This is a genomic window from Photorhabdus laumondii subsp. laumondii (assembly GCF_003343245.1).
In the GTDB taxonomy this organism is placed as follows: Bacteria; Pseudomonadota; Gammaproteobacteria; order Enterobacterales; family Enterobacteriaceae; genus Photorhabdus; species Photorhabdus laumondii.
On record NZ_CP024901.1, the window covers coordinates 5,478,093 to 5,535,428 of the forward strand.

General features: G+C 44.1%; 59 protein-coding genes, 6 tRNA genes, 4 rRNA genes and 1 pseudogene (1 of these 70 cut by a window edge). 10 read left to right on the forward strand and 60 right to left on the reverse strand.

The features are described from left to right. The first annotated feature begins 17 nt into the window (after nt 1-17). The 4 genes from def to trkA all read left to right on the forward strand — a co-directional run bounded on the left by def (nt 18) and on the right by trkA (nt 4,295). Complete coding sequence (def, locus tag PluTT01m_RS24130) at nt 18-530, forward strand: peptide deformylase (RefSeq protein ID WP_011148765.1); 513 nt, start codon at nt 18-20, stop codon at nt 528-530. Between the two features lie 24 nt (nt 531-554). Next, the gene (fmt, locus tag PluTT01m_RS24135) at nt 555-1,502 is read left to right on the forward strand and encodes a methionyl-tRNA formyltransferase (protein ID WP_011148766.1); all 948 of its coding nucleotides are present in this window, start codon (nt 555-557) and stop codon (nt 1,500-1,502) included. A 70-nt stretch (nt 1,503-1,572) separates the two neighbouring features. After that, a complete protein-coding gene (gene rsmB / locus PluTT01m_RS24140) occupies nt 1,573-2,862 on the forward strand; it encodes a 16S rRNA (cytosine(967)-C(5))-methyltransferase RsmB (RefSeq protein ID WP_011148767.1) in 1,290 nt (429 codons plus the stop codon). Nucleotides 2,863-2,918: 56 nt separating this feature from the next. Next, complete coding sequence (gene trkA / locus PluTT01m_RS24145; RefSeq protein WP_011148768.1) at nt 2,919-4,295, forward strand: Trk system potassium transporter TrkA; 1,377 nt, start codon at nt 2,919-2,921, stop codon at nt 4,293-4,295. Between the two features lie 336 nt (nt 4,296-4,631). On the opposite strand, the gene PluTT01m_RS24150 is transcribed toward trkA, so the two are convergent. The 37 genes from PluTT01m_RS24150 to PluTT01m_RS24330 form a co-directional block, all read right to left on the reverse strand. Next, nucleotides 4,632-4,832 carry an alternative ribosome-rescue factor A gene (locus PluTT01m_RS24150; protein WP_011148769.1) on the reverse strand — a complete coding sequence of 67 codons (201 nt, stop codon included), beginning with the start codon at nt 4,830-4,832 and terminating at the stop codon, nt 4,632-4,634. 79 nt (nt 4,833-4,911) lie between these two features. Beyond that, the gene (gene zntR / locus PluTT01m_RS24155) at nt 4,912-5,328 is read right to left on the reverse strand and encodes a Zn(2+)-responsive transcriptional regulator (protein ID WP_011148770.1); all 417 of its coding nucleotides are present in this window, start codon (nt 5,326-5,328) and stop codon (nt 4,912-4,914) included. A gap of 134 nt (nt 5,329-5,462) precedes the next feature. Continuing rightward, the gene (gene rplQ, locus PluTT01m_RS24160; RefSeq protein ID WP_011148771.1) at nt 5,463-5,855 is read right to left on the reverse strand and encodes a 50S ribosomal protein L17; all 393 of its coding nucleotides are present in this window, start codon (nt 5,853-5,855) and stop codon (nt 5,463-5,465) included. A 40-nt stretch (nt 5,856-5,895) separates the two neighbouring features. After that, nucleotides 5,896-6,885 carry a DNA-directed RNA polymerase subunit alpha gene (locus PluTT01m_RS24165; protein WP_011148772.1) on the reverse strand — a complete coding sequence of 330 codons (990 nt, stop codon included), beginning with the start codon at nt 6,883-6,885 and terminating at the stop codon, nt 5,896-5,898. 25 nt (nt 6,886-6,910) lie between these two features. After that, complete coding sequence (gene rpsD, locus PluTT01m_RS24170; protein WP_011148773.1) at nt 6,911-7,531, reverse strand: 30S ribosomal protein S4; 621 nt, start codon at nt 7,529-7,531, stop codon at nt 6,911-6,913. 37 nt (nt 7,532-7,568) lie between these two features. Beyond that, nucleotides 7,569-7,958 carry a 30S ribosomal protein S11 gene (rpsK, locus tag PluTT01m_RS24175; RefSeq protein ID WP_002919257.1) on the reverse strand — a complete coding sequence of 130 codons (390 nt, stop codon included), beginning with the start codon at nt 7,956-7,958 and terminating at the stop codon, nt 7,569-7,571. Between the two features lie 15 nt (nt 7,959-7,973). Beyond that, nucleotides 7,974-8,330: a 30S ribosomal protein S13 gene (rpsM, locus tag PluTT01m_RS24180; protein ID WP_011148774.1), complete on the reverse strand. Its 357-nt coding sequence runs from the start codon at nt 8,328-8,330 to the stop codon at nt 7,974-7,976. A gap of 149 nt (nt 8,331-8,479) precedes the next feature. Continuing rightward, nucleotides 8,480-8,596 carry a 50S ribosomal protein L36 gene (rpmJ, locus tag PluTT01m_RS24185; protein ID WP_012768118.1) on the reverse strand — a complete coding sequence of 39 codons (117 nt, stop codon included), beginning with the start codon at nt 8,594-8,596 and terminating at the stop codon, nt 8,480-8,482. Between the two features lie 32 nt (nt 8,597-8,628). After that, on the reverse strand, nt 8,629-9,960 hold the full coding sequence (gene secY, locus PluTT01m_RS24190) for a preprotein translocase subunit SecY (RefSeq protein WP_011148775.1): 1,332 nt from the start codon (nt 9,958-9,960) through the stop codon (nt 8,629-8,631). 7 nt (nt 9,961-9,967) lie between these two features. Then, complete coding sequence (gene rplO / locus PluTT01m_RS24195; protein WP_011148776.1) at nt 9,968-10,402, reverse strand: 50S ribosomal protein L15; 435 nt, start codon at nt 10,400-10,402, stop codon at nt 9,968-9,970. 3 nt (nt 10,403-10,405) lie between these two features. Further along, entirely contained in the window at nt 10,406-10,585 is a 180-nt protein-coding gene (gene rpmD, locus PluTT01m_RS24200; protein ID WP_011148777.1) for a 50S ribosomal protein L30, read from the reverse strand. 5 nt (nt 10,586-10,590) lie between these two features. Then, complete coding sequence (gene rpsE, locus PluTT01m_RS24205) at nt 10,591-11,091, reverse strand: 30S ribosomal protein S5 (RefSeq protein ID WP_011148778.1); 501 nt, start codon at nt 11,089-11,091, stop codon at nt 10,591-10,593. Between the two features lie 14 nt (nt 11,092-11,105). Next, on the reverse strand, nt 11,106-11,459 hold the full coding sequence (rplR, locus tag PluTT01m_RS24210; RefSeq protein WP_011148779.1) for a 50S ribosomal protein L18: 354 nt from the start codon (nt 11,457-11,459) through the stop codon (nt 11,106-11,108). Between the two features lie 9 nt (nt 11,460-11,468). Beyond that, entirely contained in the window at nt 11,469-12,002 is a 534-nt protein-coding gene (rplF, locus tag PluTT01m_RS24215) for a 50S ribosomal protein L6 (protein WP_011148780.1), read from the reverse strand. Nucleotides 12,003-12,016: 14 nt separating this feature from the next. Continuing rightward, on the reverse strand, nt 12,017-12,409 hold the full coding sequence (rpsH, locus tag PluTT01m_RS24220; RefSeq protein ID WP_011148781.1) for a 30S ribosomal protein S8: 393 nt from the start codon (nt 12,407-12,409) through the stop codon (nt 12,017-12,019). A 33-nt stretch (nt 12,410-12,442) separates the two neighbouring features. Next, on the reverse strand, nt 12,443-12,748 hold the full coding sequence (gene rpsN / locus PluTT01m_RS24225) for a 30S ribosomal protein S14 (RefSeq protein ID WP_011148782.1): 306 nt from the start codon (nt 12,746-12,748) through the stop codon (nt 12,443-12,445). A gap of 12 nt (nt 12,749-12,760) precedes the next feature. Then, the gene (gene rplE / locus PluTT01m_RS24230) at nt 12,761-13,300 is read right to left on the reverse strand and encodes a 50S ribosomal protein L5 (protein WP_011148783.1); all 540 of its coding nucleotides are present in this window, start codon (nt 13,298-13,300) and stop codon (nt 12,761-12,763) included. Between the two features lie 14 nt (nt 13,301-13,314). Beyond that, the gene (gene rplX, locus PluTT01m_RS24235) at nt 13,315-13,629 is read right to left on the reverse strand and encodes a 50S ribosomal protein L24 (protein WP_011148784.1); all 315 of its coding nucleotides are present in this window, start codon (nt 13,627-13,629) and stop codon (nt 13,315-13,317) included. Between the two features lie 10 nt (nt 13,630-13,639). After that, a complete protein-coding gene (gene rplN / locus PluTT01m_RS24240; protein WP_011148785.1) occupies nt 13,640-14,011 on the reverse strand; it encodes a 50S ribosomal protein L14 in 372 nt (123 codons plus the stop codon). Between the two features lie 179 nt (nt 14,012-14,190). Beyond that, complete coding sequence (gene rpsQ, locus PluTT01m_RS24245; protein WP_011148786.1) at nt 14,191-14,445, reverse strand: 30S ribosomal protein S17; 255 nt, start codon at nt 14,443-14,445, stop codon at nt 14,191-14,193. Further along, on the reverse strand, nt 14,445-14,636 hold the full coding sequence (gene rpmC, locus PluTT01m_RS24250) for a 50S ribosomal protein L29 (protein ID WP_011148787.1): 192 nt from the start codon (nt 14,634-14,636) through the stop codon (nt 14,445-14,447). The genes rpsQ and rpmC overlap by 1 nt, the downstream gene beginning before the upstream one ends. Then, complete coding sequence (gene rplP / locus PluTT01m_RS24255) at nt 14,636-15,046, reverse strand: 50S ribosomal protein L16 (RefSeq protein ID WP_011148788.1); 411 nt, start codon at nt 15,044-15,046, stop codon at nt 14,636-14,638. Before rplP ends, rpmC begins: the two co-directional genes overlap by 1 nt. A 12-nt stretch (nt 15,047-15,058) precedes the next feature. Beyond that, the gene (gene rpsC, locus PluTT01m_RS24260) at nt 15,059-15,760 is read right to left on the reverse strand and encodes a 30S ribosomal protein S3 (protein WP_011148789.1); all 702 of its coding nucleotides are present in this window, start codon (nt 15,758-15,760) and stop codon (nt 15,059-15,061) included. Between the two features lie 17 nt (nt 15,761-15,777). Beyond that, nucleotides 15,778-16,110 (reverse strand): 50S ribosomal protein L22, encoded by a 333-nt coding sequence (gene rplV / locus PluTT01m_RS24265; RefSeq protein ID WP_011148790.1) that lies wholly within the window; start codon nt 16,108-16,110, stop codon nt 15,778-15,780. Between the two features lie 14 nt (nt 16,111-16,124). Next, nucleotides 16,125-16,403 (reverse strand): 30S ribosomal protein S19, encoded by a 279-nt coding sequence (gene rpsS, locus PluTT01m_RS24270; RefSeq protein ID WP_011148791.1) that lies wholly within the window; start codon nt 16,401-16,403, stop codon nt 16,125-16,127. Between the two features lie 14 nt (nt 16,404-16,417). Beyond that, nucleotides 16,418-17,242 carry a 50S ribosomal protein L2 gene (rplB, locus tag PluTT01m_RS24275; RefSeq protein WP_011148792.1) on the reverse strand — a complete coding sequence of 275 codons (825 nt, stop codon included), beginning with the start codon at nt 17,240-17,242 and terminating at the stop codon, nt 16,418-16,420. Nucleotides 17,243-17,261: 19 nt separating this feature from the next. Further along, nucleotides 17,262-17,564: a 50S ribosomal protein L23 gene (rplW, locus tag PluTT01m_RS24280; RefSeq protein ID WP_011148793.1), complete on the reverse strand. Its 303-nt coding sequence runs from the start codon at nt 17,562-17,564 to the stop codon at nt 17,262-17,264. Continuing rightward, nucleotides 17,561-18,166, reverse strand: a complete 606-nt coding sequence (rplD, locus tag PluTT01m_RS24285; protein ID WP_011148794.1) for a 50S ribosomal protein L4 — start codon at nt 18,164-18,166, stop codon at nt 17,561-17,563. Before rplD ends, rplW begins: the two co-directional genes overlap by 4 nt. Nucleotides 18,167-18,182: 16 nt before the next feature. After that, nucleotides 18,183-18,812, reverse strand: a complete 630-nt coding sequence (rplC, locus tag PluTT01m_RS24290) for a 50S ribosomal protein L3 (protein ID WP_011148795.1) — start codon at nt 18,810-18,812, stop codon at nt 18,183-18,185. Between the two features lie 32 nt (nt 18,813-18,844). Continuing rightward, the gene (gene rpsJ, locus PluTT01m_RS24295) at nt 18,845-19,156 is read right to left on the reverse strand and encodes a 30S ribosomal protein S10 (RefSeq protein ID WP_001181005.1); all 312 of its coding nucleotides are present in this window, start codon (nt 19,154-19,156) and stop codon (nt 18,845-18,847) included. 303 nt (nt 19,157-19,459) lie between these two features. Then, on the reverse strand, nt 19,460-19,936 hold the full coding sequence (bfr, locus tag PluTT01m_RS24300) for a bacterioferritin (RefSeq protein WP_011148796.1): 477 nt from the start codon (nt 19,934-19,936) through the stop codon (nt 19,460-19,462). Between the two features lie 76 nt (nt 19,937-20,012). After that, nucleotides 20,013-20,207, reverse strand: coding sequence for a bacterioferritin-associated ferredoxin (gene bfd / locus PluTT01m_RS24305; protein ID WP_011148797.1), 195 nt, complete (start codon nt 20,205-20,207; stop codon nt 20,013-20,015). Between the two features lie 753 nt (nt 20,208-20,960). Next, nucleotides 20,961-22,145 (reverse strand): elongation factor Tu, encoded by a 1,185-nt coding sequence (tuf, locus tag PluTT01m_RS24310; protein WP_011148798.1) that lies wholly within the window; start codon nt 22,143-22,145, stop codon nt 20,961-20,963. A 111-nt stretch (nt 22,146-22,256) separates the two neighbouring features. Continuing rightward, nucleotides 22,257-22,332 (reverse strand) — tRNA-Thr (locus tag PluTT01m_RS24315). Between the two features lie 6 nt (nt 22,333-22,338). Next, nucleotides 22,339-22,413 (reverse strand) — tRNA-Gly (locus PluTT01m_RS24320). A gap of 101 nt (nt 22,414-22,514) precedes the next feature. Further along, a tRNA-Tyr gene (locus tag PluTT01m_RS24325) sits at nt 22,515-22,599 on the reverse strand. Nucleotides 22,600-22,614: 15 nt separating this feature from the next. After that, a tRNA-Thr gene (locus PluTT01m_RS24330) sits at nt 22,615-22,690 on the reverse strand. Nucleotides 22,691-23,120: 430 nt separating this feature from the next. Here PluTT01m_RS24330 and coaA point away from each other — a divergent pair. Beyond that, a complete protein-coding gene (gene coaA / locus PluTT01m_RS24335; protein ID WP_011148799.1) occupies nt 23,121-24,071 on the forward strand; it encodes a type I pantothenate kinase in 951 nt (316 codons plus the stop codon). 43 nt (nt 24,072-24,114) lie between these two features. On the opposite strand, the gene birA is transcribed toward coaA, so the two are convergent. The 10 genes from birA to btuB form a co-directional block, all read right to left on the reverse strand. Then, nucleotides 24,115-25,074, reverse strand: coding sequence for a bifunctional biotin--[acetyl-CoA-carboxylase] ligase/biotin operon repressor BirA (gene birA / locus PluTT01m_RS24340; protein ID WP_011148800.1), 960 nt, complete (start codon nt 25,072-25,074; stop codon nt 24,115-24,117). Then, on the reverse strand, nt 25,071-26,096 hold the full coding sequence (gene murB, locus PluTT01m_RS24345) for a UDP-N-acetylmuramate dehydrogenase (RefSeq protein ID WP_011148801.1): 1,026 nt from the start codon (nt 26,094-26,096) through the stop codon (nt 25,071-25,073). The genes birA and murB overlap by 4 nt, the downstream gene beginning before the upstream one ends. A 137-nt stretch (nt 26,097-26,233) precedes the next feature. Next, nucleotides 26,234-26,349, reverse strand: a 5S ribosomal RNA gene (rrf, locus tag PluTT01m_RS24350). 21 nt (nt 26,350-26,370) lie between these two features. Next, nucleotides 26,371-26,446, reverse strand: a tRNA-Thr gene (locus PluTT01m_RS24355). Nucleotides 26,447-26,485: 39 nt separating this feature from the next. Further along, nucleotides 26,486-26,601, reverse strand: a 5S ribosomal RNA gene (gene rrf / locus PluTT01m_RS24360). 143 nt (nt 26,602-26,744) lie between these two features. Then, a 23S ribosomal RNA gene (locus PluTT01m_RS24365) occupies nt 26,745-29,653 on the reverse strand. 187 nt (nt 29,654-29,840) lie between these two features. Next, nucleotides 29,841-29,916 (reverse strand) — tRNA-Glu (locus PluTT01m_RS24370). An 82-nt stretch (nt 29,917-29,998) separates the two neighbouring features. Further along, nucleotides 29,999-31,543, reverse strand: a 16S ribosomal RNA gene (locus PluTT01m_RS24375). The 16S, 23S and 5S rRNA genes sit together here with 2 tRNA genes alongside, the layout of an rRNA operon. Nucleotides 31,544-31,910: 367 nt before the next feature. After that, on the reverse strand, nt 31,911-32,774 hold the full coding sequence (gene murI, locus PluTT01m_RS24380; protein WP_011148802.1) for a glutamate racemase: 864 nt from the start codon (nt 32,772-32,774) through the stop codon (nt 31,911-31,913). Continuing rightward, nucleotides 32,719-34,578, reverse strand: a complete 1,860-nt coding sequence (btuB, locus tag PluTT01m_RS24385) for a TonB-dependent vitamin B12 receptor BtuB (protein ID WP_011148803.1) — start codon at nt 34,576-34,578, stop codon at nt 32,719-32,721. The genes murI and btuB overlap by 56 nt, the downstream gene beginning before the upstream one ends. A gap of 180 nt (nt 34,579-34,758) precedes the next feature. Here btuB and trmA point away from each other — a divergent pair, with 180 nt between their 5' ends. Next, nucleotides 34,759-35,862 carry a tRNA (uridine(54)-C5)-methyltransferase TrmA gene (trmA, locus tag PluTT01m_RS24390; RefSeq protein ID WP_109792008.1) on the forward strand — a complete coding sequence of 368 codons (1,104 nt, stop codon included), beginning with the start codon at nt 34,759-34,761 and terminating at the stop codon, nt 35,860-35,862. 62 nt (nt 35,863-35,924) lie between these two features. On the opposite strand, the gene PluTT01m_RS24395 is transcribed toward trmA, so the two are convergent. Then, nucleotides 35,925-36,296: a YijD family membrane protein gene (locus tag PluTT01m_RS24395; protein ID WP_011148805.1), complete on the reverse strand. Its 372-nt coding sequence runs from the start codon at nt 36,294-36,296 to the stop codon at nt 35,925-35,927. 23 nt (nt 36,297-36,319) lie between these two features. Next, nucleotides 36,320-36,964 (reverse strand): HTH-type transcriptional repressor FabR, encoded by a 645-nt coding sequence (gene fabR / locus PluTT01m_RS24400; RefSeq protein ID WP_011148806.1) that lies wholly within the window; start codon nt 36,962-36,964, stop codon nt 36,320-36,322. A gap of 374 nt (nt 36,965-37,338) precedes the next feature. On the opposite strand from fabR, the gene sthA reads away from it, so the two are divergent. Next, complete coding sequence (sthA, locus tag PluTT01m_RS24405) at nt 37,339-38,736, forward strand: Si-specific NAD(P)(+) transhydrogenase (protein WP_011148807.1); 1,398 nt, start codon at nt 37,339-37,341, stop codon at nt 38,734-38,736. On the opposite strand, the gene oxyR is transcribed toward sthA, so the two are convergent. The 5 genes from oxyR to argC form a co-directional block, all read right to left on the reverse strand. Then, the gene (gene oxyR, locus PluTT01m_RS24410) at nt 38,728-39,633 is read right to left on the reverse strand and encodes a DNA-binding transcriptional regulator OxyR (RefSeq protein WP_011148808.1); all 906 of its coding nucleotides are present in this window, start codon (nt 39,631-39,633) and stop codon (nt 38,728-38,730) included. The two genes, sthA and oxyR, sit on opposite strands and share 9 nt — an antisense overlap. Before the next feature lie 279 nt (nt 39,634-39,912). Next, nucleotides 39,913-41,292, reverse strand: a complete 1,380-nt coding sequence (gene argH / locus PluTT01m_RS24415; RefSeq protein WP_011148809.1) for an argininosuccinate lyase — start codon at nt 41,290-41,292, stop codon at nt 39,913-39,915. Between the two features lie 152 nt (nt 41,293-41,444). Continuing rightward, entirely contained in the window at nt 41,445-42,659 is a 1,215-nt protein-coding gene (locus PluTT01m_RS24420; protein ID WP_011148810.1) for an argininosuccinate synthase, read from the reverse strand. 68 nt (nt 42,660-42,727) lie between these two features. Next, complete coding sequence (gene argB, locus PluTT01m_RS24425; protein ID WP_011148811.1) at nt 42,728-43,501, reverse strand: acetylglutamate kinase; 774 nt, start codon at nt 43,499-43,501, stop codon at nt 42,728-42,730. Nucleotides 43,502-43,526: 25 nt separating this feature from the next. Further along, nucleotides 43,527-44,531 carry an N-acetyl-gamma-glutamyl-phosphate reductase gene (gene argC, locus PluTT01m_RS24430; protein WP_011148812.1) on the reverse strand — a complete coding sequence of 335 codons (1,005 nt, stop codon included), beginning with the start codon at nt 44,529-44,531 and terminating at the stop codon, nt 43,527-43,529. 102 nt (nt 44,532-44,633) lie between these two features. Between argC and argE the strand changes: the two genes are divergently transcribed. The 3 genes from argE (at nt 44,634) to PluTT01m_RS24445 (ending at nt 49,606) form a co-directional block, all read left to right on the forward strand. Then, nucleotides 44,634-45,791, forward strand: a complete 1,158-nt coding sequence (argE, locus tag PluTT01m_RS24435; RefSeq protein ID WP_011148813.1) for an acetylornithine deacetylase — start codon at nt 44,634-44,636, stop codon at nt 45,789-45,791. A 282-nt stretch (nt 45,792-46,073) separates the two neighbouring features. Then, nucleotides 46,074-48,710 carry a phosphoenolpyruvate carboxylase gene (ppc, locus tag PluTT01m_RS24440; RefSeq protein ID WP_011148814.1) on the forward strand — a complete coding sequence of 879 codons (2,637 nt, stop codon included), beginning with the start codon at nt 46,074-46,076 and terminating at the stop codon, nt 48,708-48,710. 314 nt (nt 48,711-49,024) lie between these two features. Beyond that, complete coding sequence (locus tag PluTT01m_RS24445; protein ID WP_011148816.1) at nt 49,025-49,606, forward strand: YolA family protein; 582 nt, start codon at nt 49,025-49,027, stop codon at nt 49,604-49,606. A 293-nt stretch (nt 49,607-49,899) separates the two neighbouring features. On the opposite strand, the gene PluTT01m_RS24450 is transcribed toward PluTT01m_RS24445, so the two are convergent. From PluTT01m_RS24450 to PluTT01m_RS24485, 6 genes and pseudogenes are all read right to left on the reverse strand, one after another. Beyond that, entirely contained in the window at nt 49,900-50,295 is a 396-nt protein-coding gene (locus tag PluTT01m_RS24450) for a type III secretion system chaperone (RefSeq protein WP_011148817.1), read from the reverse strand. Nucleotides 50,296-50,297: 2 nt separating this feature from the next. Continuing rightward, nucleotides 50,298-51,233, reverse strand: a complete 936-nt coding sequence (locus PluTT01m_RS24455) for a hypothetical protein (protein WP_041381239.1) — start codon at nt 51,231-51,233, stop codon at nt 50,298-50,300. 1,018 nt (nt 51,234-52,251) lie between these two features. Further along, nucleotides 52,252-53,277 (reverse strand): IS630-like element ISPlu19 family transposase, encoded by a 1,026-nt coding sequence (locus PluTT01m_RS24465; RefSeq protein WP_011144720.1) that lies wholly within the window; start codon nt 53,275-53,277, stop codon nt 52,252-52,254. A 469-nt stretch (nt 53,278-53,746) separates the two neighbouring features. Further along, nucleotides 53,747-54,417, reverse strand: a pseudogene (locus PluTT01m_RS24475) (IS630 family transposase). Between the two features lie 253 nt (nt 54,418-54,670). Beyond that, a complete protein-coding gene (gene metF / locus PluTT01m_RS24480) occupies nt 54,671-55,555 on the reverse strand; it encodes a methylenetetrahydrofolate reductase (protein WP_011148819.1) in 885 nt (294 codons plus the stop codon). Nucleotides 55,556-55,899: 344 nt separating this feature from the next. Next, nucleotides 55,900-57,336, reverse strand: the 3' portion of a protein-coding gene (locus PluTT01m_RS24485; protein ID WP_011148820.1) for a bifunctional aspartate kinase/homoserine dehydrogenase II. The gene runs 999 nt beyond the window's last position; 1,437 of the gene's 2,436 nt are visible here — the last part of the coding sequence; its start codon lies off the right edge, out of view; it ends in the stop codon at nt 55,900-55,902.

Sequence of the window (57,336 nt, forward strand, 5' to 3'; positions counted from 1 at the left end):
TGCAGATCTAAACATATATGTCAGTATTACAAGTATTACATTACCCAGACGAGCGGCTTCGCACTATTGCAACGCCTGTTGAAACAGTTGATGCAGAGATTCGACGTATCATTGATGATATGTTTGAAACTATGTATGCAGAAGAAGGTATCGGTTTGGCAGCAACACAAGTTGATATTCATCAGCGTATTGTTGTTATTGACGTATCAGAAACACGTAATGAGCGTCTCGTTCTGATCAACCCAGAATTACTGGAAAAAAGTGGTGAAACTGGGATCGAAGAGGGCTGTTTGTCTATTCCTGAACAACGAGCACTGGTGCCACGAGCCGAAAAAGTCAAAATCAAAGCCCTAGATTACAATGGTCGACCATTTGAATTACAAGCTGATGACTTACTTGCAATTTGTATTCAGCATGAGATGGACCACTTAATTGGTAAACTTTTTGTGGATTACTTATCTCCACTGAAACGCCAACGTATACGCCAGAAAGTAGAAAAACTGGATAAACAAAAAGCCCGAACCAAGTAAATTATATTAATACAGGAAATAAACGTGTCTGATTCTTTACGTATTGTTTTTGCCGGAACACCTGATTTTGCAGCACGCCATCTAGAGGCTTTGTTAATGTCTCAGCATGAGGTGGTTGGCGTTCTAACTCGACCAGATAAACCGGCAGGAAGAGGTAAAAAACTAACACCCAGTCCTGTAAAAGTACTGGCAGAGGAACGTAATATCACCGTTTTTCAGCCAGCTACTTTACGCTCAGAAGAAAACCAACAATGGGTTCTAAAACAACAACCTGATGTTCTCATCGTTGTTGCCTATGGATTGATCCTTCCCAAAGTTGTTTTAAATATTCCAGAATTAGGTTGCCTAAACGTACATGGTTCCCTACTACCACGTTGGCGAGGTGCAGCACCCATTCAACGCTCACTTTGGGCTGGTGATACAGAAACTGGCGTAACAATAATGCAAATGGATATAGGTCTTGATACTGGCGACATGCTATATAAAGCAAGATGCCCTATTACACCTGAGGATACCAGTGCCAGTTTATACGAAAAACTGGCCAATATTGGGCCAGATGCGTTACTCAAAACATTATCATTAATAACATCAGGTAAAAGTCAACCTGAAACTCAAAACGAAAATTTAGTTACCTACGCTGAAAAACTAAGCAAAGAAGAAGCCCGCATAAATTGGGAACTATCTGCAACCCACCTTGAACGTTGTATTCGCGCATTTAATCCCTGGCCCATGAGCTTTTTCGAAATGGAAGGACAACCTATTAAAGTTTGGAAAGCAGAAGCCATTGAAGAACAAACTTCGGTAGAGCCAGGAACTGTACTAAAAGCAGACAAAGAAGGTATTTATATTGCTACCGCTGATGGAATTCTGAACATTACACAGTTACAACCTGCCGGTAAAAAAGCAATGTCAGCAGCAAATCTACTTAATTCTAAACGTGAATGGTTTACTCCAGGTAATAAAATCAACTGAATACTATTTTATGCTGTAATCTCTCTCACAAACTTTCTCTTAATGCTGGCTTTTGTCAGCTCTTTTAATTATGAAAAACACATATAATCTGCGAAGTATCACCGCAAAAGCAATCAATCAAGTTCTGGATCAAGGACAGTCTCTCAGTACAGTCTTACCCAAACTGCAACAAAATATAACTGATAAAGACAAACCCTTGTTACAGGAATTATCTTTCGGAGTGTTACGCGTATTACCACAGCTAGAGTGGATAATAGGTCAACTAATGGTAAAACCATTAAAAGGTAAACAACGTATTCTTCATTACCTGCTTATGGTTGGGATATACCAACTTGCCTATACTCGTATTCCAGCCCATGCCGCACTTGCTGAAACAGTAAACGGAGCCGTAACTCTGAAGCATTCTCAATTAAAAGGGTTAATTAATGGCGTTCTTCGCCAATTTCAGAGACAACAGCTACAGTTAATGGAATGTACGCAAAATAATTCCAGCCACCACTTACACCCAGAATGGCTATTAACTCGAATCCAAAAAGCCTATCCACAACAATGGCAACAACTTATTAATGCTAATAATAAAAAACCCCCTATGTGGTTACGAGTTAATCGTATATACCATAGTCGGGATGAATATCTCACTCTTCTTCGTAAATCAGGAATTGATGCGGAACCAGCGCCCAAATCACCTTCTGCTATCCGCATAATTTCCCCTTGCCCTGTAACAATATTACCTGGATTTGACAAAGGTTGGGTCACTGTCCAAGATTTATCCGCACAAGAGTGTGTCGAGTTACTAAAACCCATAAATGGAGAGAAAATTCTCGATCTTTGTGCAGCACCAGGAGGGAAAACAACATATATCCTCGAAATAGCACCAGAATCTCAAGTAGTAGCGGTAGATATTGATGAGCAAAGAATCAAACGAGTAAAAGAAAATCTCAAACGCCTTAACTGCCACGCTACAGTAAAAACCGGTGATGGACGCCACCCTGAACATTGGGCAGAGAACCAGCAATTCGACCGCATTCTTTTGGATGCACCGTGTTCAGCAACAGGAGTAATCCGTCGCCATCCTGATATCAAGTGGTTACGCCGCGAGGAAGATATTGCTCAATTAGTTCAATTACAATCTGAAATTCTTGATGCAATTTGGCCATACTTAAAGAAAAGCGGAACGTTAGTATATGCAACCTGTTCTATTCTACCAGATGAAAATTGTCAGCAAATCAGCTCGTTTTTAAAACGCCACTCAGATGCAAAACTCGCGGGAACAGAGACAAATGATTGTCTAGGAAAACAAATAATACCTGAGTTAAATGGTGGTGATGGTTTCTTTTACGCTCGATTAACTAAACGGTAATATATCTCTACGATTTATAGAGATAATTATTTGTTTGCAATAAGTTAGAGAATACTATGAAAATAATTATTCTTGGTGCAGGTCAAGTTGGCGGTACATTAGCTGAAAATCTGGTAGGTGAAAATAACGATATCACCATAGTCGATACTGATCCCAACCGTCTACACCAACTACAGGATAAATTCGATCTCAGAGTAGTCAATGGTCATGGTTCTTACCCCAGAGTATTAAGAGAAGCTGGTGCTGAAGATGCTGATATGTTAGTTGCTGTAACTAATTCTGACGAAACTAACATGATCGCATGTCAAATTGCTTATTCCTTATTTAACACCCCAAATAAAGTTGCGCGAATACGCGCAGCAGAATATATTCGTGAAGCAGATAAACTTTTTCTGCCCAATGATATTCCTATTGATTATCTTATTTCACCAGAACAACTTGTTATAGATTATATTTATAAACTAATTCAATATCCTGGCGCCTTACAAGTCGTTAACTTTGCCGAAGGCCGAGTAAGTATTGTTGCAGTAAAAGCTTATTATGGAGGCTCACTTGTAGGGAATGCACTTTCCTCACTTCGTGAACACATGCCGCATATTAATACCAGAGTTGCAGCAATATTCCGTCAGGATCGACCAATAAGACCTCAAGGTTCTACAATTATTGAAGCCGGTGACGAAGTTTTCTTTGTAGCTGCATCACAACATATTCGTGCTGTAATGAGTGAGCTTCAACGTTTAGAAAAACCCTACAAACGTATTATGATTGTAGGTGGCGGTAATGTGGGAGCAGGCCTCGCACTACGTCTAGAAAAAGATTACAGGGTTAAATTAATTGAACGAAATCAGCAAAGAGCTATAGAACTAGCCGAATTATTACATGACACCATTGTTTTCTATGGGGATGCCTCCGATCAAGAGTTATTAGCTGAAGAACATATAGAACAAGTTGATGTATTTATTGCTCTAACCAACGATGACGAGGCAAATATCATGTCTGCAATGCTTGCCAAACGCATGGGTGCCAAAAAAGCCATAGTTCTCATTCAACGTAGTGCATATGTCGATTTAGTACAAGGTGGTGTCATTGATATTGCAATCTCTCCACAACAAGCGACGATTTCCGCTCTGTTAGGTCATGTTCGCAAAGCAGATATTGTAAGCGTTTCCTCATTACGTCGTGGAGTGGCCGAAGCTATCGAAGCGATTGCTCATGGGGATGAAAATACGTCAAAGGTTGTTGGTCGAACTGTAGGTGATATTAAATTACCACCAGGCACTACAATTAGTGCAATAGCTCGCGGTAACGAAGTCCTTATTGCTAGTGATTACAGTGTTATCGAACAAGGAGATCATGTAATTATGTTTATTACAGATAAGAAATTTGTCCCCGAAGTAGAGAAACTATTCCAGCCAAGCCCTTTTTTCCTTTAAAAGCCAAAGAAATCATTATGCATCAGTCATATAATTAGAACACAATAACTAATACAACTTGGTATGTTTTAATTAAAAGGGTGTGATGAAACTTTTAAATCAGTTTATGAATTTACTATGAAAGATAATTTTGCCAATTTAGCTGCTGACGTCAGTATCGATATGATTTTAAAAGAACACCTTACCATCATTCACTATTTTTCTACACAATAAAACTAATAAACAGATCATTTAGTAAAAGGAGATTGAAGTTATATCAAATACTCCCAATTACCGAAACAAAATTATTATTAGAAGTTCGTAGATTACTGAAAAGTAGGAAATAGACCTATTAAACTAAAAGACCAGTAGTAAAGAATCTAATGACCCCTTACCACTGGTCTCCCAGCTACTTGCTTTGCTATGTTTTTCTTTCCTCTGGTAACTTCCTTTTCCTTTTTTATTTTTTTCAACTCGTTGTTTAAATAGCGGATCACGTAATAGAGCTTCTAGAGCATTATCCTTTATTACACCTTTCTTATGGTGATATGTAATCATCACATACCTCTATCATATTAATTTATCTACCAGCATAGTAATTGTACTCTCTGAGTTTTCAATAATAAAGAAAAATTACTTATTTCTTATTCAAAGCACCTTGTTCTAAAGTTTCAAGAATAGAACAGTAAATACTTATATGAGAACTGCCACAACAAGCATCACTTAGCATCTTAAGTGAATCACGCATTTTTCGCATTTCAAGAAGTTTTTCCTCCACTTCCATTAACCTAGAATCTACAATTTGCTTTGACTCTTCACAAGTATGATGGGCTGGATCTACACGAATAGACAATAATTCTGTAATAGCTTCCAATGTAAACCCTAATTGCTTAGCATAGCGTATAAACCGAAGGCGCTGTAGATCTTGCTCTGTATAAAGTCTATACCCTCCTTCAGTACGGTTCTGATGTTCCATCATTCCTTGTTTTTCATAGAAACGCACAGTATCAGGAGTTACATTCGCTAATTTAGCCAGTTGACCAATACGATACATCTTTATATCTCCTACAATAGATAACATTGTTTGAGATATCAGCATAGCAGGATGAAAAAAAATAAGTTAGAGATTCATATATGCAAGCGTAAAAAAACCGGGATAAACCCGGTTCTTTTATATGCCCCTACAGATTACTCCGCAGTCGCAACTTCTGTTTGAGGCTCAGTAGCACGGTCAACAAGCTCGATGTATGCCATCGGAGCATTGTCACCAGCACGGAAGCCACACTTAAGAATACGAGTGTAGCCACCTGCGCGGCTCGCAAAACGCGGGCCCAGCTCATTAAACAGTTTTGCCACGATTTCGTTGTCACGAGTACGGGCGAATGCCAGACGACGATTAGCTACGCTGTCGATCTTGGCAAGAGTAATCAGCGGCTCAACGACGCGACGCAGTTCTTTCGCTTTAGGCAGAGTCGTCTTGATGATTTCATGACGGACCAAAGAACCTGCCATATTACGGAACATAGCTTGGCGATGGCTGCTGTTGCGGTTCAATTGACGACCACTCTTACGATGGCGCATGACCTTATCCTTCTCAGTAAAACCTTAACCTGTGATCTAGTTATTCATCAGCAATACTTGCTGGTGGCCAGTTTTCTAAGCGCATGCCCAGAGATAAGCCACGTGAAGCCAGTACGTCTTTGATCTCTGTAAGAGATTTTTTACCCAGGTTAGGTGTCTTAAGCAACTCAACCTCGGTACGCTGTACCAAATCACCGATGTAGTGGATAGCTTCTGCCTTAAGACAGTTAGCAGAGCGGACAGTCAATTCCAGATCGTCAACAGGGCGCAGCAGGATCGGATCAAACTCTGGCTTCTCCTCTTTTACTTCTGGCTGACGTACATCACGTAAATCAACAAAAGCTTCCAGCTGTTCAGCCAAAATAGTAGCTGCACGGCGAATCGCCTCTTCAGGATCGATTGTACCGTTAGTTTCCATCTCGATAACCAACTTGTCCAAATCGGTACGTTGTTCTACACGCGCTGCTTCAACATTGTAGGCAATACGCTCTACTGGGCTATAACAAGCGTCTACTAACAAACGACCAATAGGGCGCTCATCTTCTTCCGAATGAATCCGGGCAGAAGCCGGCACATAACCTCGACCACGCTGAACTTTAATGCGCATGCTTATAGAAGCAGTTTCGTCAGTCAGGTGGCAGATTACATGTTGCGGCTTGACGATTTCGACATCTCCGTCGTGGATAATGTCGGCTGCAGTCACAGGGCCAATGCCAGACTTATTCAAGGTAAGAATAACTTCATCTTTTCCCTGAACTCTTACCGCCAGCCCTTTCAGGTTGAGGAGAATCTCCAGGATATCTTCCTGTACACCTTCTTTGGTGCTGTACTCATGCAGTACACCATCAATCTCAACCTCAGTCACCGCACAACCCGGCATAGACGAAAGCAGAATACGGCGCAGTGCGTTACCAAGAGTATGGCCAAAGCCACGCTCTAATGGCTCAAGGGTCACCTTGGCGTGCGTCGAACTGACTTGCTCGATATCAACCAGGCGCGGTTTTAGAAACTCTGTCACAGAACCCTGCATTGTGTCCTCTCTTTGGTGCTAAGCTTTACTTAGAGTAAAGCTCGACGATCAGGTGTTCGTTGATGTCAGCAGACAGATCGGCACGTTCTGGAATACGTTTGAACACACCTTCCATCTTCACAGCATCAACCTCCAACCAAGTTGGTTTCTCACGCTGCTCAGCCAGCTCTAAAGCCGCCTTGATACGAGACTGCTTTTTCGATTTTTCGCGAACGCTGACTACGTCATTCGGGGATACCTGATAAGAAGCGATGTTAACAACGCGGCCATTCACCATGATAGCCTTATGGCTTACCATTTGGCGTGATTCAGCACGAGTCGCCCCGAAACCCATACGGTAAACAACGTTGTCCAGACGACCTTCCAGCAAACTCAGCAGGTTTTCACCTGTGTTGCCTTTCAGACGAGTTGCTTCTTTATAATAGTTACGGAATTGACGTTCTAGAACACCGTAAATACGACGAACTTTTTGTTTCTCACGTAACTGCACACCGTAGTCAGACAGACGCGGTTTACGTGCGCCATGCTGCCCAGGTGCTTGTTCTAATTTACACTTGGTGTCAATCGCGCGAACGCCAGACTTCAGGAATAGATCTGTACCCTCGCGACGGCTCAGCTTGAGCTTAGGACCCAAATATCTTGCCATTTTCTTTCTCCAATCGAACCTAAAAAAGTAAACGCTATTAAACGCGACGTTTTTTAGGTGGACGACAACCGTTATGAGGGATCGGAGTCACATCAGTAATGTTAGTAATGCGGAAACCTGCCGCATTTAACGCTCGAATAGTTGACTCGCGGCCAGGACCAGGTCCTTTAACCATAACTTCCAGGTTCTTAATTCCGTATTCTTTCACTGCTTCGGCACAGCGCTCTGCTGCAACCTGAGCTGCAAACGGAGTAGATTTACGAGAACCACGGAAACCGGAACCACCAGCAGTTGCCCAACCCAAGGCGTTACCCTGGCGGTCAGTAATGGTCACGATGGTGTTGTTGAAAGAAGCATGGATATGAGCCACACCGTCAGAGACTTGCTTTCTTACACGCTTACGTGCACGAATAGGTGCTTTTGCCATTATACAATACCCCGATTATTTCTTGATCGGCTTACGTGGACCCTTACGGGTACGTGCGTTGGTCTTAGTACGCTGGCCGCGAACAGGTAGACCACGACGGTGACGTAAACCACGATAAGTACCAAGATCCATCAGACGTTTGATGCTCAGGGTTACTTCACGACGCAAATCGCCTTCTACAACGTATTTGGCAACTTCGTCACGCAGCTTATCAATTTGCTCTTCAGACAGCTCGCTGATCTTAACATGCTCAGCAATACCCGCCGCAGCACAAATGGCTTGGGAGCGAGTTTTGCCAATTCCGTAGATCGATGTTAAAGCGATCACGGTATGCTTCTGATCAGGAATGTTAATGCCTGCTATACGGGCCACTATGCACTCCTAAATTATTTATTTACCGCAACACCATTCTGAAAAGCCCGTTTTCAGGATACTCAAACAGTGTTACTGTGATATAAAAAAGATTGGCTGGCTAATTTAGCCAGCTCAAACCGACTTTGCAAGAAAAATATGCTATTTTATTAGCCTTGGCGTTGTTTATGCTTAGGCTCTGCACTACAAATCACGCGAACGATACCGTTACGCTTAACGATTTTACAGTTGCGACATAATTTCTTGACGGAAGCACGAACTTTCATTTTTACTCTCCGTAACTTCTCAAGCAAACCAATTAACGGTTATAACCTTTAAGATTTGCCTTCTTCAATGCGGACTCATACTGACTTGACATCATCAGAGTTTGCACTTGAGCCATAAAGTCCATGATGACTACAACTACAATAAGTAGCGAAGTACCGCCAAAATAAAATGGCACCTTCATCGCGTCACGCATGAACTCCGGGATTAAGCAGATAAAAGTAATATACATCGCACCAACTAAAGTTAGGCGTGTCATTACCTTATCAATGTACTTGGCTGTTTGCTCTCCCGGACGAATTCCTGGTACAAATGCACCGGACTTCTTCAGGTTATCTGCTGTTTCTCTCGGGTTGAAAACCAACGCGGTATAGAAAAAACAGAAGAAGATGATTGCAGACGCGTAGAGTAACACATAAAGCGGTTGCCCAGGCTGCAAGTACATTGAAATAGTAGTCAGCCAGTTCCAACCAGTTCCTCCCCCAAACCAGGAAGCTATGGTACCAGGGAACAGAATAATGCTGGAAGCAAAAATAGCAGGGATAACCCCAGCCATATTCACTTTCAACGGTAAATGTGTACTCTGTGCAGCATAAACTCGGCGACCTTGCTGACGTTTTGCATAGTTAACAACGATACGTCGTTGGCCACGCTCCATGAAAACAACGAAGAAAGTCACTGCAAACACTAACACTGCAACCAACAGCAACAGGAGGAAGTGCAGATCGCCTTGCCGAGCTTGCTCAATGGTATGGCCAATGGCCGGCGGCAAACCCGCAACGATACCAGCAAAGATTATGATAGAGATACCGTTTCCAATACCACGCTCAGTAATCTGCTCACCCAACCACATTAGGAACATAGTCCCAGTAACTAGGCTCACAACAGCCGTGAAGTAGAAAGCAAACCCTGGATTGATCACCAGCCCTTGCATTCCTGGCATATTCGGCAAACCAGTAGCAATACCGATTGACTGGAATATAGCCAGCACTAAAGTACCATAGCGAGTATACTGGCTAATCTTACGACGACCAGCTTCCCCTTCCTTCTTAATCTCTGCCAACGTTGGATGAACCACCGTCAACAACTGAATAATAATAGACGCAGAAATATACGGCATTATCCCCAGTGCAAAGATAGAAGCACGACTTAAAGCACCACCAGAGAACATGTTAAACATTTCAATGATGGTGCCCCTTTGCTGTTCGAGCAATTTGGCAAGCACAGTGGCATCAATACCAGGGATAGGAATAAAAGAACCAATACGGAAAACAATTAACGCGCCAATAACAAACAACAGCCTACGTTTCAGCTCGCCCAGTCCACCTTTAGCACTTTGGAAATCTAATCCTGGTTGTTTAGCCATCTGTTACTTATTCCTCAATTTTACCGCCAGCAGCTTCAATTGCAGCATGAGCGCCCTTAGTAACACGAAGGCCACGCACAGTTACTGCACGATTGATTTCGCCAGAAAGAATAACTTTCGCAAATTCAATTTGAGTGCCAACAATGTTAGCTGCTTTCAATGCATTCAGATCGATAATATCGCCTTCAACGGCAGCAAAATCAGACAAACGAACTTCTGCTGTAACCATCGCCTTACGTGAAGTAAAGCCAAATTTTGGCAAACGACGGTACAAAGGCATCTGACCACCTTCAAAACCGCGACGGACGCCACCGCCAGAACGAGATTTCTGACCCTTGTGACCACGGCCACCGGTTTTACCCAGGCCAGAACCAATACCACGACCTACACGTTTAGGCGCATGCTTGGAACCATCAGCCGGAGACAGAGTATTTAAGCGCATCTGTTACTCCTCAACTTTAACCATATAGGAAACCAAGTTGATCATACCACGTATAGCAGGAGTATCTTCACGCTCTACTGTATGACCGATACGGCGCAGACCTAAACCAACCAAAGTTGCCTTATGTTTAGGCAGACGGCCGATTGAACTGCGAATCTGTGTTACTTTAATAGTCTTAGCCATGGCCATTACCCCAGAATTTCTTCGACGGATTTACCACGCTTAGCTGCGACCATTTCTGGAGACTTCATGCTGTCTAAAGCATCCAGAGTTGCACGAACCACATTAATAGGGTTAGTGGAACCATAGGTTTTAGCCAGTACGTTACGAACACCAGCCACCTCCAAAACAGCACGCATAGCACCGCCTGCGATGATACCAGTACCTTCGTGAGCAGGCTGCATGAACACACGGGAACCAGTGTGTGCACCTTTTACTGGGTGATACAAAGTGCCGCTGTTCAGTGCGACGGTTTTCATATTGCGACGGGCTTTTTCCATCGCTTTCTGGATTGCTGCCGGAACTTCGCGTGCTTTGCCGTAGCCAAAACCAACGCGACCATTACCATCACCTACAACAGTTAGTGCGGTAAAGCTGAAAATCCGGCCACCTTTTACGGTTTTAGATACGCGATTTACCGCAATCAGCTTTTCCTGCAGTTCGCCAGCTTGTTTTTCGATGTGAGCCATCTTACACCTCTACCTTAGAACTGAAGGCCAGCTTCACGGGCAGCATCTGCCAGTGCCTGGACTCGACCATGATATTGGAAACCAGAGCGGTCAAAGGATACATCTTTAATACCTTTTTCCAATGCACGTTCAGCAATTGCCTTGCCAACTGCTGCTGCTGCTTCTTTATTTCCAGTGTATTTCAGTTGTTCATTGATAGCTTTTTCTGTAGTAGAAGCTGCCACCAAAGTTTCAGAACCGTTTGGTGCGATAACCTGCGCATAAATATGGCGAGGGGTACGATGTACCACCAGGCGAGTTGCACCCAGTTCCTGGAGCTTGCGGCGTGCGCGGGTCGCACGACGGATACGAGCTGCTTTCTTATCCATAGTGTTACCTTACTTCTTCTTAGCCTCTTTGATACGCACGACTTCGTCGGCGTAACGAACACCCTTACCTTTATAAGGCTCAGGACGACGATAGGCACGCAGTTCTGCCGCAACCTGACCGATTACCTGTTTATCAGCACCCTTTAGTACGATTTCAGTTTGTGACGGACATTCTGCAGTAATGCCTGCTGGTAGTTCGTGGTCAACTGGATGTGAGAAGCCCAGAGACATGTTGATAACATTGCCTTTGACTGCTGCACGATAACCAACACCTACCAGTTGAAGTTTCTTAGTGAAGCCTTCGGTAACACCGATAACCATAGCATTCATCAAAGAACGAGTTGTACCCGCCTGTGCCCAACCATCAACATAACCATCGCGTGGAGCGAAGGTCAGTTGATTATCTGCATGCTTAACTTCAACTGCGCTGTGGATTGTACGACTCAACTCGCCGTTTTTACCCTTAATCGAAATAACCTGACCGTCGAGTTTTACCTCTACGTCGGTAGGAATAACGACGGGTGCTTTTGCAACACGAGACATTCTTTCCTCCCGAATTAAGCTACGTAGCAGAGAATCTCGCCACCAAGACCAGCTTGGCGAGCTGCACGATCAGTCATTACACCTTTAGAGGTAGAAACAACAGCGATACCCAAACCAGCCATAACTTGTGGCAGCTCATCTTTTTTCTTATAGATGCGCAGACTTGGTCGACTTACACGCTGAATACTTTCTACAACAGCCTTGCCCTGGAAGTATTTCAGTACTAATTCCAGCTCTGGCTTGGTGTCGCCTTCAATTTTATAATCTTCAATATAACCTTCTTCCTTCAGCACCTTGGCAATTGCCACTTTCAGCTTGGAGGAAGGCATGGTGACCGCAACTTTATTCGCGGCCTGACCGTTACGGATACGGGTCAGCATATCCGCGATGGGATCTTGCATGCTCATCTGTCTTTACTCCCGTGATTCAATTGGTGACAATTACCAGCTAGCCTTTTTAAGGCCCGGAATTTCACCGCGCATGGCGGCTTCACGGACTTTAATACGGCTCAACCCAAACTTCCGCAAAAACGCATGCGGACGACCAGTTTGGCGGCAGCGGTTACGCTGACGAGAGGGGCTGGAATCACGTGGCAGTGTTTGCAGCTTAAGAACAGCATTCCAACGCTCTTCATCAGATGCATTCACATCAGAAATGACAGCTTTCAATTCTACACGTTTAGTGAAGAATTTTTCAGCTAATTTCGCACGTTTTACATCACGTGCTTTCATTGATTGCTTAGCCATGAATACCCTGCCTTACTTGCGGAACGGGAAGTTAAAAGCAGCCAACAGTGCGCGGCCTTCATCATCAGATTTCGCAGTTGTGGTGATAGTAATATCCAGACCACGAACACGATCCACTTTATCGTAATCGATTTCAGGGAAGATGATTTGCTCACGTACACCCATGCTGTAATTGCCACGACCATCAAATGACTTAGCAGACAAACCACGGAAGTCACGAATACGAGGTACAGCAATAGAAATCAGGCGCTCAAGAAACTCCCACATACGTTCACCACGCAGGGTCACTTTACAGCCGATTGGATAGCCCTGACGGATTTTGAAGCCTGCAACTGATTTGCGCGCTTTGGTGATCAATGGTTTTTGACCAGAGATTGCTGCCAGATCCGCTGCTGCATTATCCAGCAGTTTCTTATCAGCAATTGCTTCACCAACACCCATGTTCAGGGTGATCTTCTCGACCCGAGGGACTTGCATGACAGAATTGTAGCCAAACTGAGTCATCAGTTTTTGGACTACCTCGTCTTTGTAGTAATCATGCAGTTTCGCCATCGTATTACTCCAAATTACTTGATAGTTTCGCTGTTAGATTTAAAGAAACGAATTTTTTTTCCGTCTTCAAATCTAAAACCTACACGGTCAGCCTTACCGGTTGCCGCATTGAAGATCGCAACGTTTGAAACCTGAATTGCAGCTTCTTTTTCAACGATGCCACCTGGCTGGTTCAGAGCCGGAACAGGCTTCTGATGCTTTTTAACCAAGTTGATACCTTCAACAATGACTTTCCCAGTAGAAAGAACCTGTTTTACTTTACCGCGCTTACCTTTATCTTTTCCAGTCAACACGATAACTTCGTCATCACGACGGATTTTCGCTGCCATTGTCCGCTCCTTAGAGTACTTCTGGTGCCAGGGAGATAATTTTCATGAACTTTTCATTACGAAGTTCACGAGTTACCGGCCCAAAAATACGCGTACCGATAACTTGCTCACTTGTGTTGTTTAACAACACGCAAGCATTGCCATCGAAGCGAATGACAGAACCGTCAGGGCGACGAACACCCTTCCTGGTGCGCACCACTACCGCTTTCAGGACATCACCTTTTTTCACTTTACCACGAGGAATTGCTTCCTTGATGGTGACTTTTATGATGTCGCCGACGTGTGCATAGCGACGGTGCGAGCCACCCAGAACCTTGATACACATTACGCGACGTGCACCGGAGTTGTCGGCCACGTTCAGCATAGTCTGTTCTTGGATCATTTTAGTGCTCCGCTAAATGTCAACTACTACTGAGCCCACTTCACTACTATAATTTAATATGAAGAGGCCGTTCAGATACCCCATATCATGAGGGCGCGGCATTATAACACCACATCTCAGATATAGATAGAAAAAATAAACGGCCCATAGCCTGAGCCGTTTACTCTATTCGAGCCAGCTTACAGAATCGCTTTCTCTACAACGCGAACTAAAGTCCAAGATTTAGTTTTGGACAGTGGACGGGTTTCGCGGATTTCCACCACATCACCAATGCCACATTCATTGTTCTCGTCATGTACATGCAGTTTAGTCGTACGTTTGATGAATTTACCATACAGAGGGTGTTTCACCTTACGCTCAATAGCAACAACAATAGATTTCTCCATTTTGTCACTTACAACACGACCTTGCAAAGTACGAATTTTATCGGTCATTACGCACCCGCCTTCTCAGTCAATAAAGTCTTAACGCGTGCGATATTATGACGCACTTGTTTCAACAGATGAGACTGTTGTAGCTGGCCACTTGCAGCCTGCATGCGCAGGTTAAATTGTTCACGCAGCAAATTCAGCAGCTCAGTTTTCAGCTCTTCAACGCTTTTTTCGCGCAGCTCTTGTGCTTTCATTACATCACCGTCTTAGTTACAAAGGTGGTCTTGATAGGCAGTTTCGCTGCTGCCAGCTTGAATGCTTCACGAGCCAGCTCTTCAGGCACACCGTCCATTTCATAAAGGACTTTACCAGGCTGGATCAAGGCAACCCAATATTCTACGTTACCTTTACCTTTACCCATACGCACTTCGAGTGGCTTTTCAGTTATAGGTTTGTCTGGGAATACACGTATCCAGATTTTACCTTGACGTTTAATTGCACGGGTCATAGCACGACGTGCCGCTTCAATCTGACGTGCCGTCAGACGGCCACGGCCCACAGCTTTCAGACCGAAAGTGCCGAAGCTAACATCCGCACCTGCTGCCAGGCCACGGTTACGGCCTTTGTGCATTTTACGGAATTTCGTACGCTTTGGTTGTAACATCAGCGACTCTCCTTACTTGCGGCCTTTGCGCTGCTGCTTTTTAGGTTGTGCAGCCGGTTTTTCCGCCTGTTCAACAGCAGCCATACCACCCAAGATCTCACCTTTGAAGATCCATACCTTAACGCCGAGTACACCATAAGTGGTGTGCGCTTCTGAAGTGTTGTAGTCGATATCTGCACGCAGTGTGTGCAACGGTACACGACCTTCACGATACCATTCAGGACGCGCGATTTCAGCACCGCCTAAACGGCCACTAACTTCCACTTTAATGCCTTTAGCGCCTTGACGCATCGCATTCTGGACTGCACGCTTCATAGCACGACGGAACATAATACGACGTTCCAACTGTGAAGTAATACTGTCAGCAACCAGTTTCGCGTCCAGTTCAGGCTTACGTACTTCAGAGATATTAATTTGCGCAGGAACACCAGCGATTTCCGCTACAGTTTTACGCAGTTTTTCTACGTCTTCACCTTTCTTACCGATTACGATACCTGGGCGAGCAGTGTGAATAGTTACACGAATACTTTTAGCAGGACGTTCAATAACAATGCGTGAAATAGACGCTTTTGCCAGTTCTTTCTTCAAGTACTGGCGAACTTTAAAATCGCTGTCTAGGTTGTCAGCGAATTCTTTAGTATTCGCATACCAAGTAGAGTTCCAAGGTTTGACAATACCCAGGCGAATACCATTAGGATGTACTTTCTGACCCATTGCTAGTCTCCAGAGTCTCAGCGATCGGACACAACCACAGTAATGTGGCTGCTGCGCTTCAGGATGCGATCTGCACGACCTTTTGCACGAGGCATAATACGCTTCATGGTCGGGCCTTCGTCTACGAAAATCTTCGTGACCTTCAGATCATCAATGTCAGCACCATCGTTGTGTTCTGCATTAGCAATAGCAGACTCAAGTACTTTCTTCACTAAACCAGCAGCTTTCTTATTGGTATAGGTCAGAGTTTCCAGAGCTTGCGACACTTTCTTACCGCGAATCAGGTCAGCTACAAGGCGAACCTTCTGAGCAGAAGAACGAGCGTGGCGATGTTTAGCGATAGTTTCCATCTCTTCCTCCTACCTTAGCGCTTTTTAGCCTTTTTATCGGCCGCATGGCCGCGATAAGTACGGGTCGGCGCGAATTCACCTAGTTTATGACCAACCATTTCGTCGGAAACAAAAACTGGTACATGCTGACGACCATTATGGACAGCGATGGTCAAACCGATCATGTTAGGAAAGATCGTTGAACGACGGGACCAAGTCTTAATAGGCTTTTTGTCTCCGCTTTCCACCGCTTTCTCTACCTTCTTCAGCAAGTGCAGGTCAATAAATGGACCTTTCTTGAGAGAACGTGGCATGGTTTATCCTCTAATTATTTTTTAGTACGGCGACGTACGATGAACTGATCAGTACGTTTATTACTACGGGTCTTCTTACCTTTAGTTTGAACACCCCAAGGAGTTACAGGATGTTTACCAAAGTTACGACCTTCACCACCACCATGTGGGTGATCTACCGGGTTCATCGCCGTACCACGAACGGTAGGACGAATGCCACGCCAGCGACTTGCACCAGCTTTACCCAGAACACGTAGCATGTGTTCTGCATTACCAACCTCACCTAAAGTGGCGCGGCAGTCAGACAGAACTTTACGCATTTCACCAGAACGCAGACGCAAAGTTACATAAGAACCATCACGGGCAACGATCTGAACGTATGCACCAGCGGAACGAGCCAACTGACCACCCTTCCCCGGTTTCATTTCTACGTTATGTACGGTAGAACCAACAGGGATATTGCGCATTGGCAATGCGTTACCAGTTTTGATAGATGCGTCAACACCAGATTGGATCTGATCACCAGCTTTCAGCCCTTTAGGTGCAAGGATATAACGACGTTCACCATCTTTATACAAAACCAAGGCGATATTTGCTGAACGATTTGGATCATATTCCAAACGCTCAACTACAGCAGGGATACCATCTTTATTACGTTTAAAGTCAATCAAACGATAGTGCTGCTTGTGGCCACCACCAATGTGACGAGTGGTAATACGGCCATTGTTGTTACGACCACCGGTTTTGCTGCTTTTTTCCAGCAATGGAGCATAAGGTTTACCCTTATGCAGCTCAGGGTTAACCACTTTAACAACGTGGCGACGGCCCGGAGACGTAGGTTTACATTTAACAATTGCCATTGTTCTTTACTCCTCCGACTTACTCTGCACCACCGATGAAGTCCATATTCTGGCCTTCCTTCAGTGTGACGTAAGCTTTTTTCCAGTCGCTACGACGACCAATACGCTGACCGTGGCGTTTAGTTTTGCCTTTTACCAGCAAAGTGTTAACACCTTCAACTTCGACTTCAAACAGTTTCTGCACAGCAGCTTTGATTTCTGCTTTAGTCGCGTCTTTCGCAACTTTGAGAACGATGGCGTTGCTTTTCTCCATCGCTGTAGAAGCTTTTTCAGATACGTGCGGTGCGCGCAGTACTTTCAGCAGACGTTCTTCACGGATCATGCCAGCATCTCCTCAACTTGCTTCACAGCATCAGCAGTCATAACCACTTTATCGAAGGCGATCAAGCTAACTGGATCAATACCAGCTACATCACGAACATCAACCTTGTACAGGTTGCGAGCTGCTAAGAACAAATTCTCATCAACTTCATTAGTGATAATCAGCACATCTTCCAGAGCCATCTCTTTCAGTTTCTGAACCAGAAGCTTGGTTTTAGGCGCTTCTACAGAAAACTTCTCGACAACGATCAAACGATCTTGACGTACCAATTCAGACAGGATGCTTTTTAAAGCACCACGGTACATTTTCTTATTAACTTTTTGACTGTGGTCCTGTGGCTTAGCTGCAAAAGTTACGCCACCAGAGCGCCAAATTGGGCTCTTAATAGAACCAGAACGTGCACGGCCAGTGCCTTTCTGACGCCATGGTTTTTTACCTGAACCAGAAACTTCAGCACGGGTTTTCTGAGCACGAGTACCTTGACGTGCACCAGCTGCGTAAGCAACAACTACTTGATGCACAAGCGCTTCATTGAAATCACGCCCGAAGGTAGTTTCGGAAACAGTCAGCGCGCCTTGCGCGTCTTTCATTACCAATTCCATTCCTATCTCCTCGACGTTACGCCTTGACAGCCGGTTTTACGATCAGGTTGCCACCAGTTGAGCCTGGAACAGCACCTTTGACCAGCAGCAGGTTGCGCTCAGCGTCAACACGTACTACATCCAGGCTTTGAACAGTTACGCGTTCATTACCCAGTTGGCCTGCCATTTTCTTGCCTTTAAATACCTTGCCCGGAGTTTGGTTCTGACCGATAGAACCCGGAACACGATGAGACAAAGAGTTACCGTGGCTAGCATCTTGGGTACGGAAGTTCCAGCGCTTAACAGTACCAGCAAAACCTTTACCTTTAGATGTACCAGTAACGTCGACTTTCTTAACGTCAGCGAAAATCTCAACGCTAATGCTTTGACCTACAGCATATTCTTCGCCTTCAGACAGGCGGAATTCACGCAGGATACGGCCAGCTTCAACGCCAGCTTTAGCGAAATGACCCGCTTCAGGTTTATTTACACGGCTAGCTTTTTTGCTACCAGTAGTAACCTGAATTGCACGATAACCATCGTTATCTAGCTCTTTAACCTGAGTAACACGGTTATCTTCAATTTCGATAACAGTTACAGGGATCGAAACGCCATCTTCAGTGAAGATACGAGTCATACCCACTTTTTTACCGACTAAACCAATCATTGTTTCAACCTCTCAATCGTTCAATGACCTGATTAACCCAGGCTGATCTGCACGTCTACACCGGCAGCCAGATCCAGACGCATCAGAGCATCAACGGTTTTCTCGGTTGGCTCAACGATGTCAACCAGACGCTTATGAGTGCGAATTTCGTACTGATCACGCGCATCTTTATTAACATGCGGAGAAATTAGAACGGTAAAACGCTCTTTACGAGTCGGCAGCGGGATCGGACCACGAACCTGCGCACCAGTACGCTTAGCGGTCTCGACAATTTCCGCAGTTGATTGATCGATCAAACGATGATCAAATGCTTTCAGGCGAATACGGATTCTTTGGTTCTGCATGAGACCAGAGCTCCAACTATTTTATAAACATAAATGATTACTCCTCAATCCCATTTCGATTGATGGGAGAGTGCAATCGTTCAATATATAACCCCCATATCGGGGATATTTTAAATGGGCAGCAAACAAATACTGCTCACTTACTGGCTAACAAACCAGACTTACACGTAAGTAAGACCGCATATTATACGCAAATCAATTAACAAAGCAAGACACAGATGAAGATCTGTCCAGAGTAAAATTAGAGGGGCATAAAACAAGATGCCCTAACTTAACAGATAGGGCATTTTTCCGTAACTATAACTATTCTCCTTCAAGAATCTGTGATTGAGTGTAATTTTGAATCCCCATACGTTCAATTAATTCAAATTGAGTTTCCAACCAATCAATATGCTTTTCTTCTTCATCTAGAATATCAATCATTAAATCACGGCTAACATAGTCATGAATCGAATCAGCATAAGCAATCGCTTCTTTCAAATCTTTAGCTCCTTGCAATTCGAGCTGCAAGTCAGATTTGAGCATTTCTTCGATATCTTCTCCGATGTTAAGTTTTCCTAGATCCTGCAAATTAGGAATCCCTTCAAGAAAAAGGATACGTTCAATGTACCTATCGGCGTGCTTCATTTCATCGATAGATTCATGATATTCCTTATCATTAAGGCGAGTAAGACCCCAGTTTTTGAACATTCGGGCGTGCAGAAAATACTGATTAATTGCAACAAGCTCATTTCCAAGAAGTTTGTTCAAATGAGCAATCATTTTTTTATCACCTTTCATAGACTATTCCTCCGCTTCCAGTACTTAAAGTGTAGTACCTATTCAGCAGAGTAGTAGTAAACTTACTTCTTTTTTATCAAGCAACGTTATCTATCTTGGGTAACTGTGCAATCTCCTCATTAATTAGCTCTCTAGCTTGGCGTATGCATTTGCCACAATCACGGCCTACAGGCACAATACATTTTAGTTCTTTAATAGAGTGAATATGATGTTGACGCACCGCATTACGTATTGTTTTGTCACTCACCGCATTACATAGGCAGACATACATAAATAACACTCTCTGGTACACATTATAGCGCATATTAAATAATAATGAGTCTCATTTCAATAATCATTCGCATTTTAATTTTCTGATTCAGGTTCCTCCAAATATTCTTTTAGCCTTGTCAAATAGAGGGAGTTCTCTCATTTCTATAACACTTTGGCTAGGAAGGCTTTTATCTCTATCAGGGACTTTCTTAAACTTATTCCATCCTAAGACTATCTCCTACATCAACAATTTGTTCCAGAACTGATAGCTAGACAGAACAACCTACTTAAGATATTACGGGATATAGAATTCACATACTTAGTTGCACGAAAACGAGCATGCTATGCCGTAATCTTTTCGGGAGTATCCTCTCTTTCTGTTAGAGCATACCAACAGAGACAGAACAAGCATGGGTTAGATATTACTACCTGTATGTAAAAGAAAATATGACTTATCTAAGTCTGAAAACAAATACTTATTTGGAAAAATCGCGAGTTATCACCAACGTATTCTATAGATGAATGATGTATATAACTCTGAGAATATCCTAATAAAACAACCAAATAACGCCTTCAGGAACAAGCGGCCAAAATCAAAAAGTTAAAACACGAAGAGATAACCCAACGGTGTGGTTCATGCAGAGAATTTAAGGAAGGATGATATCAATTAAAATACTCACTAACAGACACCTGATGTAGCACACCAGGCATCTGTTCTAAAACAAGCCAGAAGGCAAACCTATTCTAGAGTTAGGTACTTAATCATTAGCTATTAAGCGATAACTTTAGCAACAACACCAGCACCTACTGTACGGCCACCTTCACGGATAGCGAAGCGCAGACCCTGGTCCATTGCGATTGGGGCAATCAGGGTAACTTTCATCTGAATGTTATCACCTGGCATCACCATTTCCACGCCTTCTGGCAGTTCAATGGTACCGGTCACGTCAGTTGTACGGAAGTAGAACTGTGGACGGTAGCCTTTGAAGAATGGCGTATGACGGCCACCTTCGTCTTTGCTCAGAATATAAACTTCTGATTCGAAAGTGGTGTGTGGCTTGATTGAACCCGGTTTCGCCAGTACCTGACCACGTTCGATTTCGTCACGCTTGGTACCACGCAGCAGAACACCGACGTTCTCACCTGCACGGCCTTCGTCCAGCAGTTTGCGGAACATTTCTACGCCAGTACAAGTGGTTTTAGTCGTGTCTTTGATACCCACGATTTCAACTTCTTCACCCACTTTAACGATACCGCGCTCTACACGACCGGTAACTACAGTACCACGGCCTGAAATAGAGAATACGTCTTCGATTGGCAGCAGGAATGGCTGGTCAATAGCACGCTCTGGCTCTGGAATGTAGCTATCCAGGGCCTCTGCCAGTTCGATGATTTTGGCTTCCCACTCTGCATCACCTTCCAGCGCTTTCAGAGCAGAACCACGGATGACTGGCGTGTCGTCGCCTGGGAAATCGTACTGAGACAGCAGCTCACGCACTTCCATCTCAACCAGTTCCAGCAGCTCTTCGTCGTCTACCATGTCACATTTGTTCAGGAACACGATGATGTAAGGAACGCCTACCTGACGGCCTAACAGGATGTGCTCACGCGTCTGTGGCATTGGACCGTCAGTCGCGGCAACTACCAGGATTGCGCCGTCCATCTGAGCCGCACCGGTGATCATGTTTTTCACGTAGTCGGCGTGGCCTGGGCAGTCAACGTGCGCATAGTGGCGGCTTGGAGTATCGTATTCTACGTGAGAAGTAGAGATGGTGATACCACGCGCTTTTTCTTCTGGTGCGTTATCGATTTGGTCGAATGCACGAGCATTACCACCGTAGGTTTTAGCCAGTACAGTAGTAATAGCAGCAGTCAGGGTAGTTTTACCGTGGTCAACGTGGCCGATAGTACCAACGTTAACGTGCGGTTTTGTACGTTCAAACTTTTCTTTAGACATTAGATTGTCCCTCTAAGACACGGAATCGGTGGTTCCACCACATCAACCAAGCAATTGCTCGTTGAATATCGCTTACAGGAATAAAATCGGGAGACAAGGACATTAAGGAAGTGGTGCTGATAGGCAGATTCGAACTGCCGGCCTCACCCTTACCAAGGGTGTGCTCTACCAACTGAGCTATATCAGCACATCTTGGAGCGGGCAGCGGGAATCGAACCCGCATCATCAGCTTGGAAGGCTGAGGTAATAGCCATTATACGATGCCCGCATTGAACTCGGCTACCTGACTTTAATCAGCTGTATGTTGATCTCAATATACTTTGCTTCCAGTTAAGCACTAAAAGAATACCAAGATTAAATCTGATTCTTTGGTGGTGGGGGAAGGATTCGAACCTTCGAAGTCTGTGACGGCAGATTTACAGTCTGCTCCCTTTGGCCGCTCGGGAACCCCACCTTTCCAAATTTTTAATGGTGCCGGCACCAAGAATCGAACTCGGGACCTACTGATTACAAGTCAGTTGCTCTACCAACTGAGCTATGCCGGCATCAAGTGCTGCGCATTCTAGGCAGTGTGAACGCTCTATGCAACAAAAAAATTGCTTTCCTTGATCATTCGGTTGCAAAATAACCAATTTCATTCGATTAGCTGTTTTTTTCAATTGATTTAGCTTAAACAATAAACACCGAATTACCTACCAACTAAGGAACCTATCACAAGTGCTCGATAAAACTTGATAAGCCACTTCATCTTGAATCATTTAAATTCCCATCATGATAAGCAAACAGCTGAAGCTAACATTAAGTAAAACAACTCAATTTTTTACAATTCTGCATTTCTTACAAAAAAAACCTCTAAAAATATAAAAAAGCCTACGCCTGCCGCTCATCAGTCGATATCATGCGATTTATTTTTTGTCGGGTACAGGTTGTTTATTACAACTTGCCAAACCTGCACAAACAGGCAGATGTTGGTTTATGAATAAAAAAGAACCTTTTTTGGCTACTCCATATTTGCAATTCAATCGTGAACAATGGGCAACCTTACGTGATTCAGTTCCACTGACATTAACAAAAGAAGAATTAATTGATTTAAAAGGAATTAATGAAGAAATTTCTTTAGAAGAAGTTGTTGAGATTTACCTTCCTTTATCTCGCTTACTCAATTTTTATATTAGTTCAAATTTACGTCGTCAAGCAGTGCTGGAACAATTTTTAGGTACTGATGGACAAAAAGTCCCTTATGTCATAGGAATTGCTGGCAGTGTTGCTGTTGGTAAAAGCACTACTGCACGTCTATTACAAGCTCTGCTGAGTCGTTGGCCTGAACACAGAAGCGTAGAATTAATTACTACAGATGGTTTTCTACATTCTAACAGCGTGCTGAATGAACGTGGACTGATGAAAAAGAAAGGGTTCCCACAGTCATATGATATGCATAGCTTAGTGAAATTTGTATCTGATATTAAATCGGGCTCTAAACAAGTATCCGCACCAGTATACTCTCATCTTACCTATGATATCGTACCAAATGAGCAAAAATTCATTAAACAACCAGACATTTTGATTCTAGAGGGTTTGAATGTATTACAAAGCGGTATGGATTATCCCCATGATCCACACCATGTATTTGTCTCTGATTTTGTCGACTTTTCTATCTACGTCGATGCACCAGAAAAATTACTCAAAAGTTGGTATATCAGTCGTTTCTTAAAATTCCGCCAAGGTGCCTTTTCCGATCCAGATTCTTATTTCCACAGTTACTCCAAACTATCAGAAGAAGAAGCCATAAATACTGCATCCGATATCTGGCAAGAGATCAATGGACTGAATTTGCGACAAAATATTTTACCAACTCGAGAACGCGCAAGCCTAATCATGACAAAAGGTACTAATCACACTATTGAAAGCGTAAGGCTACGTAAGTAAAGATAGTCTCCGAACCCGGAAGACATTTCTCTTCCGGTCATTTTTAACAACCTCTTAAAGAAATCTCCCCGCCAATATATGGGGTTATGACACCATTCTGATCAAGTAACAAAGCACCTTGCTGATTAATACCCCTAGCTATACCATACACTTCCTGACTACCAATAATTAATTTCACCGGCCTATCCATAAAATTATCTAACTCAAACCACCGAGAAACAAATGAAGACAAGCCTTTATTTTCAAACTGAATTAGAGCTTTCCTTAGATCAAGTATTATTTCTACAGCCAATTTATTACGATCAACTTGAATTCCTGCCTGCAACAAATTAATCCATTGCTGATTAATAGGTTCTTCGTCCTTATGATCCATCGAAATATTTATACCCGCACCTATTACAACCTGAGCAGCATCACCAGTCTTTCCTATTAGTTCAACTAAAATTCCCGCTAATTTCTTATCATCAAGATATAAATCATTTGGCCATTTTACCCTAATTCTACCAGCGCCAAATCGATGCAATACTTCAGCAATAACAATGCCAACAACCAAACTCAATCCAATTGCAGCAGCAGGTCCTTGTTCAAGGCGCCAATACATAGATAAATAAAGATTTTTACCAAAGGGCGAAACCCATTTCCTTCCACGCCGCCCTCTGCCAGCATACTGGTACTCTGCAACACAAGCATCCCCTGATTTCAATTCAGATAAACGTTCCAACAAATACTGATTAGTCGAATCAATAACTGGCAAAACAGTTATACGATCCTGAGGTAAGTATTGCAAAATAGTAGACTCATCAAGTAACTGCATAGGTGCCATAAGGCTATACCCCTTACCAAGAGTTGTTTCTAGCTCAATTCCCCACTCACGAATTGTCTGTATATGTTTATTAATTCCAGCCCTACTCATCCCTAAATATTGTCCCAACTGTTGACCGGAATGAACTTCACCGTCAGACAAAATCTTAATCAACTGTAATGGCACGGTTATATCTTTCATGAAATACATTCCACAGCATCAATTTCGCCTTTAGAACCAATAAAACGAACCTCAGGTTCAAGTAATACACCAAACTTACTTATCACTTGCCGGCGAATGTAAGCAGCCAATAAAACTACATCCTTACCTGTAGCATTTTCCTGATTTATCAGTACTAGAGCTTGTCTAAGATGCACAGATGCACCTCCAATGCGATAACCTTTTAAATTACAACGTTCAATGAGCCAAGCTGCCGCTAATTTAAACATCCCATTCGTGTAAGAATATTGGGGGCTATCAGGGTAATTTTCTTTGATTTTTGCCGCAACTTCCGCACTGACAATTGGGTTTTTGAAGAAACTGCCCGCGTTTCCTGTTATTGCAGGATCAGGTAATTTACTGGTGCGCATTGCACATACTGAATCAAAAATCTGCTGAGGAGTTACATTATCTTTCGATAGCCTAGTTAAATTACCGTAGTTCAATATTGGCTGCCAATTCTTCTTCAACAATAATCCTACAGAAATAATAGAATGATTTGCTTTATATTTATGCTTGAAAATACTATCACGATATCTAAACTGACATTCACCAACACTAAGACGCGTTTGTTCCCCAGTTTCTAGATTAAGAACATCTACATATTCACACACATCTCTAAATTCAATACCATATGCACCAATATTTTGAATTGGTGCTGCGCCAGAGCAACCAGGAATTAAAGCCAGATTCTCTAATCCATAGATTTGATTTTTAAGAGAATGACAGACTAATTCGTGCCAATTTTCTCCCGCCCCTACATGTAAATGCCATGATTCATCTGTCTCCCGCTGTTGAATCCCCATAATTCTATTCAGAATCACAGTTCCTTCAAAATTTGTAGTAAATAAGACATTACTACCTCCACCAAGCAGTAATACAGGTTGTTTTTCGCTTTTGGCTTTTTGCCATAAAGCTAATAAGGACTCGGCAGATTCAGCTATATCTAAACGTTTAGCATAGGCTGATAACCCAAAGGTATTAAACTCTTTAAGAGAAAGCATTCACTCAACACTCAATAAAGCTATTTAATAAGTAGTTTATCAGCTATAGGCGTGGAAAACAGTTGGAAAACTAAGTTAGTTCTTTGTTAAATGCAAAAAGGCCACCCAGAAGGGTGGCCTTTTTGTTTCAAAATAAAGTCTGGCAGTTCCCTACTCTCACATGGGGAGACCCCACACTACCATCGGCGCTACGGCGTTTCACTGCTGAGTTCGGCATGGGGTCAGGTGGGACCACCGCGCTATCGCCGCCAGACAAATTCTTTATTCGTTATCATGGTGCTGATACCCAGATTCGAACTGGGGACCTCACCCTTACCAAGGGTGTGCTCTACCAACTGAGCCATATCAGCAATAGTTGCCCAAACTCACTGTTGGCGCAAAAAATTAAAGCCTGGCAGTGTCCTACTCTCACATGGGGAGACCCCACACTACCATCGGCGCTACGGCGTTTCACTGCTGAGTTCGGCATGGGGTCAGGTGGGACCACCGCGCTATCGCCGCCAGGCATATTCGGTTTTCTTCCGGCCGTTGTCGCTCTTCTGCCACAACCACCCGAATCAATCTCTGAACAAGCTGAAAAGTCATCTCTCTGCTGTCAACCGGCTTCTGCCGGCTGCCCTCTGAACACCAAAACACCTTCGGTGTTGTAAGGTTAAGCCTCTCGGTTCATTAGTACTGGTCAGCTCAATGCATCGCTGCACTTACACACCCAGCCTATCCACGTCTTCGTCTTAAACGTTCCTTCCGTGACCTCAGTCAGGGGAAGACTCATCTCAAGGCAAGTTTCCCGCTTAGATGCTTTCAGCGGTTATCTCTCCCGCACTTAGCTACCGGGCTATGCCATTGGCATGACAACCCGTACACCAGCGGTGCGTCCACTCCGGTCCTCTCGTACTAGGAGCAGCCCCTTTCAATCTTCCTGCGCCCACGGCAGATAGGGACCGAACTGTCTCACGACGTTCTAAACCCAGCTCGCGTACCACTTTAAATGGCGAACAGCCATACCCTTGGGACCTACTTCAGCCCCAGGATGTGATGAGCCGACATCGAGGTGCCAAACACCGCCGTCGATATGAACTCTTGGGCGGTATCAGCCTGTTATCCCCGGAGTACCTTTTATCCGTTGAGCGATGGCCCTTCCATTCAGAACCACCGGATCACTAAGACCTACTTTCGTACCTGCTCGAACCGTCACTCTCGCAGTTAAGCTGGCTTATGCCTTTGCACTAACCTCACGATGTCCGACCGTGATTAGCCAACCTTCGTGCTCCTCCGTTACCCTTTGGGAGGAGACCGCCCCAGTCAAACTACCCGCCAGACACTGTCCCCGGCCCGGTTTACGGGCCCAGGTGAGAACATCGAACATTCAAGGGTGGTATTTCAAGGATGGCTCCATGCAGACTGGCGTCCGCACTTCTCAGCCTCCCACCTATCCTACACATCAAGGCTCCATGTTCAGTGTCAAGCTATAGTAAAGGTTCACGGGGTCTTTCCGTCTTGCCGCGGGGACACTGCATCTTCACAGCGAGTTCAATTTCACTGAGTCTCGGGTGGAGACAGCCTGGCCATCATTACGCCATTCGTGCAGGTCGGAACTTACCCGACAAGGAATTTCGCTACCTTAGGACCGTTATAGTTACGGCCGCCGTTTACTGGGGCTTCTGTCAAGAGCCTCGCCTTGCGGCTAACCCCATCAATTAACCTTCCAGCACCGGGCAGGCGTCACACCGTATACGTCCACTTACGTGTTTGCACAGTGCTGTGTTTTTAATAAACAGTTGCAGCCAGCTGGTCTCTGCGACTGGCTTCAGCTCCGGAGGCAAACCCCTTCACCTACCGCCAGCGTGCCTTCTCCCGAAGTTACGGCACCATTTTGCCTAGTTCCTTCACCCGAGTTCTCTCAAGCGCCTGAGTATTCTCTACCTGACCACCTGTGTCGGTTTGGGGTACGATTCAATATGACCTGAGGCTTAGAGGCTTTTCCTGGAAGCCGGGCATCAACCACTTCACCGCCGTAACGGCTCGTCATCACGCCTCAGTGTTCACAGAAGAGCGGATTTACCTGCTCCTCCCACCTACACGCTTAAACCGGGACAACCGTCGCCCGGATGGCCTAGCCTTCTCCGTCCCCCCTTCGCAGTCACATTCAGTACAGGAATATTAACCTGTTTCCCATCAGCTACGCCTCTCGGCCTCACCTTAGGGGTCGACTCACCCTGCCCCGATTAACGTTGGACAGGAACCCTTGGTCTTCCGGCGAGCGGGTTTTTCACCCGCTTTATCGTTACTTATGTCAGCATTCGCACTTCTGATACCTCCAGCAGGCCTCACAGCTCCACCTTCTCCGGCTTACAGAACGCTCCCCTACCCAATAACACTTGCGTGTCACTGCCGCAGCTTCGGTGCATGGTTTAGCCCCGTTACATCTTCCGCGCAGGCCGACTCGACCAGTGAGCTATTACGCTTTCTTTCAATGATGGCTGCTTCTAAGCCAACATCCTGGCTGTCTGGGCCTTCCCACATCGTTTCCCACTTAACCATGACTTCGGGACCTTAGCTGGCGGTCTGGGTTGTTTCCCTCTTCACGACGGACGTTAGCACCCGCCGTGTGTCTCCCGTGATACCATTCTTCGGTATTCGCAGTTTGCATCGGGTTGGTAAGCCGGGATGGCCCCCTAGCCGAAACAGTGCTCTACCCCCGAAGATGAATTCACGAGGCGCTACCTAAATAGCTTTCGGGGAGAACCAGCTATCTCCCGGTTTGATTGGCCTTTCACCCCCAGCCACAGGTCATCCGCTAATTTTTCAACATTAGTCGGTTCGGTCCTCCAGTTAGTGTTACCCAACCTTCAACCTGCCCATGGCTAGCTCACCGGGTTTCGGGTCTATACCCTGCAACTCTTTCGCCCAGTTAAGACTCGGTTTCCCTGCGGCTCCCCTATCCGGTTAACCTTGCTACAGAATATAAGTCGCTGACCCATTATACAAAAGGTACGCAGTCACCCTGATTAATCACGGCTCCCACTGCTTGTACGTACACGGTTTCAGGTTCTCTTTCACTCCCCTCGCCGGGGTTCTTTTCGCCTTTCCCTCACGGTACTGGTTCACTATCGGTCAGTCAGGAGTATTTAGCCTTGGAGGATGGTCCCCCCACCTTCAGACAGGATTTCTCGTGTCCCGCCTTACTCATCGAACTCACAGCCATACCATCTTCGAGTACGGGGCTGTCACCCTCTCTCGCCGGCCTTTCCAGACCGTTCCTCTGATGCTATCGCTGATGCAGGTTCTGGGCTCCTCCCCGTTCGCTCGCCGCTACTGGGGGAATCTCGGTTGATTTCTTTTCCTCGGGGTACTGAGATGTTTCAGTTCCCCCGGTTCGCCTCATTAACCTATGAATTCAGTTAATGATAGTGCAACGCATTGCACTGGGTTTCCCCATTCGGACATCGCCGGCTCTGTCGCTTCATATCAGCTCACCGACGCTTTTCGCAGATTAGCACGTCCTTCATCGCCTCTGACTGCCTAGGCATCCACCGTGTACGCTTAGTCGCTTAACCTCACAACCCGAAACTGTCTCGGACTGTTCAGCTTGAGAGACACCTCAACAATACCTCGGCGATATTATTGAGTATTTCAATTTTTCAGCTTGTTCCAGATTGTTAAAGAGCATCTATCGCTAAACAGATTCACCTAAATCCGCTTAAAGATAACCTGACAACGCCTTTCACCCGTCATCCCGCAATATGGCGTCCCCTAGGGGATTCGAACCCCTGTTACCGCCGTGAAAGGGCGGTGTCCTAGGCCTCTAGACGAAGGGGACCCGCTGGTCAGCTTCGCAGACTCATTTGCACTCTATTTTCATCAGACAATCTGTGTGAGCACTGCACTCAACCTCTCTCAGGTAAGGAGGTGATCCAACCGCAGGTTCCCCTACGGTTACCTTGTTACGACTTCACCCCAGTCATGAGCCACAAAGTGGTCAGCGCCCCCCTTTCGGTTAAGCTACCGACTTCTTTTGCAACCCACTCCCATGGTGTGACGGGCGGTGTGTACAAGGCCCGGGAACGTATTCACCGTAGCATGCTGATCTACGATTACTAGCGATTCCGACTTCATGGAGTCGAGTTGCAGACTCCAATCCGGACTACGACAGACTTTGTGTGTTCCGCTTGCTCTCGCGAGGTCGCTTCACTTTGTATCCGCCATTGTAGCACGTGTGTAGCCCTACTCGTAAGGGCCATGATGACTTGACGTCATCCCCACCTTCCTCCGGTTTATCACCGGCAGTCTCCTTTGAGTTCCCACCTTCACGTGCTGGCAACAAAGGATAAGGGTTGCGCTCGTTGCGGGACTTAACCCAACATTTCACAACACGAGCTGACGACAGCCATGCAGCACCTGTCTCTCAGTTCCCTAAGGCACTTCGCTGTCTCCAGCAAATTCTGAGGATGTCAAGAGTAGGTAAGGTTCTTCGCGTTGCATCGAATTAAACCACATGCTCCACCGCTTGTGCGGGCCCCCGTCAATTCATTTGAGTTTTAACCTTGCGGCCGTACTCCCCAGGCGGTCGATTTAACGCGTTAGCTTCGGAAGCCACCGTTCAAGACCGCAACCTCCAAATCGACATCGTTTACAGCGTGGACTACCAGGGTATCTAATCCTGTTTGCTCCCCACGCTTTCGCACCTGAGCGTCAGTCTTCGTCCAGGGGGCCGCCTTCGCCACCGGTATTCCTCCACATCTCTACGCATTTCACCGCTACACATGGAATTCTACCCCCCTCTACGAGACTCCAGTCAACCAGTCTTAGATGCCATTCCCAGGTTGAGCCCGGGGATTTCACATCTAACTTAATTGACCGCCTGCGTGCGCTTTACGCCCAGTCATTCCGATTAACGCTTGCACCCTCCGTATTACCGCGGCTGCTGGCACGGAGTTAGCCGGTGCTTCTTCTGCGGGTAACGTCAAAGTCCAGCCCTCTTCAGGCTAAACCCTTCCTCCCCGCTGAAAGTACTTTACAACCCGAAGGCCTTCTTCATACACGCGGCATGGCTGCATCAGGCTTGCGCCCATTGTGCAATATTCCCCACTGCTGCCTCCCGTAGGAGTCTGGGCCGTGTCTCAGTCCCAGTGTGGCTGGTCATCCTCTCAGACCAGCTAGAGATCGTCGCCTAGGTAGGCCATTACCCTACCTACCAGCTAATCCCATCTGGGTTCATCCGACGGCGTGAGGCCCTTTCAGGTCCCCCACTTTGGTCTCGCGACATTATGCGGTATTAGCCACCGTTTCCAGTGGTTATCCCCCGCCCTCGGGCAGATCCCCAGACATTACTCACCCGTCCGCCGCTCGTCAGCAAAAGTGCAGGCACTTTCCTGTTACCGCTCGACTTGCATGTGTTAGGCCTGCCGCCAGCGTTCAATCTGAGCCATGATCAAACTCTTCAATTTAAATCAAAGTTTGATGCTCAAAGAATTCCTGACTAATTATTTCGTAATGAATTAACTGTTGTTCACTCTTCAAGACTTTAAAACGTATTTTTTTGTGATACGGTCTTGTGAGTGCCCACACAGATTGTCTGATTAATTGTTAAAGAGCAGGCTGACATAAAAAATAACATTCTCGTTCAGCCGGGCTGCGTATACTACGCTGTTCGCCCGCAGAGTCAAGCACTGATTATCGCTTTCTCTGCCCGACCTCACAATGTTTATCAGCGTTGTGTCGGTCAGTGGTGGCGCATTATAGGGCGTTCTTTGACGCTGGCAATAATTATTTTGAAAAAAGTTAACGACCGATGATTATTCCATCAAATTTAACTTAAGTTATCAATTTTTCTAGTTTTGAAAATCCATACTCCTGCAAAACGGGGATTAATGCATCAGTATCAGTATTCACTTTCATACAGTAAGCAAGACTATCTGCTGAAGTGCAAACAAGATTATTCTGATGTTTAACCAACCAAGCCGTTCTTCGAGCAATAGCAACACCAGAATCAATTAAACGCGTGCCATCAGGTAATATCTGAACTAATTCTTCTGCTAATAATGGAAAATGGGTACAACCCAATACCACTGTATCAGGTGGTTTTTTCATTCCAAGCCACGGTTTCAGTATCTTTTTTAAAATATCGGGAGAGACCTTACCACCATGCAGTTTAATTTCAGCTAATTCTACTAATTCAGCAGAACCTATAGATTCAATCCTGCAACCTGTCGCAAACTTTTCGATAAGTTCTTTTGTATAGGAACGATTAACTGTTGCTCTAGTCGCCAATAATCCAACGACACCATTACGAGTTAACTTTGCAGCAGGTTTTATCGCTGGAACCACACCAACAACCGGAAAGCTGAACCGCTCACGCAGAGCTGGCAAGCTGACTGTACTAGCAGTGTTACATGCAATAACCACTATTGTCAGAGGGTGTTTTTGCTGAATAGCACCAACAATTTGAACGACTCGTTCAACAATAAACTCTTCCGATTTTTCACCATAAGGGAATGCTTCGTTATCAAAAACATATATATAATGGAGATCTGGTAATAATTGTCGGATCTCTTGGTAAATAGATAAGCCGCCTACCCCAGAATCAAACACTAAAACTGTTGGGCGTGCGGCTTTATTTAAATCAGAAGTTATAGCTCCCAGTGAGGTAGTATTCACGTCCTGGAATGCGATAGCCATAAACTGTCTCGTAATCTTTATCAAGCAGGTTGGCTATTCTAGCACGAATTGTCAGATAAGAAGTGACTGGATATGAAACTGTTAAATCCCAAAAGCTGACGCCACCTAATTTCACACGCTTAGCCGGGGATGTACTGAAATCCTTGTCATAACGCCGCCCTAGATATTGATAAGTTAACCCCCAATCAAAATCATATAACTGCCAGTCAAGTTGATATTTCACTTGCTGCTTCGCACGACGAACTAAAATTTCATTAGTTTCACTATTACGGGGGTCAATATACTGTATTGTCAATTGATGCTGAAACATGCCAGTGTCTATTAAGCCAGTCCACTCAACACCTTTAATTTTCGCTTTACCAATATTGTAGTAGCGGCTATTCGCATAATCGATCAATTGCTCAATCTCATTGCGATATACAGTCATACGCCAAGTTAGCTGGCCAGTGACGCCTTCGATACCGCCTTCCCATTGTTTACTTTCTTCCGGTTTCAAATCATGATTACCACCAAAACCGTACATCTGGCTGAGCGTTGGAGCCTTAAATGCCGTACCATAAGAGGCTATCAAGCGATAATCTTTAATAAACTCCCAACCTAAACTGGCTTGCCATGTTGTATTCCAGCCAGCTTCTGAATGTTTATCTGAACGAATTGCACCTTCTAAAATAAAATCTTTCAGTTGTTGCTGTGCTGTCAGATACATTCCTGTATTACGTACCGTTTTACTCTTCGGAATATAACTGGTTCCAGCTTCTATCGATTGTTTTTGGAAATCCACACCGGTACTGACTATGCCCTGATATAGCTGAAAAGTATTCCCCCATTGCAAGTTATATTGTTCAGAATCATTAAGGCTAGCAGACTTATCATAGCGTCCATATTGAGGATCAAAGTTATAGTCTTTTGTATGACTATAACTTGTAATTAACTGGGATGAGTAGATCCCTTGGTTAAATCTGACTCCCATGTCATAGTGGCGACTATAAAGTTCACGAGTATCCGGTCTGGCATATGGATAACTCCAATTAATATCCGCATCATAAGATGTTCTATTGTTATAGCCATAAGCTCGAACAAATCCACTGACTTGCTCATTAAATTTTTGATCGACTCCTAACCAAAGCATTTTGCTCATGAAGCCGTCACGATCAGGTTGTCTAAAACCACCGGTATTACCATCAGCAACAACATCGTATCCTTTGGTATAAGTATAGTTAGCTGCTGCTGTCAGAACTGTATTTTCAGCTAGCGTTTGTTGAGTTGCACCATCATAAGTTTGATAGCCATGTGAGCCGATACCTACATTAAGGCTGGTTCCTAGCTTCTCTCTGGTAGTGATGATATTAATAACACCACCAATAGCATCAGAACCATAAACAGCGGAGCGTGGTCCACGGATATACTCAATTTTCTGAACCAATGATACAGGTATTTGGCTTAAATCAGAGGAGCCACTGATGCCCGCTTGATTCAAACGTATTCCATCCATCAGTACTAATACATGACTAGCATGAGTACCACGTATAAACAAAGAGCTTAATTGTCCAATCCCTCCATGCCGCGCAATATCAACACCGGGTAAACGACGCAAAATATCGGCTACACTATTTGACTGCCAACGATCAATTTCATCTCGTGTTACAACAGTATAAGGAGCCAATATGCTTGATATCGGCTGTTTAAAACGACTCGCCGTCACAACCAATGAATCCTGCGACTCCACCGCAGCAGAAGCTTGATTCCAGCCAGAAATCACCATAATTGAAACAGTGGATAATAATAACCGCTTTTTATTTATCATGAGAGAAAACATCCCACAATTTATTGTTAGAAGGACACGCTACGATGAAGCGTTGAGCCTATTCATAATAGTAAGCATAGACAGGATCGTGTATGAGTAATAAGAAAACTGGACATTCTTTGCTCTTTCCCTACAATTTTGCACGAAAATTTTTCTTACTACAGATATAAGAGAACAAACATAATGCAAAATCTCCTGCCAACGGAAAGCTATGAACAGCAACTGACGGAGAAAGTCAGCCGTTTAAAAAACATGATGGCACCTTTCCAGCCCCCGAGGCCAGAGGTTTTCCGCTCACCGCTATCTCATTACAGAATGCGAGCAGAATTTCGAATCTGGCATGAGCAGGATGATTTGTACCATATTATGTTCGATCAACAGACGAAACAACGTATTCGCCTTGTTCAATTCCCTGTCGCCAGTAAGTTAATCAACAAAATGATGGTAGTATTAATTGACTCCATTAGATCTGAACAGATCTTGTGTCATAAGCTATTTCAAATTGATTATCTGTCTACTTGCAGTAATAAAATCCTTGTTTCTCTGCTTTATCACAAAAAATTGGGGGAAGAATGGACACAACAAGCATTAAGACTGCGTGAAGCGTTAAGACATAAAGGGTTTGACGTTGAGTTAATTGGCAGAGCCGCTAAAACCAAAATCACATTGGATCATGATTATATTGATGAGGTTTTACCTGTCGCAGGCCGAAAAATGATTTATCGCCAGGTGGAAAACAGCTTCACCCAACCAAATGCTAGCGTCAATATTCATATGCTTGAATGGGCAATTAATATTACCAAAGATTCAAAAGGTGATTTACTTGAGCTCTATTGTGGTAATGGCAATTTCTCTCTGGCACTAGCTCAAAATTTTGAACGAGTATTGGCAACAGAAATTGCCAAGCCATCCGTTGCGGCCGCTCAATACAACATTACAGCCAATGGTATTGATAATGTACAAATTATCCGAATGTCAGCAGAGGAATTCACCCAAGCAATGAATGGTGAACGCGAATTTAATCGCCTTCAGGGAATAAATTTAAAAAGCTATCAATGTGAAACTATCTTTGTCGATCCACCACGTAGCGGCCTTGATGAAAAAACACTTGAGATGGTCCGGGCATATCCACGGATTCTTTATATTTCCTGTAACCCGGAAACCCTTTGCCATAATCTGGAGACATTAACCCAAACGCATAAAATTAGCCATCTGGCTCTGTTTGATCAGTTTCCTTATACTCATCATATGGAATGCGGCGTGCTTCTGGAAAAATTAAACTGATACTTGACAAACATATAAAGCAAAAACGCCGGCAGATAGATCTCTCCGGCGTTTTTCATCAATTAATGACAATTTTCTGTAATTGCCTGGTTTTTACGAATTTTTACCTTTCTGTAAATCCAAAATACCAGTACGGTACCCATTACTGCGGGCAGAAAATTAGAGCCAATTTCAGGGTATTCAACCCTGATAATCGCACTATAACTAAATAATCCTAAGAGGAAACAGGCGACAACCAACTTAGGCATCCCATCTGGCATTGAGTAATTCAAATAGCGCTGATGGATACAATAAACTGATAAAATCAATGTTATCAATGGGAAAACTGAAAAAGAAACAACTGAGCTAAAAACTGCTGAAAATGTTCCATTCGTTGCTAATCCGACAATAAAAGCGAGTAACAATGTACTTTTGTCCTGGCGATATTGTTCCATCATTTCGTTCTCCTCCTTCATAGTTATTTAAGTTTAGGGTTCGGTGGGTTCATTTCTTTGCGATACCAATAATATGCACCTTTAGCAATCATCCGTAGCTGCAAGACTAAACGTTCTTCTAAACGCTGTCTTTTCTCCAAATCAATATCCAGTGCTTCTGCACCTGCACTGAATACTATTGTTACCATTGCCTCTGCCTGCACTTCAGTAAAATGCCTCGGCATACAGCTTTCCTGTTCTAAATAGTCTGCCAGCTCAGCAATAAAATGTTGGATTTCCCGTGCGACAGCGGCACGAAATTCAGCAGAAGTCCCTGAACGTTCACGTAATAATAATCGGAATGCATTTGGGTTATTACCGATAAATTCCATAAAAGTTGAAACAGACGTGCGGATGACACTGCCACCTTTAGCAATACGTTGCCGGGCTTGCCTCATTAACTGACGTAACATCAAACCACTTTCATCCACCATAGTGAGCCCAAGCTCATCAACATCGCGGAAATGACGATAAAATGAAGTGGGTGCAATACCTGCTTCACGGGCGACTTCACGCAAGCTAAGGCTGGTAAAACTCCTTTCGGCACTCAACTGGCTGAAAGCCGCTTCAATCAGTGAACGACGAGTTTTTTCTTTCTGTTTCGCTCTGATGCCGATAATGTTACTCACACGAATCCTGACTCTTTATCTGAACTACATGTTAGGAAATATACCAAATTTTAATACGTTTGCCGTAATGATATGCTTATCATGTCATTTATAATGATCCATGTCATTTTATCAGCGCATTTTCTTATTAGATATTAAGATGATAAAGGTGACTACGCGTAGTCAGAAAATCATTAAAGGAGCATTTCCCCTTTGCTAATTCGATCGTTAGATAATTATTTATTTTCCAAAAACTTCATGGTATCAGCATAACGGGTAAAACTATGTTCAATTCACCCTAAACGATGACATAAACTCCTTATGATGATTGGGTTATTAAGTCAACCAATGTTAATATAGCGTTGTAATTTTGTGTAAAAACAGGTCTTTCCTCTATGCAACATATTCATTTTGACGCCATTGTCATTGGTTCTGGTCCCGGTGGAGAAGGAGCAGCAATGGGATTGGTGAAACAGGGTAAAAGCGTTGCTGTTATTGAACGCTATAATAATGTCGGCGGTGGTTGTACTCATTGGGGTACCATCCCGTCTAAAGCCCTCCGCCACGCCGTCAGTCGTATTATTGAATTTAACCAAAATCCTCTGTACAGTGATAATTCCCGCGTTCTTCGCTCTTCATTTGCTGAAATCCTGCGCCGTGCTGAAATGGTAATTAATCAGCAAACTAGAATGCGTCAAGGATTTTACGAACGTAATGGGTGTCGTATGTTTTCCGGAGAAGCAACATTCATTGATGACCACCGGGTGAGTGTGCGCTATGCTGACGATAACCACGATATTTTAAGCGCAGATAAGATTATTATCGCAACTGGTTCTCGCCCATATTGTCCGCCAGATGTCGATTTCACTCACTCCCGTATTTATAACAGCGATTCCATTCTGAAACTGGATCATGAGCCACGGCATGTCATTATTTACGGTGCCGGAGTGATTGGTTGCGAATATGCTTCAATCTTCCGTGGATTAGGCGTAAAAGTTGATTTGATTAACACTCGTAATCACTTACTCGCCTTCCTTGATCAAGAGATGTCAGATGCACTTTCTTACCATTTCTGGAATAGCGGTATAGTGATCCGCCACAATGAAGAATATTCTAAAATTGAAGGTGTTGATGATGGTGTTATCGTTCACCTTAAATCCGGTAAAAAAGTCAAAGCTGACTGTCTGCTTTATGCTAATGGTCGAACAGGTAATACGGATACTTTAGGGCTAAAAAACGTTGGTCTAGAAGCAGATAGCCGCGGTTTACTGAAAGTTAATAAGATCTATCAAACCAGCAACGAAAATATCTACGCTGTAGGAGATGTTATCGGCTATCCAAGCTTGGCCTCAGCTGCTTATGATCAAGGCCGAATTGCCGCCCAAGCGATGACGAAAGGAAACGCCGAAGTTCATCTGATTGAAGATATCCCAACGGGTATCTATACCATTCCTGAAATTAGCTCTGTAGGTAAAACCGAACAGCAATTAACAGCAATGAAAGTGCCTTATGAAGTTGGACGCGCACAATTTAAACATCTTGCACGCGCACAAATTGCGGGGATGAACGTAGGAAGCCTGAAAATACTGTTCCACAGAGAAACAAAAGAGATTCTTGGCATTCATTGTTTCGGGGAACGTGCGGCTGAAATTATTCATATCGGCCAGGCAATTATGGAACAGAAAGGTGAAAGTAATACTATCGAATATTTCGTCAATACTACTTTCAACTATCCAACTATGGCTGAAGCCTACCGTGTCGCGGCTTTAAACGGCCTTAACCGGCTATTTTGATTGCCCGTAATAAGTGCCCATTTTAGCTCTAATAGCCTCTGCAAGTTGCTCATAGCGACCACGCAGAGGTGAACCAGGACGATAAATCAAAACAACAGACCGCTTAGGTTCAGGGCTGTTACACTCCAGATAGCAGACGCCATCACGTTTTTTCTCTTGTGGCACTGCCAAATCAGGCAATAAGGTTATTCCACTACCGGCAGCAACCATATTACGCAGGGTTTCCAAACTGGTTGCACGAAAATGGGTATCTTCCTTCGCACCAGCCTGAAAACAGAACCCCATTGCCTGATCACGCAAGCAATGACCATCTTCTAGCATCAACAATTTTTCACCTGCCAATTCATCCATAGCGATTTTTTTACGCTCCGCCCAAGGATGGTCATCATAGATAGCTAGTTTCATGGGTTCTTCAAACAATGGCACTTCAATGAAATCTCTTGTCTCCTTAACCATTGCCAGAATCGCACAGTCCAATTTGCCACTATCCAACTGGGCTAACAGACTTTGAGTCTGGGCTTCATACAGATACATTTCCAACTTAGGAAACAAACTATGAAGCCTAGGGATAATATGAGGCAACAGATATGGACCAACTGTCGGGATCAAGCCAATATGCAGAGGACCAGACATATTTTCCCCTTGAAGTGATGCCATTTCCTGCAAAATCCTCACCTCACGGAGAACTGTTCTGGCTTGTTCTACTAATAACATCCCTTGCTGCGTAAACAAAACTTTACGGCTGGTGCGCTCTAATAACATGACCCCCAGATTATCCTCAAGCTTACGAATTTGCCCGCTTAACGTAGGCTGGCTAACGTGGCAAGAATCAGCAGCATGGCGAAAGTGCCGATGCTCCGCAAGCGCCACAAGATATTCCAGATCGCGGATATTCATTCCCACCTCAACATATTTAATATAAATGATAGAAACTACCAATAGATAATTATATCAATGTGAGGAAAAGACTATCAGATAATCCTTAAAAACTTATATATAAAGATCTCACTTATTTTACAGGGGATATACCCGTCATCTTTCAAGTTGCCTCTTTGTTGGCTGCACTCGCTCACCCCGGTCACATAGTTACCTATGCTCCCGGGGATTCACTCCCTTGCCGTCGCGATGCATCTTGAAATCCATAGGGGATAGATTAATCCCCACTGCTGACGATGACTAACTTAATTTTAGCCTCTGTTTAGCCTCTACAATCGCTTTCATAACTTGTTTTGGCGATACGCCACCTTTTGCAAGGCGTTTGTCCAAGCAAGATTGCAGAGACAAAATATCATATACATCTTCAATAATTGCACTGCTGAACTTCTGCAACTCTGTCAATGGCAACGCTTCCAGAGCCTTACCCTGAGTAAGCGCCATCATCACAATTTCCCCAACAATATGGTGGGCTTCACGGAATGGAACCCCTTTTGCAACCAAATAGTCAGCTAATTCAGTCGCGTTAGCATAACCCTGTTTAGCTGCTTCTGCGCAACGTGAACGCCTGACCTGAATACCGTCTAACACCAACGCAGCCATATGCAAACAATCCAGCCAAATGTCCAGCGCATCAAACAACCCTTCTTTATCCTCCTGCATATCTTTATTATAAGCCAGCGGCAGACCTTTCAAGGTCATCATCATACCGGTTAATGCCCCCTGCACTCGGCCACATTTACCACGGATTAACTCCAGTGCATCCGGGTTTTTCTTCTGTGGCATCAGAGAAGAACCGGAAGTGACTCGATCTGACAGTTCAATAAATCCTGCTTCACCGCTATTAAAGAAAATGAGATCTTCCGCAAAACGGGAAAGATGGATCATACTAATGCTGGCATTAGATAGCAGTTCCAATACATGGTCACGATCTGAAACACTATCTAGGCTGTTACGCGTCGCTGAAGCAAAACCTAGCCATGATGCTAGTTGTTCGCGGTCAATATCATAAGCGGTTCCAGCCAATGCACCGCACCCAAGCGGGCTAGTATTCAGCCGTTTTAAAGTATCCTGTAACCGATTTTCATCACGGACCAACATTTCTACATATGCCAAGCACCAGTGAGCAAATGTAATAGGCTGCGCTCTTTGCAGATGGGTATAACCCGGCATCACCGTATCCTGATTCTTCTCTGCGGTGATCACCAATACCTGTTGTAATTCCACAATTGCCTGATGGAGATGTGAAATGTATTCTTTACACCAAAGTTTAAGATCTGTTGCCACCTGATCGTTACGGCTACGACCAGTGTGAAGCTTCTTACCCAGCCCACCAACTTTACTGATCAACTGCCCTTCTACCCAACTATGGATATCTTCTGCATCACTTTGCAAGATGGCTTGTGGGTTAGCCTGAACCTCATTCAGCAATTCATTTAATGCCAGCTCCAATCTTTGTTGTTCTTCAACGGTCAACACACCAACCGTTATCAACGCTTTCGACCATGCAACTGAACCGGTAATATCCTGTTCCGCTAACCGGTAATCAAAGCGAAGTGAATCGTTAAATTGTTTGAACCGTTGATCTGCTTTCTGACTGAAACGCCCGCCCCAGAGTGCCATATTTTTGTTCCTGATTATCTGATGTCTGAGTGATTGATTACCTTTCATAAACAGCAATTTCATTCGCAACATGGAGATAATAGACTCGAAAAATCAAATACAAGGATGAATTCACGATCTGGTCATTACCTCCATAACTACGAACGATGAAATTACTCTTTACTATTTAATGCCCGAATGCGCGAAGGGAGAGAATACAGACGGATAAATCCTGCTGCATGGCTGTGATCGTAAACCTCATCTTCACCAAACGTTGCAAACGCTTCAGAATAAAGGCTATTTGTTGATCTTTTCTGGATCGCTGTTACCTGCCCTTTATAGAGTTTCAGTACTACTTCACCGCTGACATCCGCAGCCAACGTCTCAGCCGCTGCCTGAATAGATCGACGTAGCGGGGCAAACCAACGTCCGTCATAAACGACATAAGACATTTCTAGCCCAAGCTGCTGACGCCATTTAAAGCTATCGCGGTCCAGAACCAGTTGTTCAACACCACGCAACGCAGCCATCATGATGGTTCCTCCCGGTGTTTCATAACAACCACGAGATTTCATTCCCACCAGCCGGTTTTCCACGATATCGATACGACCGATACCATGTTTTACTCCCAGAATATTCAGCGCTTCAAGGCATTGATATGGAGACATTACTTTGCCGTTGACCCCAACAACCTCGCCTTTCTCAATCATGACACTAACCAATTCAGCTTCATCTGGTGCCTCTTCTGGATCGACTGTCCACACCCAACAATCTTTATTGGATGCATTCCAAGTGCTTTCCAGTACGCCACCTTCGGTAGAGATATGCCACGCATTCTCATCACGGCTGTAAATTTTCTCCAATGTTGCAGTGGTTGGAATATCTCGTGCTTTCAGATAATCCAGCAACGCTTCACGGGAACGTAAATCCCACTCTCTCCACGGTGCAACTACTTTTAGCTGAGGGGCTAATGCCGTATAAGTGCTTTCAAACCGAACCTGATCGTTACCCTTACCTGTTGCACCATGAGCAAGTGCATCTGCTCCTACTTTCAGTGCCAATTCAACCTGTGCTTTAGCAATAATGGGGCGTGCCATTGAAGTGCCCAACAAATAGCTACCTTCATACAGAGCACCGGTTTTCAGTACCGGATAAACATAATCTTTAATGAATTCCTCACGCAGATCCACAACGTGACATTCTGACGCGCCAGAACGCAAAGCTTTCTGCTCCACGCCTTCCAAATCTTCACGGCTTTGCCCCACATCAGCAACAAACGCAACAACTTCACAGTTGCCATAATGCTCCTTCAGCCAAGGAATAATGGCAGAAGTATCCAGACCACCAGAATAGGCAAGAACGATTTTTTTGATATCTTTAGTATGCATGAAGTTACCCTTTGAAATTCCGTTGTTATTTATCAGCAAAGCTTTGCCGAAAATTAATCAAACTTAATTTAAGCCAGAATACGAGTACCGACGGGAACACCGTTAAATAGATCGGTCAGTTGATCTGCATGACGCCAACTGGCGATATCTACCGGACGATCTAATGTCCTGGCTGCATCTAGAGCGGCATTCACCTTCACAATCATACCGTCAGTAATGATGCCATGAGCAATAAGCTGTTCTGCTTTCTCAACATTTATGTCAGGGATTTTCTGCCCTTTACCATCCAAAATACCGCTAACATCAGAGAGCAATACCAAATCAGCACCTAGCGTCTGAGCTATCGCCGTTGCTGCTTGATCGGCATTCACATTCATCAGCTCCCCTTTATCCGTTACCCCAATCGAGCTGATAATGGGCATATAACCCGCATCCAATAACGTTTTCAGCAACTTAGCATCGCCCGGCATCGCTTTTCCCACATGCCCCAACTCTTCACTCAGTTGGGAAACCGTGACCACATTACCATCTCCTAAATATAATCCAACTGATGCAAGTTGATATTTAGTCGCCCACGACAACAAGGTCTTATTGGCGATACCAGCCAATGCGCCGGTGATAATCCCAATCTGATCAGCGGGTGTTACTCGTAATCCTTGTTCCTTCACTATCGGTAGCTGCAACTTCTCCATCAGCTCATCCACCAGATATCCCCCCCCATGAACAACAACCAACTGGCGTTCATGTGTTTGCCGATATTCCTGCAATGCAGTAAACACACGTTCCAATGCTTCTTCATTGTCCAGTAACACGCCACCTAACTTTATGACTAAAGGTTCCATCTGCTCTACTCCTTCACGTCAATAATTAAAGTAATGCCTGAGTTTCTTCAAACCCAAAACGTATATTCATACACTGAACTGCCTGAGCTGCCGCGCCCTTCAAAAGATTATCCTCAGTACCTACAACAATCAGATGGTCACCCTGTACAACAAAACCAATATCACAGAACGGTAACCCAACAACGGATTTCAATGCTGGTACTCCTTTGCTGTAAAGCCTTACCAATGGCTTATCTTTGTATGCTTGACGATACACCTCATCTATCTGTTCTGCGGTAACACCCGGCTTCAACTTACAGGTAATTGTGGCAAGAATACCCCGGGCGAAATTGCCAAGATGTGGAGTAAAAACCACTCTGGTTCCCAGATGTTCCTCAATCTCCGGTTGATGACGATGGGTAAATATTCCATAAGGTTGCAAACTGATTTCGCAGAAACTGTTGGTCATACTGGCTTTCCGGCCTGCTCCACTTACACCACTAGTCGCATTAATCACCGGCCAATAGCTGATATCCAGCAAACTATTTTCCAACAGCGGTTTCAGGCAGAGTTGAGAAACTGTTGGGTAACATCCCGGTACAGCAACTAATTGGGCCTGTTTGATGTTTTCAGCCTGCCATTCGGCAAGTCCATATACTGCTTGTGCTAACCATTCAGTATGCTTATGTTTGAATCCGTAGTATTGTTGATAAATCTGAGCATTTTGTACGCGGTAGGCACCGGAGAGATCAAATACAGTGCAACCTGCTGCCAGAAATAGCGGCGCAATGTCATGACTAACTTCATGGGCGGTGGCAAGGAAAACCACATCAATCCCTTTAGCAGCATTAATAATATCAGTCAGCGGTTGCAGCGGTAGATCAACAATGCCTTTATACTGTGGATGTAAATCTGAGAAGCATTTATCTGCATCAACGCTCTGAGCAGAAACCATGAGCCTAATCAGATTCATATGCGGATGACGATGCAGATATGCTGCCAGTTCTGCTCCGGTGTAACCACTTGCACCAACAACCAGCGTATTCAACATAGGATATCGTTACCTTGTGCTCAGTATTTAAACGGGATAATGTATTTTTATTCAAAAAAAATGCATGAATATTGATACTATCATGAATAAAGGCTGTCAACAGTGAATATTAAATTACCTCCATTTATTGAGCTATTTCGGCAATTAATCGCGACTCCATCTATCAGTGCCACCGATATCAGTATTGACCAAAGTAACGAGTCTCTCATCAACCTACTGGCAAGTTGGTTGAAAGAAATTGGTTTCGAAATTGAGATACAGCCCGTCCCCGAAACCCTCGGAAAATACAATCTACTAGCTACATTGGGACGTGGCCCAGGTGGATTACTATTGTGTGGACACACTGATACCGTACCCTTCGACGAAGGTCTCTGGACGAAAGATCCTTTCACCCTGACAGAGCGCGATAACAAACTGTACGGTTTAGGTACAGCAGACATGAAAGGCTTTTTCGCCTTTATTATTGATGCGTTGCGGGACATTGATGTCAGCAAAATAACCCGTCCGCTGTACATTCTGGCAACCGCAGATGAAGAGACGACAATGGCGGGAGCCCGCTATTTTGCCGCAAGTACCACTATCCGCCCAGATTTCGCTATTATTGGTGAACCCACTTCATTGCATCCTATCTGTGCACACAAAGGACATTTATCAAACGCTATCCGCATTGTTGGCCAATCCGGGCACTCCAGTGATCCAGATCGTGGTATAAATGCCATTGACTTGATGCACGAATCTATTGGTCACCTGATTGAACTACGCAATACATTAAAAGAGCATTACAACAACCCGGCGTTTACCATTCCATACCCAACCATGAACTTCGGCTATATTCATGGAGGTGACGCAGTAAACCGTATTTGTGCCCATTGTGAATTACATATGGATATTCGCCCATTACCGGGACTAACGCTACAGGATCTGAACGGACTGCTAAATGAAGCGCTAGAACCAATGAAGCAACGTTGGCCTGGCCGCTTAACTATCGATGAATTACATTCCCCTATTCCCGGTTATGAATGTCCAACCGATCACAAAATGGTTGACGTGATTGAAAAACTGCTAGGGCGCAAAGCTGAAACGGTCAATTACTGTACCGAAGCACCCTTCATTCAGAAAGTATGCCCAACTTTAGTCCTTGGCCCGGGCTCTATTGAACAAGCACATCAACCGGATGAGTTCATTGATATGTCATTTATTGGACCTACCAGAAAGATAATTTCCCAGTTAATAGATCATTTTTGTCTAAGCAATAATTAATCGTTTTACTCGTCCCCCAAAAGTCAGGGGGACTCAAGCATCATAACAATCAACAAAAGTACTCCTCCCAAGCATTCTGATACATAAGCAATACTTATAGAGTATGACCTGCCATTAAATTTTAGAAATTTCGCCCAAACTGATTATTTTCTGATATGAATATGAGGGCTTAGGGTCAATGCAACACTGTGGCGCCACAAAAAATAACTTCCCGCCACTTAAATAAAATTTTTCTACAGAAACAGAATCAACATTCTGCCAGCAATAAAGGCTAAGAGTCACATGAACCAACAATATTCTGCAATGCGTAGTAATGTCAGCATGCTAGGTAAGCTGCTCGGAGACACGATCAAAGAAGCTTTAGGAGAAGATATTCTCGATAAAGTTGAGACTATCCGCAAATTATCCAAATCATCCCGCGCAGGTAATGAAGCACACCGCCAGCAGCTATTATCTACATTGCAAAACCTATCTAATAATGAACTGTTACCAGTTGCCCGTGCTTTCAATCAATTTCTCAACCTGACAAACGTCGCAGAACAATATCACAGTATCTCCCCGCATGGTGAAGCTGCCAGCAACCCCGTTGCGTTAGCGAAATTATTCACTCGCTTAAAAGAAAAAAATTTCAATAATGGCGATCTGAAAAAAGCGGTAAATGAACTGTCTATTGAACTGGTTCTCACCGCTCACCCAACTGAAATCGCTCGTCGTACATTGATCCATAAACTGGTAGCCGTTAACACCTGTCTATCGCAACTCGATCACGATGATCTAGCGGATTATGAGCGTAACAACATTATGCGCCGTCTGCGCCAGTTAGTTGCCCAGTCATGGCATACCGATGAAATCCGCAAAATCCGTCCTACCCCAATTGATGAAGCGAAATGGGGGTTTGCTATGGTGGAAAACAGCTTGTGGGAGGGTGTACCAGCATTCCTGCGTGAATTCAATGAACAACTGGAAGAGTCAATTGATTACAGCCTGCCAGTTGAAGCGGTACCTGTCCGCTTTACTTCTTGGATGGGCGGCGACCGGGACGGTAACCCGAATGTCACCGCTGAAGTCACTCGTCATGTATTACTGCTTAGCCGCTGGAAAGCAGCCGATCTATTCCTAAAAGATATTCAGGTTCTGGTTTCTGAGCTCTCCATGTCTGAATGCACACCAGAAGTTCGTAAACTAGCTGGGGGTGATGAAATTCTGGAACCTTACCGAGAAATTGCTAAAAAATTGCGGACACAACTCAGCAATACATTGACCTATTTGGAGAAGCAACTGAAAGGAGAGCAAGTTCTGCCACCAACTGATTTGCTGGTGGATAACGAACAGCTTTGGCAACCACTTTACGCCTGTTATCAGTCACTAAAAACCTGCGGGATGGAAATCATTGCCAACGGTCAATTATTAGATATCTTACGCCGTATCCGTTGTTTCGGCTTATCGCTGGTACGCATCGATGTACGTCAAGAAAGCACTCGCCATACAACTGCCATTTCTGAACTGACGCAATACCTGGAATTAGGTGACTACGCCAGTTGGTCAGAAGAAGAAAAACAGGCTTTCCTACTGTATGAATTACACTCCAAACGTCCATTGATTCCACACAACTGGCAGCCGAGCGCTGAAACGCAAGAAGTTTTCGCAACCTGTAAAGTGATTGCCGAGTCACCGCAAGACGCTATCGCCGCTTACGTTATCTCAATGGCTAAAGCACCTTCTGACGTATTAGCAGTTCACTTGCTACTGAAAGAAGCCGGTTGTCCGTTCACTTTACCCGTTGCCCCATTGTTCGAAACCCTTGATGACCTGAATAATGCTGAAAATATCATTCAGCAATTAATGAATATTCAATGGTATCGCGAACTGATTCATGACAAACAGATGGTGATGATTGGTTATTCTGACTCAGCAAAAGATGCCGGAGTGATGGCTGCGGCATGGGCACAATACCGAGCACAGGATGCCTTGATCAATGTTTGTGAAAAAGAGGGTATTACGCTGACCTTATTCCATGGTCGCGGCGGTACTATCGGCCGTGGCGGGGCGCCAGCACATGCAGCGCTGCTTTCCCAACCACCGGGAAGCCTGAAAGGTGGCCTACGTGTGACCGAGCAAGGCGAAATGATCCGCTTTAAATTCGGTCTGCCACAGGTCACTATCAGTAGCTTAGCCTTGTATGCCAGTGCGATTCTGGAAGCAAACCTCCTACCACCACCGGAACCTAAACCAGAATGGCATCAGGTGATGGATACCCTATCTGATGTTTCCTGTAAGATGTATCGCGATTATGTGCGTGAACAGCCCGATTTTGTACCTTATTTCCGCGCGGCAACACCAGAACAGGAATTAGCCAAACTGCCTTTAGGTTCTCGCCCAGCCAAACGTCATCCGGCGGGTGGTGTGGAAAGTTTACGCGCTATCCCGTGGATTTTCGCCTGGACACAAAATCGTCTAATGTTACCAGCCTGGTTAGGTGCAGGTGCCGCGCTACAACAAGTTGTAAATGATGGGAAACAGGATGTACTAGCAGAAATGTGCCGTGATTGGCCTTTTTTCACCACTCGGATTGGTATGTTGGAAATGGTCTTCGCCAAAGCTGATTTGTGGTTGGCAGAATATTATGATCATCGTCTGGTAGATAAGAACTTATGGCCGCTAGGTCAGAAACTGCGCAAGCAACTCTCCGCGGATATTAAGACGGTATTAGCCATTTCCAAAGATGAACACCTAATGGCAGATTTACCGTGGATTGCAGAATCAATCGCCCTGCGTAATGTTTACACTGATCCATTAAACGTCCTACAGGTAGAACTATTACTCCGTTCCCGTCAACAGCAATATTCTGATCCACAGGTTGAACAAGCGTTGATGGTCACCATTGCCGGTATCGCAGCAGGAATGCGAAATACAGGTTAGTCGCAGTCAGACAGGAGACAATCTCCGCACGACGGTAGTAACACTATTGAGCACAGTACCGGTATCTTTTTTCTCCAGACAACCCCGTACAACATGTGCTCAATAGACAACGAAAAAGAAGCCATTTTTCACCAGACGAAGCCTAATTTAAGAAAAATCCCTTATCACTTATCCAACCCTTTTTCCGCAGTAAAATAAGCACGGAAGCAATAACCCCCGCAAAAATTTCGATCATTACATAAATAAAATTTAATAATGTGATTTTCTCTCACTTCCCTAGAATTGTGCTTTTCCATTTCTAAGAGGATTCAGTCGTGAAGAAAAATAAACTTGCCATATTGCTATCTCTTGCTTCCTTGTTTGGCGTTAATGCCTATGCCCAAACAGAGCAACCGAAGGAGGTCCCTACTGCTCAAAATGCCCTGGCAGCTCAACCTCAGCTACTGCCTAACCCTGAGAGTCCTATTCGGGCTGAAGAAGATAAAAAGCTCGACATTAAATCTGGGGTAGCTTACGCCCCTGCACCTCCGCTAACCAATATGTGGGTCTATGCCGTTGGCTCAACGAATTGCGGATGGGAATACACTTCCAACTTGCCGGTGACAAACTGCAATCATGGAGGACAGCAGCTCCGCGCCGCCGTTCTGGAAGTTGGCTACGGCTATAACTCCTTTGCTTGGATGAACGGCGGCGCACTGCCATACTCGCTGTACTCTTCTACACCTGTTTGCATCACAAACGGGTACTACAATTGGCCATGTGCTGCGGGCCAAATTGTGGTTGGTTTCCTTAAGGAATACAGCCTCGATGGCTACCAGAACGGTATCTTCAGCTACCAGAACACTTCCGCTAATTGGCCTCGAAATACCATGTCAACGCAGATTAGCATTCTTTGATCTACTGCTGAAACCCGCTTAAGAGTCTGTAAAGGGCGGGAAACCGCCCTTGTTCATTTTTACGAATAGATATCGACGCCGATGGTTTAGCCTCGTAATTAAGTAATTATATTAAATTAACTTAAAAGTTTACTTCTGTGAATTTTTCACAAATTATTTCCGTTAGGCTCCCTCTGTAGAAGTGCCTGTACCCAGTAATAAAGTCATTAATCAACGAATGCACAAAATAATATCGCTCGTGGCTTACAATAATACACCTGATTAATCTCTTAAAGCTTCTTAAGGTTTTTCGCCTAAACTTTATGCCACGAACTCCCTTGAATACTTAACGGCGGCCATTCTTGGCTTTCAGTGATAGGTGCCGTAGCCGTAAGGTCCCTAGCTTGCTGTAACATCCGCTCGACCAAGTTGGTCAACAGCTCAGCATCCAGCCTCTCCAACCATTCACGGCTCCAGAGCAGAGTCTCTCCCTCACCACTACGGCTCAGTTGCAATGATGGCCAATCGGCCAATGTAGCCAACGAACAAGGTTCGACATCACCTAGTGGAATAAACAAAGTTACCAACTCATCGCGTTGGCGGATATGCAAACTAAAAGGGCCGAGAGGTAGATCGAGCCCTTCCGCATGCAGAGATTCTTCGGTCTGCCCAAGGCGTCGGCACAGTTCCGATAATAAGGCATTAAACATGGTTACTCTTTATGGTTGTCAAACACAGATTCAGTCGGCGGCCACAGGTTAGCGATCGGTGGATTACTCGGCGTGCCTTGCAACCTACCACCTATGGTCGCAGCCCAAGGATCGATGACGTGTGCTTGCTTACCCCAAGTTTCGGGTTTGCTGAGTTCACTGTTGGGATCGCGACCGACCACTACAAAGCAGTGGGTCTGGCTATGCCCCTTGGCACCACGATGAGCGACTACCTCAATGCGCTGCTGGTTATCTTGATTGTGCTTCATCAGCTCGGCTGCCGCGGAGTAGGCAAAAGTCGTGCAGCAACCAGCTTGGGCTTGAGCGACACAGGCGGCAATAGATTTCAGTTGGTTAAGACTGACGTTTCCTCGTTTAGCGGCAATAGCCGCCATATTGGACATATCATTGGCCTGTTTGTTAGCAGCCTTGCGACTCTGACTGCCCCCAAATGAATCCAATCTCTCTTCAACCTGCCGACGATGAGAGCTGTGCTTTCCGACGAATGTAAGTCCATCAGTACATGCATAAGTTTCCATCTTCTGTAAGGCTGGCATAGCCTGCTTTAACATGGCCTGAGGGCTAGTCGTCGTCACCTTTGGCTGGAGGGTACGCACCACAGCGCCTTGTTCTGCCAGAGCCTGTTTAAGCTCGGCAAGGCGGGTACTACGAGCCGCCACCTCTTTAGGGTGGTGGCTCTCCCAATGCTGGATAGCATCCTGCACCCGTTGGGCCTGCGCACTGTTGGGAGCACTCTGCAACTGGCGCAATTCGGTGATCAAATGCTTGAGATCCGAGCTCTGGAAGTGCAGAGGGCCACGTCGGACAGACTGTTCGAACAAGCGGTTACCCTGTTCAAGTAGGGGAGAAGCTGCTGCGTGCTGAGGAACTTGCGTTTGGCTAAGCAGCGTATGGCCGCTAATGGATGAAATTGGCATAACTTTTTCCAACATAAATTGAATTAATTAAGGTCATCTTAGTATTTTTCCTACCCTACTTATGTAAAAAAGTGACCCGATTTTTATCTGTTTTAGGTGTCAGAAGAGAAGGATTATCTGGGGATAGGTGCCTGGGATTATTGAAGCATAACAGTTCATACTGGACGAAGGCTTATGGCGGACTTTACTTATTAAACCAAGATAATCTAACAATGACAGTCCAGGATTTTCAGGCATTCACAACCGCTTTGAATGACGCTTTCACTCCCAATACTGCTTTACAAAATGCAATAAATGCTGCGCGCAAGGTGAAACGTGTTTGAAGAGCAATTCCTTGATCCAAGCTACCATCAACACAAGGCTTTCACTTCTGGAGTAAACGAGCTTGACGATTACCTTCAACGCTTTGCCGTCCAACAAAGCAAAAATGGAATTACATTATCCAGCCACCGATAATTCGGTACTCCATACTTATTAAGCAAATAAGCAAATAAGCAAATAAGCAAATAAGCAAATAAGCAAATAAGCAAATAAGCAAATAAGCAAATAAGCAAATAAGCAAATAAGCAAATAAGCAAATAAGCAAATAAGCAAATAAGCAAATAAGCAAATAAGCAAATAAGCAAATAAGCAAATAAGTAAATAAGTAAATAAGTAAATAAGTAAATAAGTAAATAAGTAAATAAGTAAATAAGTAAATAAGTAAATAAGTAAATAAGTAAATAAGTAAATAAGTAAATAAGTAAATAAGTAAATAAGTAAATAAGTAAATAAGTAAATAAGTAAATAAGTAAATAAGTAAATAAGTAAATAAGTAAATAAGTAAATAAGTAAATAAGTAAATAAGTAAATAAGTAAATAAGTAAATAAGTAAATAAGTAAATAAGTAAATAAGTAAATAAGTAAATAAGTAAATAAGTAAATAAGTAAATAAGTAAATAAGTAAATAAGTAAATAAGTAAATAAGTAAATAAGTAAATAAGTAAATAAGTAAATAAGTAAATATACCCAAGAAACTTCAAGATGCAGTTTTTAGCACCTGAAAATGGTCGTTAATTCTAGACATCAGCGAGTCCGCTATATCCGGTAGCGTTGTGGTGAAAAATTTGAAGACGTTGTCTCGAAATTCATGTTTATCCGCAAAATAACGGTTATTTCGAACCTGTTCATTCATGACCTTCCATAATCGCTCTATTGGGTTTAAATTTGGGCTATAGGGAGGAAGGTAATGTAACTCAATATTGCTAACATAAGCCCACTCCTTAACAAGATGAGCTTTGTTGTAACCCGCCCCATCCACAATAAGATGAATTTTTTGATGATAGTCAGGATAAGACTTTCTTATTTCATTGAAAAAACAGCAAATATTGTAGTCATTGATGGTTTGATATTCCTGGAACACCGTACGACCAATGGCATTCAGGTTGAGCGCGCCCAATATATTCAGGCGAGTCCGGCTTCCTGTTGTTTTGACTGTTTTTTTCTCGCCTTTTCGCATCCAGCCATAACCGAGTTTGGTGCCTTGAGTCGGGTGAACAGCATCAAGAAAAAGGATGGGTTCGTCTTTCGCTGTGACTTTAAGATTCTCATAATATTCAATAAATTGTCGCTGTTTTTCTGCGTCGAATTTATGAGGGACGCCACAAGGTTTTTTATAAGAAAAACCCTGACGGTGTAGCCATTTATTCATGCCGGGAATGCTAAAGGTAATATTCCAGAGCTGAGCAACATAGGCCACGATTTCATGGGTGTGATGGAAAAGATGTTGAGATAAGTGATTGATTAAAAAATCAGTTTGTTCTTGAGAAAGCAAACTATCAGACCCCCCATTATCAGATTTAAGTTTACCTTGATTAAGGTAATCGCTGATATGACGGTTAACGGTCATTTCATGAAGACGCAGGGCCTGAGCGATCATCACTGAACTCCAGCCTTCAGAGGCCAGCAGGACCGCTTTGATGCGATCACACTCCCTCTTATCACGGCAGGTGTGATGGAGATGTTCAAGTTCGGCTTTTTGTTCATCGGTAATGAATATTTTCATAGCGAGGATAATGATCTCCATTTCGGATAAAATCAAGCATCTTCAATGATTACGGGTATAAGTAAATAAGTAAATAAGTAAATAAGTAAATAAGTAAATAAGTAAATAAGTAAATAAGTAAATAAGTAAATAAGTAAATAAGTAAATAAGTAAATAAGTAAATAAGTAAATAAGTAAATAAGTAAATAAGTAAATAAGTAAATAAGTAAATAAGTAAATAAGTAAATAAGTAAATATAAACCAAAAACCATATAAATTAAACTTAAATAATATAGAAACCTAAAGTTAATTTAAAATTTACCTTCTATAAATATCTCATAAATTGCTTCTATACCCTATGGATTTCAAGATGCATCGCGGCGGCAAGGGAACGAATCCCCGGGAGCATAGACAACTATGTGACCGGGGTGAGTGAGTGCAGCCAACAAAGAAGCAACTTGAAAGATAACGGGTATATACCCAAGAAACTTCAAGATGCAGTTTTTAGCACCTGAAAATGGTCGTTAATTCTAGACATCAGCGAGTCCGCTATATCCGGTAGCGTTGTGGTGAAAAATTTGAATACTTTGTCTCGAAATTCATGTTCATCCGCGAAATAACGGTTATTTCGAACCTGTTCATTCATGACCTTCCATAATCGCTCTATCGGGTTTAAATTTGGGCTGTATGGCGGAAGGTAATGTCACTCAATATTGCTAACATAAGCCCACTCCTTCACAAGATGAGCTTTGTTGTAACCCGCCCCATCCACAATAAGATGAATTTTTTGATGGTAGTCAGGATAAGACTTTCTTATTTCATTGAAAAAACGGCAAATGCTGTCATCATTGATGGTTTGATATTCTTGGAACACCGTACGACCAATGGCATTCAGGTTGAGCGCGCCCAATATATTCAGGCGAGTCCGGCTTCCTGTTGTTTTGACTGTTTTTTTCTCACCTTTTCGCATCCAGCCATAACTGATATGGCGGTCAACAGTGGTCTGATGGAGTCGCAATGCCTGGGCTATCATCATAGAACTCTACCCTTCAGAAACCAGAAGGATAGCTTTTATATTCTGTCTCGTACTTGACCATCGCGAGTGGTGTCGTGAAGACGTTCAAGTTTGATTTTTTGTTCTGATGTAATAAATATTTTCATAGCGAGGATAATGATCTCCATTTCGGATAAAATCAAGCATCTTCAATGATTACGGGTATATATTAAATAATTTAATTAATAACAAAGTTTTATTTATTACTATCCTTACCCCCCATTCAACTCTATAAAATAAATATCAACAACATATTAATCCTAATTATCCAACGAGATAATAAAAATTTAAGCTTTATAAAGATACAACAGATAAAAAAACATGCTCTCACCAAGGCATATCCTTAGTAAGAGCCAAAGATTAAGGACGAACACCCAAAGTATGACAAATTGCATAGCTCAGTTCTGCGCGGTTTAAGGTATAAAAATGAAAATCCTTCACACCTTCGCGGCTTAAAATCTTCACCATATCCATTGCGATAGAAGCACCAACTAAATTTGCGCTTTCAGGATCATCATCCAGCCCATCAAACATTCTGGTCATCCAACTTGGAATACGCACATTAGTCATTACAGCAAAACGTTTAAGCTGACGGAAATTGGATACCGGCAAAATTCCCGGTACGATTTCCACATCAATCCCGGCAGTCACACAGCGGTCACGAAAACGCAGGTAACTTTCCACATCGAAGAAGAATTGGGTAATAGCACGGTTCGCACCCGCATCAATTTTCCGTTTCAGGCTAATCAGATCAGCCTGAGAACTTTTTGCTTCAGGATGAACTTCAGGGTAAGCCGCAACGGAAATATCAAAATCCGCTTCTTTCTTAAGTAACTCAACCAGATCAGACCCATACATTTTGGGTTTTTCACTGTTTTCCGGTAAATCACCCCGTAAAGCCACAATATGGCGAATACCATTTTTCCAATAATCACGGGCGATTTCGCACAATTCATCACGGCTGGCATCAATACAGGTAAGGTGCGGAGCCGCTTCAAGGCCAGTTTGCTCTTTTATTCCCTTGATTATGCTATGGGTACGATCACGCTCGCCAGAGTTAGCACCATAAGTAACGGAAACAAATTTAGGCTTGAGGGTGCTCAGGCGGTTAATGGATTTCCACAGGGTTTTTTCCATCTCGGCTGTGCGCGGTGGAAAGAATTCAAATGAAACACGGATCTGTCCTTCCAGTTCAGCCAGATTCTGATTCAGCGCCTCTCGCTGATTTGCGTGAAAAAAACTCATATCCTGCACCTCGTTAACAAGCGGAATAATTTCCCATATCAATAATTTGCCAGTTACTTTTATTTACACATCTAAACACCTATACGTTTAGACGTCCAAAATAAGATGAAGGATCGGCATTTTTTAGTCAACAACAAATTTGAGTTAAATCGGTGAGGAATATTCACCATGAATCGGAAAAAAATTCATCAATGAATCTTTGGCTTTGTTTATATCGGCTTAGTGGATCGATAGCTAAGGCAGCAATGAGGAAAGATGCCCTGCTCAGGACATCCCCCCTCTCGTTACCTCAAATATCAAGCGAAGGAAATCACATCTGATTTAGTCAGTGGAGGTTCGAAAGCTTAAAGCAGTTGTGACAAACGGTTAAGATCAGACTGAATCGCTCCGGCTGTCACGTCACGGCCTGCCCCCGGCCCACGGATCACTAACGGATTATCACGATACCAACGGCTCTCAATCGCAAACACGTTGTCGCACGGTAGCAAAGACGCCAATGGATGATCAGGACGTACCGCCTCAACACCCACCTTTGCCTTACCGTTCGCATTAAAACGGGCAACATAACGCAGCACCATGCCCATTTCCTGCGCCGCGGCTAATCGCTGTACCATCTGCTCATTGATAGCACCGCTATTATCAAAGAATTGTTCAATAGAGCCTGATTCTGCTTCTTTCGGCACCAGTGACTCAACACGCACTTGCTCTGGCTCAATCTCATACCCTGCTTCACGGGCAAGGATAATCAATTTACGCATCACATCCTGACCAGACAAATCAATACGCGGATCAGGTTCTGTCAATCCCTGTTGCCACGCCTGTTCGACTAAATCACTAAATGGTACTGAACCATCAAATTGCAGAAACAGCCAAGATAATGTGCCGGAGAAAATGCCACTAATGGACAAAATGGTATCACCACTCTCCCGTAAGTCCCTCACGGTATGATTGATAGGTAAGCCAGCGCCAACTGTTGCATTGTAAAACCAATGGCGACCTGTTTTGGCAAATGCATCACGAATAAAACGATAATCGCGGCTACTGGAAGCACCCGCAATTTTATTGGCACTGATAACATGGAAACCATAGCTGGCAAAATCGCTGTAACATCGAGCGAGTTCTTCACTTGCCGTCACATCCAGAATCACCAAATCGTCATAAGGATGTGCTCGCATCCAGAGAAATAATTCATCAACATCATATTCTGTCGCTTCGTCATCAAAAAAAGCTAACGCTCGACTAGCATCAATCCCTTGATAGTCGAGTAAACTCCGGCGACTATCCGCCACACCGGCCAGAACAAATTCAAAATCACTGCGAGCCGAAATGTTTTTCTGCTCACGAGCGAATAACTCCAACCAACGAGAGCCAATATTTCCTTTACCAAACAAAATCAGACCAATCCGCTTTTCAGCACGGAACAAACTCTGATGCAATCCCTGAATCACATGTTCAGTCTGATTAGTCCGCAACACAGCGACAAGGCTGATGCCATCCTCCGCATGCCAGATAAATTCTACCGGCTGATCTTTAAGTTGCTGATAAAAACGGTGGCAATGTAATGGGTTCTTGCATACACCAGCGCCAACCAGTGCCACCAGCGCCAAACCTTCTCTAAGGGAAAGTTTCCCCGGAAGCGTAGCATCTTCCAGCACACTCAGTGCACTATTCACCACTTCGGAGGTGTAACAGAGCTGAATCAAATTACAGTCTAGATGGATGCCTGTCGCCAATGGGCGAATTTGTTCTCGCTTTAACAACAGATCAATATCTTTGTATGT

What these genes read in the sequence shown, in the direction of transcription:
- zntR (WP_011148770.1), bottom strand. Translation starts at nt 5,328, where the DNA reads ATGTATCGTATTGGTCAACTGGCTAAATTAGCGAATGTAACTCCTGAT.
- rplC (WP_011148795.1), bottom strand. Translation starts at nt 18,812, where the DNA reads ATGATTGGTTTAGTCGGTAAAAAAGTGGGTATGACTCGTATCTTCACT.
- rplR (WP_011148779.1), bottom strand. Translation starts at nt 11,459, where the DNA reads ATGGATAAGAAAGCAGCTCGTATCCGTCGTGCGACCCGCGCACGCCGC.
- PluTT01m_RS24165 (WP_011148772.1), bottom strand. Translation starts at nt 6,885, where the DNA reads ATGCAGGGTTCTGTGACAGAGTTTCTAAAACCGCGCCTGGTTGATATC.
- rpmC (WP_011148787.1), bottom strand. Translation starts at nt 14,636, where the DNA reads ATGAAAGCACAAGAGCTGCGCGAAAAAAGCGTTGAAGAGCTGAAAACT.
- argC (WP_011148812.1), bottom strand. Translation starts at nt 44,531, where the DNA reads ATGTTGAATACGCTGGTTGTTGGTGCAAGTGGTTACACCGGAGCAGAA.
- bfr (WP_011148796.1), bottom strand. Translation starts at nt 19,936, where the DNA reads ATGAAAGGTGATAAAAAAATGATTGCTCATTTGAACAAACTTCTTGGA.
- rplW (WP_011148793.1), bottom strand. Translation starts at nt 17,564, where the DNA reads ATGATCCGTGAAGAACGTCTGCTGAAAGTACTGCGCGCACCGCACGTA.
- rplN (WP_011148785.1), bottom strand. Translation starts at nt 14,011, where the DNA reads ATGATCCAAGAACAGACTATGCTGAACGTGGCCGACAACTCCGGTGCA.
- rplD (WP_011148794.1), bottom strand. Translation starts at nt 18,166, where the DNA reads ATGGAATTGGTAATGAAAGACGCGCAAGGCGCGCTGACTGTTTCCGAA.
- rplB (WP_011148792.1), bottom strand. Translation starts at nt 17,242, where the DNA reads ATGGCAATTGTTAAATGTAAACCTACGTCTCCGGGCCGTCGCCACGTT.
- rplV (WP_011148790.1), bottom strand. Translation starts at nt 16,110, where the DNA reads ATGGAAACTATCGCTAAACATCGCCACGCTCGTTCTTCTGCTCAGAAG.
- rplO (WP_011148776.1), bottom strand. Translation starts at nt 10,402, where the DNA reads ATGCGCTTAAATACTCTGTCTCCGGCTGATGGTTCCAAGCATGCGCCT.
- argB (WP_011148811.1), bottom strand. Translation starts at nt 43,501, where the DNA reads ATGGAACCTTTAGTCATAAAGTTAGGTGGCGTGTTACTGGACAATGAA.
- PluTT01m_RS24450 (WP_011148817.1), bottom strand. Translation starts at nt 50,295, where the DNA reads ATGTTTAATGCCTTATTATCGGAACTGTGCCGACGCCTTGGGCAGACC.
- PluTT01m_RS24465 (WP_011144720.1), bottom strand. Translation starts at nt 53,277, where the DNA reads ATGAAAATATTCATTACCGATGAACAAAAAGCCGAACTTGAACATCTC.
- argH (WP_011148809.1), bottom strand. Translation starts at nt 41,292, where the DNA reads ATGGCACTCTGGGGCGGGCGTTTCAGTCAGAAAGCAGATCAACGGTTC.
- rpsH (WP_011148781.1), bottom strand. Translation starts at nt 12,409, where the DNA reads ATGAGCATGCAAGATCCCATCGCGGATATGCTGACCCGTATCCGTAAC.
- coaA (WP_011148799.1), top strand. Translation starts at nt 23,121, where the DNA reads ATGAATAAAAAAGAACCTTTTTTGGCTACTCCATATTTGCAATTCAAT.
- def (WP_011148765.1), top strand. Translation starts at nt 18, where the DNA reads ATGTCAGTATTACAAGTATTACATTACCCAGACGAGCGGCTTCGCACT.
- rpsK (WP_002919257.1), bottom strand. Translation starts at nt 7,958, where the DNA reads ATGGCAAAAGCACCTATTCGTGCACGTAAGCGTGTAAGAAAGCAAGTC.
- rpmD (WP_011148777.1), bottom strand. Translation starts at nt 10,585, where the DNA reads ATGGCTAAGACTATTAAAGTAACACAGATTCGCAGTTCAATCGGCCGT.
- rpsQ (WP_011148786.1), bottom strand. Translation starts at nt 14,445, where the DNA reads ATGACCGATAAAATTCGTACTTTGCAAGGTCGTGTTGTAAGTGACAAA.
- secY (WP_011148775.1), bottom strand. Translation starts at nt 9,960, where the DNA reads ATGGCTAAACAACCAGGATTAGATTTCCAAAGTGCTAAAGGTGGACTG.
- rpsS (WP_011148791.1), bottom strand. Translation starts at nt 16,403, where the DNA reads ATGCCACGTTCTCTCAAGAAAGGTCCATTTATTGACCTGCACTTGCTG.
- sthA (WP_011148807.1), top strand. Translation starts at nt 37,339, where the DNA reads ATGCAACATATTCATTTTGACGCCATTGTCATTGGTTCTGGTCCCGGT.
- PluTT01m_RS24420 (WP_011148810.1), bottom strand. Translation starts at nt 42,659, where the DNA reads ATGCATACTAAAGATATCAAAAAAATCGTTCTTGCCTATTCTGGTGGT.
- tuf (WP_011148798.1), bottom strand. Translation starts at nt 22,145, where the DNA reads ATGTCTAAAGAAAAGTTTGAACGTACAAAACCGCACGTTAACGTTGGT.
- PluTT01m_RS24395 (WP_011148805.1), bottom strand. Translation starts at nt 36,296, where the DNA reads ATGGAACAATATCGCCAGGACAAAAGTACATTGTTACTCGCTTTTATT.
- trkA (WP_011148768.1), top strand. Translation starts at nt 2,919, where the DNA reads ATGAAAATAATTATTCTTGGTGCAGGTCAAGTTGGCGGTACATTAGCT.
- rsmB (WP_011148767.1), top strand. Translation starts at nt 1,573, where the DNA reads ATGAAAAACACATATAATCTGCGAAGTATCACCGCAAAAGCAATCAAT.
- birA (WP_011148800.1), bottom strand. Translation starts at nt 25,074, where the DNA reads ATGAAAGATATAACCGTGCCATTACAGTTGATTAAGATTTTGTCTGAC.
- rpsD (WP_011148773.1), bottom strand. Translation starts at nt 7,531, where the DNA reads ATGGCAAGATATTTGGGTCCTAAGCTCAAGCTGAGCCGTCGCGAGGGT.
- PluTT01m_RS24150 (WP_011148769.1), bottom strand. Translation starts at nt 4,832, where the DNA reads ATGATTACATATCACCATAAGAAAGGTGTAATAAAGGATAATGCTCTA.
- murB (WP_011148801.1), bottom strand. Translation starts at nt 26,096, where the DNA reads ATGCTTTCTCTTAAAGAGTTTAATACCTTTGGGTTATCAGCCTATGCT.
- rplX (WP_011148784.1), bottom strand. Translation starts at nt 13,629, where the DNA reads ATGGCAGCGAAAATCCGTCGTGATGACGAAGTTATCGTGTTGACTGGA.
- murI (WP_011148802.1), bottom strand. Translation starts at nt 32,774, where the DNA reads ATGGCTATCGCATTCCAGGACGTGAATACTACCTCACTGGGAGCTATA.
- rplE (WP_011148783.1), bottom strand. Translation starts at nt 13,300, where the DNA reads ATGGCGAAACTGCATGATTACTACAAAGACGAGGTAGTCCAAAAACTG.
- rpsE (WP_011148778.1), bottom strand. Translation starts at nt 11,091, where the DNA reads ATGGCTCACATCGAAAAACAAGCTGGCGAACTGCAGGAAAAGCTGATT.
- oxyR (WP_011148808.1), bottom strand. Translation starts at nt 39,633, where the DNA reads ATGAATATCCGCGATCTGGAATATCTTGTGGCGCTTGCGGAGCATCGG.
- rplP (WP_011148788.1), bottom strand. Translation starts at nt 15,046, where the DNA reads ATGTTACAACCAAAGCGTACGAAATTCCGTAAAATGCACAAAGGCCGT.
- rplF (WP_011148780.1), bottom strand. Translation starts at nt 12,002, where the DNA reads ATGTCTCGTGTTGCAAAAGCACCCGTCGTTATTCCTACCGACGTAGAG.
- btuB (WP_011148803.1), bottom strand. Translation starts at nt 34,578, where the DNA reads ATGATAAATAAAAAGCGGTTATTATTATCCACTGTTTCAATTATGGTG.
- PluTT01m_RS24455 (WP_041381239.1), bottom strand. Translation starts at nt 51,233, where the DNA reads ATGCCAATTTCATCCATTAGCGGCCATACGCTGCTTAGCCAAACGCAA.
- ppc (WP_011148814.1), top strand. Translation starts at nt 46,074, where the DNA reads ATGAACCAACAATATTCTGCAATGCGTAGTAATGTCAGCATGCTAGGT.
- rpsN (WP_011148782.1), bottom strand. Translation starts at nt 12,748, where the DNA reads ATGGCTAAGCAATCAATGAAAGCACGTGATGTAAAACGTGCGAAATTA.
- rpsJ (WP_001181005.1), bottom strand. Translation starts at nt 19,156, where the DNA reads ATGCAGAACCAAAGAATCCGTATTCGCCTGAAAGCATTTGATCATCGT.
- rplQ (WP_011148771.1), bottom strand. Translation starts at nt 5,855, where the DNA reads ATGCGCCATCGTAAGAGTGGTCGTCAATTGAACCGCAACAGCAGCCAT.
- metF (WP_011148819.1), bottom strand. Translation starts at nt 55,555, where the DNA reads ATGAGTTTTTTTCACGCAAATCAGCGAGAGGCGCTGAATCAGAATCTG.
- rpmJ (WP_012768118.1), bottom strand. Translation starts at nt 8,596, where the DNA reads ATGAAAGTTCGTGCTTCCGTCAAGAAATTATGTCGCAACTGTAAAATC.
- rpsC (WP_011148789.1), bottom strand. Translation starts at nt 15,760, where the DNA reads ATGGGTCAGAAAGTACATCCTAATGGTATTCGCCTGGGTATTGTCAAA.
- bfd (WP_011148797.1), bottom strand. Translation starts at nt 20,207, where the DNA reads ATGTATGTCTGCCTATGTAATGCGGTGAGTGACAAAACAATACGTAAT.